52 protein-coding genes (2 of these 52 only partly in view) are annotated in these 57671 nt (G+C 47.5%); 21 read left to right on the plus strand and 31 right to left on the minus strand.

Annotated features, from left to right (window positions below):
• Positions 1-993, plus strand: partial view of a spermidine synthase family protein gene (locus HPY31_RS06740; protein WP_172139529.1) — the 3' portion only. The gene continues 696 nt to the left of window position 1, outside the view; the window shows 993 of its 1689 coding nt (coding positions 697-1689); the start codon falls outside the window, past its left edge; the stop codon is at positions 991-993.
• Between the two features lie 310 nt (positions 994-1303).
• Here HPY31_RS06740 and HPY31_RS06745 read toward each other — a convergent pair whose 3' ends face one another.
• Genes HPY31_RS06745 through HPY31_RS06755 form a run of 3 tightly spaced genes read right to left on the minus strand, consistent with a single transcriptional unit; the run spans position 1304 to position 2038 of the window.
• Complete coding sequence (locus tag HPY31_RS06745) at positions 1304-1459, minus strand: hypothetical protein (protein ID WP_157966762.1); 156 nt, start codon at positions 1457-1459, stop codon at positions 1304-1306.
• Positions 1460-1473: 14 nt separating this feature from the next.
• Positions 1474-1689 (minus strand): helix-turn-helix domain-containing protein, encoded by a 216-nt coding sequence (locus HPY31_RS28775; RefSeq protein ID WP_172139530.1) that lies wholly within the window; start codon positions 1687-1689, stop codon positions 1474-1476.
• A 13-nt stretch (positions 1690-1702) separates the two neighbouring features.
• Positions 1703-2038: a sigma factor-like helix-turn-helix DNA-binding protein gene (locus HPY31_RS06755; RefSeq protein WP_172139531.1), complete on the minus strand. Its 336-nt coding sequence runs from the start codon at positions 2036-2038 to the stop codon at positions 1703-1705.
• A gap of 279 nt (positions 2039-2317) precedes the next feature.
• Between HPY31_RS06755 and HPY31_RS06760 the strand changes: the two genes are divergently transcribed.
• Complete coding sequence (locus HPY31_RS06760; protein WP_172139532.1) at positions 2318-2917, plus strand: hypothetical protein; 600 nt, start codon at positions 2318-2320, stop codon at positions 2915-2917.
• 35 nt (positions 2918-2952) lie between these two features.
• Here HPY31_RS06760 and HPY31_RS06765 read toward each other — a convergent pair whose 3' ends face one another.
• Positions 2953-3912 carry a DUF4855 domain-containing protein gene (locus tag HPY31_RS06765; RefSeq protein ID WP_172139533.1) on the minus strand — a complete coding sequence of 320 codons (960 nt, stop codon included), beginning with the start codon at positions 3910-3912 and terminating at the stop codon, positions 2953-2955.
• Between the two features lie 235 nt (positions 3913-4147).
• Between HPY31_RS06765 and HPY31_RS06770 the strand changes: the two genes are divergently transcribed.
• Positions 4148-4615: an OsmC family protein gene (locus HPY31_RS06770; protein ID WP_087348463.1), complete on the plus strand. Its 468-nt coding sequence runs from the start codon at positions 4148-4150 to the stop codon at positions 4613-4615.
• A gap of 142 nt (positions 4616-4757) precedes the next feature.
• On the plus strand, positions 4758-5477 hold the full coding sequence (locus tag HPY31_RS06775; protein WP_253901701.1) for a DUF4097 domain-containing protein: 720 nt from the start codon (positions 4758-4760) through the stop codon (positions 5475-5477).
• A 67-nt stretch (positions 5478-5544) separates the two neighbouring features.
• On the opposite strand, the gene HPY31_RS06780 is transcribed toward HPY31_RS06775, so the two are convergent.
• From HPY31_RS06780 to HPY31_RS06820, 9 genes are all read right to left on the minus strand, one after another.
• The gene (locus HPY31_RS06780; protein WP_172139534.1) at positions 5545-6378 is read right to left on the minus strand and encodes an undecaprenyl-diphosphate phosphatase; all 834 of its coding nucleotides are present in this window, start codon (positions 6376-6378) and stop codon (positions 5545-5547) included.
• A 440-nt stretch (positions 6379-6818) separates the two neighbouring features.
• Entirely contained in the window at positions 6819-7883 is a 1065-nt protein-coding gene (locus HPY31_RS06785) for a glycosyl hydrolase family 18 protein (RefSeq protein ID WP_172139535.1), read from the minus strand.
• Positions 7884-7910: 27 nt separating this feature from the next.
• Positions 7911-9671, minus strand: a complete 1761-nt coding sequence (locus HPY31_RS06790; protein WP_172139536.1) for a polysaccharide deacetylase family protein — start codon at positions 9669-9671, stop codon at positions 7911-7913.
• 36 nt (positions 9672-9707) lie between these two features.
• On the minus strand, positions 9708-11591 hold the full coding sequence (locus HPY31_RS06795; RefSeq protein ID WP_172139882.1) for a glycosyltransferase family 2 protein: 1884 nt from the start codon (positions 11589-11591) through the stop codon (positions 9708-9710).
• Positions 11592-11618: 27 nt separating this feature from the next.
• Complete coding sequence (locus tag HPY31_RS06800) at positions 11619-12932, minus strand: nucleotide sugar dehydrogenase (protein ID WP_172139541.1); 1314 nt, start codon at positions 12930-12932, stop codon at positions 11619-11621.
• Between the two features lie 34 nt (positions 12933-12966).
• Entirely contained in the window at positions 12967-14421 is a 1455-nt protein-coding gene (locus tag HPY31_RS06805; RefSeq protein WP_172139543.1) for a polysaccharide deacetylase family protein, read from the minus strand.
• A gap of 261 nt (positions 14422-14682) precedes the next feature.
• A complete protein-coding gene (locus tag HPY31_RS06810; protein ID WP_172139544.1) occupies positions 14683-16107 on the minus strand; it encodes an aldehyde dehydrogenase family protein in 1425 nt (474 codons plus the stop codon).
• Positions 16108-16133: 26 nt separating this feature from the next.
• A complete protein-coding gene (gene gabT / locus HPY31_RS06815) occupies positions 16134-17483 on the minus strand; it encodes a 4-aminobutyrate--2-oxoglutarate transaminase (protein ID WP_015893916.1) in 1350 nt (449 codons plus the stop codon).
• Positions 17484-17686: 203 nt separating this feature from the next.
• The gene (locus HPY31_RS06820; RefSeq protein WP_172139545.1) at positions 17687-19090 is read right to left on the minus strand and encodes a sigma-54 interaction domain-containing protein; all 1404 of its coding nucleotides are present in this window, start codon (positions 19088-19090) and stop codon (positions 17687-17689) included.
• A 144-nt stretch (positions 19091-19234) separates the two neighbouring features.
• On the opposite strand from HPY31_RS06820, the gene HPY31_RS06825 reads away from it, so the two are divergent.
• Entirely contained in the window at positions 19235-20773 is a 1539-nt protein-coding gene (locus HPY31_RS06825) for a hypothetical protein (protein WP_172139546.1), read from the plus strand.
• A 48-nt stretch (positions 20774-20821) separates the two neighbouring features.
• Here the strand turns inward: HPY31_RS06825 and HPY31_RS06830 are convergent, their stop codons facing one another.
• The gene (locus HPY31_RS06830; RefSeq protein ID WP_253901702.1) at positions 20822-21490 is read right to left on the minus strand and encodes a class I SAM-dependent methyltransferase; all 669 of its coding nucleotides are present in this window, start codon (positions 21488-21490) and stop codon (positions 20822-20824) included.
• Between the two features lie 113 nt (positions 21491-21603).
• On the opposite strand from HPY31_RS06830, the gene HPY31_RS06835 reads away from it, so the two are divergent.
• Both HPY31_RS06835 and HPY31_RS06840 read left to right on the plus strand, forming a co-directional pair.
• Entirely contained in the window at positions 21604-21978 is a 375-nt protein-coding gene (locus HPY31_RS06835) for a BlaI/MecI/CopY family transcriptional regulator (protein WP_172139547.1), read from the plus strand.
• 4 nt (positions 21979-21982) lie between these two features.
• Positions 21983-23416, plus strand: a complete 1434-nt coding sequence (locus tag HPY31_RS06840; RefSeq protein ID WP_172139548.1) for a M56 family metallopeptidase — start codon at positions 21983-21985, stop codon at positions 23414-23416.
• Between the two features lie 71 nt (positions 23417-23487).
• Here the strand turns inward: HPY31_RS06840 and HPY31_RS06845 are convergent, their stop codons facing one another.
• The gene (locus HPY31_RS06845; protein ID WP_172139549.1) at positions 23488-24264 is read right to left on the minus strand and encodes an arylamine N-acetyltransferase family protein; all 777 of its coding nucleotides are present in this window, start codon (positions 24262-24264) and stop codon (positions 23488-23490) included.
• A 59-nt stretch (positions 24265-24323) separates the two neighbouring features.
• Positions 24324-26078 carry a sigma-54 interaction domain-containing protein gene (locus HPY31_RS06850; protein ID WP_172139550.1) on the minus strand — a complete coding sequence of 585 codons (1755 nt, stop codon included), beginning with the start codon at positions 26076-26078 and terminating at the stop codon, positions 24324-24326.
• A 252-nt stretch (positions 26079-26330) separates the two neighbouring features.
• On the opposite strand from HPY31_RS06850, the gene HPY31_RS06855 reads away from it, so the two are divergent.
• The 3 genes from HPY31_RS06855 to gcvPB are packed head-to-tail and all read left to right on the plus strand — an operon-like array spanning position 26331 to position 30164.
• The gene (locus tag HPY31_RS06855) at positions 26331-27113 is read left to right on the plus strand and encodes an SDR family NAD(P)-dependent oxidoreductase (protein ID WP_172139551.1); all 783 of its coding nucleotides are present in this window, start codon (positions 26331-26333) and stop codon (positions 27111-27113) included.
• Between the two features lie 51 nt (positions 27114-27164).
• On the plus strand, positions 27165-28550 hold the full coding sequence (gcvPA, locus tag HPY31_RS06860; protein WP_172139552.1) for an aminomethyl-transferring glycine dehydrogenase subunit GcvPA: 1386 nt from the start codon (positions 27165-27167) through the stop codon (positions 28548-28550).
• 24 nt (positions 28551-28574) lie between these two features.
• Positions 28575-30164 (plus strand): aminomethyl-transferring glycine dehydrogenase subunit GcvPB, encoded by a 1590-nt coding sequence (gene gcvPB, locus HPY31_RS06865; protein ID WP_172139554.1) that lies wholly within the window; start codon positions 28575-28577, stop codon positions 30162-30164.
• Between the two features lie 64 nt (positions 30165-30228).
• On the opposite strand, the gene HPY31_RS06870 is transcribed toward gcvPB, so the two are convergent.
• Positions 30229-30882 (minus strand): glycosyltransferase, encoded by a 654-nt coding sequence (locus HPY31_RS06870; RefSeq protein ID WP_172139556.1) that lies wholly within the window; start codon positions 30880-30882, stop codon positions 30229-30231.
• 168 nt (positions 30883-31050) lie between these two features.
• On the opposite strand from HPY31_RS06870, the gene HPY31_RS06875 reads away from it, so the two are divergent.
• Complete coding sequence (locus HPY31_RS06875; RefSeq protein ID WP_142497385.1) at positions 31051-31476, plus strand: MarR family winged helix-turn-helix transcriptional regulator; 426 nt, start codon at positions 31051-31053, stop codon at positions 31474-31476.
• 109 nt (positions 31477-31585) lie between these two features.
• Positions 31586-32977: an MFS transporter gene (locus HPY31_RS06880; protein ID WP_172139886.1), complete on the plus strand. Its 1392-nt coding sequence runs from the start codon at positions 31586-31588 to the stop codon at positions 32975-32977.
• Positions 32978-33024: 47 nt separating this feature from the next.
• Here HPY31_RS06880 and HPY31_RS06885 read toward each other — a convergent pair whose 3' ends face one another.
• The 4 genes from HPY31_RS06885 to HPY31_RS06900 all read right to left on the minus strand — a co-directional run bounded on the left by HPY31_RS06885 (position 33025) and on the right by HPY31_RS06900 (position 37311).
• Positions 33025-33210 (minus strand): hypothetical protein, encoded by a 186-nt coding sequence (locus HPY31_RS06885; RefSeq protein ID WP_253901703.1) that lies wholly within the window; start codon positions 33208-33210, stop codon positions 33025-33027.
• Positions 33211-33459: 249 nt separating this feature from the next.
• On the minus strand, positions 33460-33705 hold the full coding sequence (locus tag HPY31_RS06890) for a hypothetical protein (protein WP_172139558.1): 246 nt from the start codon (positions 33703-33705) through the stop codon (positions 33460-33462).
• Between the two features lie 146 nt (positions 33706-33851).
• Positions 33852-36527, minus strand: a complete 2676-nt coding sequence (locus HPY31_RS06895; RefSeq protein ID WP_172139560.1) for a YhgE/Pip domain-containing protein — start codon at positions 36525-36527, stop codon at positions 33852-33854.
• A gap of 322 nt (positions 36528-36849) precedes the next feature.
• On the minus strand, positions 36850-37311 hold the full coding sequence (locus tag HPY31_RS06900) for a MarR family winged helix-turn-helix transcriptional regulator (RefSeq protein WP_172139562.1): 462 nt from the start codon (positions 37309-37311) through the stop codon (positions 36850-36852).
• Between the two features lie 174 nt (positions 37312-37485).
• On the opposite strand from HPY31_RS06900, the gene HPY31_RS06905 reads away from it, so the two are divergent.
• Entirely contained in the window at positions 37486-37905 is a 420-nt protein-coding gene (locus HPY31_RS06905) for an organic hydroperoxide resistance protein (RefSeq protein WP_172139564.1), read from the plus strand.
• 306 nt (positions 37906-38211) lie between these two features.
• Positions 38212-39171, plus strand: a complete 960-nt coding sequence (locus tag HPY31_RS06910) for an alpha/beta hydrolase (RefSeq protein WP_172139888.1) — start codon at positions 38212-38214, stop codon at positions 39169-39171.
• 119 nt (positions 39172-39290) lie between these two features.
• Here HPY31_RS06910 and HPY31_RS06915 read toward each other — a convergent pair whose 3' ends face one another.
• From HPY31_RS06915 to HPY31_RS06930, 4 genes are all read right to left on the minus strand, one after another.
• Positions 39291-40274, minus strand: coding sequence for a FecCD family ABC transporter permease (locus HPY31_RS06915; RefSeq protein WP_172139566.1), 984 nt, complete (start codon positions 40272-40274; stop codon positions 39291-39293).
• Positions 40271-41281, minus strand: coding sequence for a FecCD family ABC transporter permease (locus HPY31_RS06920; RefSeq protein ID WP_172139568.1), 1011 nt, complete (start codon positions 41279-41281; stop codon positions 40271-40273). Before HPY31_RS06920 ends, HPY31_RS06915 begins: the two co-directional genes overlap by 4 nt.
• Positions 41282-41368: 87 nt before the next feature.
• Positions 41369-42337 (minus strand): ABC transporter substrate-binding protein, encoded by a 969-nt coding sequence (locus HPY31_RS06925; RefSeq protein ID WP_172139570.1) that lies wholly within the window; start codon positions 42335-42337, stop codon positions 41369-41371.
• Positions 42338-42551: 214 nt separating this feature from the next.
• Positions 42552-43700, minus strand: coding sequence for a glycosyltransferase (locus tag HPY31_RS06930; protein WP_172139572.1), 1149 nt, complete (start codon positions 43698-43700; stop codon positions 42552-42554).
• 358 nt (positions 43701-44058) lie between these two features.
• On the opposite strand from HPY31_RS06930, the gene HPY31_RS06935 reads away from it, so the two are divergent.
• The 6 genes from HPY31_RS06935 (at position 44059) to HPY31_RS06960 (ending at position 49641) form a co-directional block, all read left to right on the plus strand.
• The gene (locus HPY31_RS06935) at positions 44059-44412 is read left to right on the plus strand and encodes an alpha-helical endospore appendage domain-containing protein (protein WP_172139574.1); all 354 of its coding nucleotides are present in this window, start codon (positions 44059-44061) and stop codon (positions 44410-44412) included.
• A 57-nt stretch (positions 44413-44469) separates the two neighbouring features.
• Positions 44470-44835 (plus strand): alpha-helical endospore appendage domain-containing protein, encoded by a 366-nt coding sequence (locus tag HPY31_RS06940; protein ID WP_172139890.1) that lies wholly within the window; start codon positions 44470-44472, stop codon positions 44833-44835.
• Between the two features lie 35 nt (positions 44836-44870).
• On the plus strand, positions 44871-45626 hold the full coding sequence (locus tag HPY31_RS06945; protein WP_172139576.1) for a hypothetical protein: 756 nt from the start codon (positions 44871-44873) through the stop codon (positions 45624-45626).
• Positions 45627-45654: 28 nt separating this feature from the next.
• Positions 45655-46578, plus strand: a complete 924-nt coding sequence (locus HPY31_RS06950) for an MBL fold metallo-hydrolase (protein ID WP_172139578.1) — start codon at positions 45655-45657, stop codon at positions 46576-46578.
• A gap of 26 nt (positions 46579-46604) precedes the next feature.
• Positions 46605-48476: a glycosyltransferase gene (locus HPY31_RS06955; RefSeq protein WP_172139580.1), complete on the plus strand. Its 1872-nt coding sequence runs from the start codon at positions 46605-46607 to the stop codon at positions 48474-48476.
• Positions 48477-48702: 226 nt separating this feature from the next.
• On the plus strand, positions 48703-49641 hold the full coding sequence (locus tag HPY31_RS06960; protein ID WP_172139582.1) for an alpha-helical endospore appendage domain-containing protein: 939 nt from the start codon (positions 48703-48705) through the stop codon (positions 49639-49641).
• 78 nt (positions 49642-49719) lie between these two features.
• Here HPY31_RS06960 and HPY31_RS06965 read toward each other — a convergent pair whose 3' ends face one another.
• A complete protein-coding gene (locus HPY31_RS06965) occupies positions 49720-50061 on the minus strand; it encodes a zinc ribbon domain-containing protein YjdM (RefSeq protein WP_015893952.1) in 342 nt (113 codons plus the stop codon).
• A gap of 63 nt (positions 50062-50124) precedes the next feature.
• The gene (locus tag HPY31_RS06970; protein WP_172139584.1) at positions 50125-51978 is read right to left on the minus strand and encodes a helix-turn-helix transcriptional regulator; all 1854 of its coding nucleotides are present in this window, start codon (positions 51976-51978) and stop codon (positions 50125-50127) included.
• A 156-nt stretch (positions 51979-52134) separates the two neighbouring features.
• Here HPY31_RS06970 and HPY31_RS06975 point away from each other — a divergent pair, with 156 nt between their 5' ends.
• Positions 52135-54027, plus strand: coding sequence for a serine hydrolase domain-containing protein (locus HPY31_RS06975; protein ID WP_172139586.1), 1893 nt, complete (start codon positions 52135-52137; stop codon positions 54025-54027).
• Positions 54028-54096: 69 nt separating this feature from the next.
• Here the strand turns inward: HPY31_RS06975 and HPY31_RS06980 are convergent, their stop codons facing one another.
• From HPY31_RS06980 to HPY31_RS06995, 4 genes are all read right to left on the minus strand, one after another.
• Complete coding sequence (locus HPY31_RS06980; RefSeq protein ID WP_172139588.1) at positions 54097-55278, minus strand: ABC transporter permease; 1182 nt, start codon at positions 55276-55278, stop codon at positions 54097-54099.
• Entirely contained in the window at positions 55275-55994 is a 720-nt protein-coding gene (locus tag HPY31_RS06985) for an ABC transporter ATP-binding protein (RefSeq protein ID WP_172139590.1), read from the minus strand. The genes HPY31_RS06980 and HPY31_RS06985 overlap by 4 nt, the downstream gene beginning before the upstream one ends.
• Positions 55995-56006: 12 nt before the next feature.
• Entirely contained in the window at positions 56007-57269 is a 1263-nt protein-coding gene (locus tag HPY31_RS06990) for an efflux RND transporter periplasmic adaptor subunit (RefSeq protein ID WP_172139592.1), read from the minus strand.
• Between the two features lie 151 nt (positions 57270-57420).
• Positions 57421-57671 carry the 3' end of a sensor histidine kinase gene (locus HPY31_RS06995; RefSeq protein WP_172139594.1) on the minus strand. The gene runs 856 nt beyond the window's last position, so 251 of the gene's 1107 nt are visible here — the last part of the coding sequence; its start codon lies beyond the right edge, outside the window; the stop codon is at positions 57421-57423.

Raw genomic sequence — 57671 nt, forward strand, 5'->3', positions numbered from 1 at the left:
TGTGCTCTCGGGTATCTGCTGTATAAGCGCTACCATGCCTGGACGCTACTGGCACTATGCGCAGCGCTCATGCTGCTGGCGCAGATCAAATTCACGGCATTAGGATATGCCGGATTGCTCGGCTTGGCTATTCTCGTGCTCTTCTTTTTCTATGATCGCCGTCAGCACATCAAAAGCATGCTCGTGTGGCTTTCGATTAGTCTGGTTATCACTGTAGGGGTTGTCGGGTTCAATCCGTATGTCACCAACACGCTAACGAAGGGACATCCGTTTTATCCGTTGGCGGGCAAAGGTGCCGTTGATATCATGACCTCGAACAGCCCGCATGGCTTCAAAGACAATTCCCGCATAGAAAATCTGGCTATCTCCTTATTTTCCAAATCGGAGAATATTGCAACACCCCATAGCCCTACATGGAAGGTGCCTTTTACGGTCACATGGAAAGAGCTCGCCGTGTTCTACTCTCCTGACGTGCGTGTAGCCGGATTCGGGCCGCTTTTTGGAGGAGCTGTGATTGTTACATTGCTGCTTCTCGCCGCCTTGCTTTTGGGGACTCATCGAAAAAAAGCGGCACCTTTCTTATGGATCAGTCTGGCGCTCTTCGTAACCGTGCTGATTAATCCGGAAAGCTGGTGGGCGCGCTATGTTCCGCAGCTTTGGTTGATTCCACTCTTGATTGCGCTGGCAGTCTTGGATGTTCAGAAGGGCTTTTTCCGCAATGCGGGCAAGGTTCTGGTCGTCATTTTACTCGCCAATATGGTGATGGTAAATGCTTCTCATATCATTGGACAGTCTGGCGCCAATGCATTGGTGAAAAAGCAGCTTGAAGAGATCAAAGCAAGCAACAAAACGCTGGTCGTAGACTTCCACCATTTCAATGCGGTGAAAGTCCGTCTGCAAGAAGCTGGCATTCCTTTCGTCGAGCAAAAGCTGGATAAAGGTGAAGATGTCAAAGGCTTTATGACTACGCGTGCGGTTTATCTCTTAAAGTAATGAGTAATCCCCTTCACAACCAAATGGAAGGGGATTTTTGTTTTTACTATGATCGCTAGCCAAAAAGTTGCCCACCTGACAGACTGAAGGTAAATCGGAAATGCCTCCAATTCAGTTCCTCCACCTACTTCTTAATTGCTTTTAGCTCTTTAGACAATTTTTGTTGACTTATGAGTATCTGGACCAAAGCAGCACTCGATGTAAGGAATAACATCGTAGCCAAGAAGCATCCTCCTATTCACAATAAGATAGAAGTAGAAGGAAAAGACCCTTTCCCTTCTACAATTTATAGAGAGAAGGAATAACCGCCTTACGGTGATTCTTCTTTTTCGTCATTCTTAGTGGCACGTAATGTTACATTAATCAAATCGCGAATTTGTACTTTCAACTCAACATGCTTATGGATTACCAACAAAGTCAAAATTGCGATAAGTATTGCAATGATGACTGTAACTGTTTCATTCATTCAATAGCCTCCTTTTATGTAGGAGTGGCCGTTGATTGGATCAGCTCCATCAACATTAGCTTTAGAGATTGCATACTATCTTCATGTGGCGTACGAATAAACCAAGTCATTTTTTTCATATCGGGTTCGTAGTGATGAATTAAGGCTTCAATTGCAAGCCGATTTCCTTTTTTAGCATCATCAACTAATTTACAAAAGTCTTTTTCGGATAATGTCTCAGTTATTACCACACTACTCCCCCTTTTAAGCTAATGCGAATTTATTTCGTAAACGTTGTAGGGCCTGTACTTTACATGCGTGTAGTCGAGAGGGAGAAAGTTCTAATCTCTTTGCGACTTCTCTTTCAGATCTTCCTTCAATGACCACCTGTTGAATGATGAAACGTTCTCGTTCAGGTAGACTGTTAAGCAATTCCTCAACAAACATCTGGGAATCAACTTCTTCTGTATGACCGATGTCCCACTTTTCGTTGGTAAACTGAATTTCCCTACGATATTTTTTCTTTGCCTCGTATTGCAACTTCCAAGCTGATCGTTTCAACTGCTGCCTTATCTTCTCCTCAAGTGATTGTTCTGTCATATAATCCCCCCTACCTACTAGGTAAAATAAATGGGTATTTGCTCACAGATTTTTGATACAAACAAGAAAACAAGGGATCGTATGTTCTATTTTACCACAAAAACTGACAAATTTCTCCCTAAAATTCAATATTTTTATACATTCTTGCAACATAGTTCTATGAGTATTTAGGTTCATTTTCAAGCAGAATTCTTTATAACTCCATGATAAACGGAACTTTTTCCCAGCCGGGACGTCTAACAAGTATAGCGGTAAATTAACTTAGGGGAGGTAACAGCCGTGGTAAAAACTTCGCTTCTCACATCATTGGCCTTGGCCATTTCAATTGGATTTTCAGGAATTATTGCTCCGTCAGTTTCTGCGAATACTCCTATACCAAATCAAAACGTTCAGTCCCAGCCTTTGATTGAACATGTAAAATCCATAAGAACTGAACATAAAGGTATTTCCTCAACTGCAATTACTGAAAAATGGTTTAATCCACAAAATGGTTTTCTAAGAGACGACAATTTCGTAAAAGAACCAGGAAAAATCACTTTAAAATCCAAAGTACATCAATACCCTAACAAAAAGTCGCTGTATAAAGAAACTATTGACCGATATCAAGACAAGGATATTTGGACATATTTGGGTATTGAGACCTTGAATGGGCAGCAAGTCAAAAAGATGAAAACCATTATTGAGCCGAAAAGTGGTATTTATCACATCGCGTACGTAAGTTCATCAACGGGGTTGCCCATAAAAGAAGATAAATTTGATAACCAGAACGATTTATTGACTACTTATGTCTACTTTTATGATCAGGTAACCGATCCGAATGGTGAGATCTTTACAGTAAAGGAGAAAAATTTAGAGATCGATCTGCAAAAAACGAAGTGATTATCACTTCGTTTTTTGCATTTTCATCTATGAGATTACACATCGTAGAAATTGTTGATTGCATCAAAAAGAGAGTTACTATTTAGAAGGTTATGCGTCGATCCAGCGTAGAAAACCATTGGCGCTTCTTTGACAATTCCAGAGAAAGTATCAACATAGTAATCGAACCTGTCAGATCGGCTATTTCGATAATTATCATCACCTTCCATGGTTACCCCAATTAATGCTGTGGCCGAAGTCTTTCTTCCACCTCCAATAACGTCTCCATCTAAATCATAGACATTTTGACGATTGGCACTATCAAAAACTTTATCCACGTTCTCTTGGTAAGGATCGCCTTGAAAATAGTATTGTGGTTGGATGCAAATGATATCAAAAATGTCTGTTCTGTTTGCAATTACCCCTAGATTATGAGTGATATTCTCTGCGTACGTTCCAAAGCCATAGTATGGCGCCCACATAAACGATTTTTTATGTGTATTACGTACTCTGTAAGCAATATCATTCAACAATTTAACCATTTTGTTCGAGGTCGGGTTTGTACTGCTGATTTTCTGATCGATTGGGAAAATCGTTTCTGTTCGGAAGTAAAATCCTTCGATACGGAACTTCCATTCCTTTTCACCTAAAATTTCGATACATGTGTCTTCTACTTTTCGCATAAAGGATCGATAGTCGGAATAGAAATCATCGATATTTTTAATTGTAGTAATATCATTACTTAGTGCTGGCAACGAAATATACAAGTCTTTATGGTCTACTTCTGATGCTTTGTATTCAGGTAAAAAATCAGCAAGATCATCAATCATTTGATCAATTACAGCATTACGGTCTGACTTGCCCTTTCGATAGTCAAAAAACACTCTATCCATGTTTCCTAGGTGCACTACGAAATCATGAATGTTGGTACCATCGAATTCATTTAGCATCTCTGTTGTTACCGTTCCATAACCTTTTCCTGTATAAAGATGAATTCCACGCATTCCTTTAGACATATTCACAACACTCCTATTTTAGATTCGGCGTAATTTTGACCGGTCATCATTTCGCCTTCACTATCTAGGTAAAAAAAATAAGGGTTTGCTCACCCTTTTGGAAAGATTTTTGAAATCAAATTTGTTGTTGAAAGTGGCGCTTATCCACCTAATAAATGTAAAAATTTTTACAATGCCACTTGGGAAACTATGGTAGTGTTTACTTGTGTTGATTATCCAGAAGGGAGTGTGTATCATGCCTGTTGAAACATTCAAAGCAACTGCACATCTACAGAAGGGAATGGTTGTGAAGGCCAGTTCCAGAAATTTCGAAGTAACCATCGATGAACCAAAAAGCTTGGGAGGTACGGATACCGGCATGAACCCGGTTGAACTGGTACTCTCCGCATTGGGCGCATGCCAATCTATCGTTGCCAGAGCATATGCTAAGAAGTTTCATGTTCAACTCGACGATTTTTGGGTGGAAGTCGAAGGAGATCTCGATACGGATGGCTTCATGAACAAGTCTGATGTCCGACGCGGGTATTCTGAAATCCGATACACCTTTCATATCAAAACCGATGCTCCTAGAGAGCAAGTCGAGTCTTTTGTGGAATTTTTAGAACAGACATGCCCGGTTGGAGATACGATTGCGAATCCTGTCACGCTTAAATTAAACGGTATTGTTATTGAAAAACCGAGCGAGATAAAGGCGAATGATTAAAATAAGGCTCCCAATTGGGAGCCTTTTAGGACATAAGGCTTAAGATCAATGAAATCAGTCTCAGGTTGGTTATTTTCGTTTTTTGACTTTAGTAAAATAGGGAGGAATAAATTACCGTAGAGAGCAGAGATGAAGGAGTGACATGATGCCTTTACTCCCCCCTAAAACGTTAACTCATTTCCCGATCGGAGCTATAAAAAATCCCGCAATAGTCAAACAGATAGACGCAATTGGACTCGAGGAGCTATACATCGACGTGAATGTCCTCGGAAACCTGATCATTTGTTTTGACGCAAAATCCGATGCTACAGTGGTTTCGGCAGGTGAAGAGCACCTTCTTCCGGCGCGTATCGAACGAGTTAATCGTACTCTTGTTATGGAAGGACGTAATATCGGGACATACTTTCGCCATAGACAGAAGCAAAAAATTCTTTCAGAGGTTCATGTTCCCATACATACAAAGGTCAGTGCCTCATTTACCGGGGGCGTTATGATTTTGAATGGTGGAGAAGGAGATATATCGATACAAGGTCAATTCGGAGAAGTTGCCGGAATCACTCATTCCAAAAACATTAACATTCAAATGCGTGGCGGTGACGTCTCCCTCAATGAGCTATCAGGAAATGCTTCGATTCACCTTTCTATTGGGAGTGCCACTTTGGGTTGGACAGAACTACGAGGAACCGAGCAAATCAATATCCAATGCGGATTTGGTGGGGTTGATTTATTGTTCCCTCCTCACATTACCCCTGTTGCAGAATCTGGCGGACCCTTCAAAGGGAAGAAAATTACTACTCTTCCGGGTACAAATATCCATGCAAGGGTTGGTTTCGGTGGATTAGATCTTTTAAATTGGAGCTAGAAGAATCAAAAAAAGCCGGTTAACGCTAAAAGCGTAACCAGCTTTTTTGACCCTACTTTTATGGATCTTACATAAACACAAAGTAAATAACTGCTGCCAGCACCAGACGGTAAATCGCAAAAGGTGTCAGCTTGATGCGATTAATCAGCTTCAAGAAGAATCGGATTGACAGGAGCGCAAACACAAACGCGCTAATAAAACCGATGACGAAAAACGGAATGCTGTCCATTGTAATCGCATCCCAACGCTTCAACAGTGACAAAAAGCTCGCGCCCGCCATAATCGGCACCGCCATAATAAACGTAAAGTCTGCCGCCGCCCGATGGCTCATGCCCAACAGTACGCCCCCCGAGATCGTGGAACCCGAACGGGAAAAGCCAGGCCACAGGGAGAAGCATTGAATAAGTCCGACCAGAAATGCCTGCTTGTACGTAATCTGATCAACCGACTCGATCTTGGGACGTCTTGGTCGGAACCAATCCGCAGCCAACATAAGCAAAGCACCCAGCACGAGTCCGATTACCACGGTCTTCGTCGAGAACAAATACTCATCGATGTAGTCGTCAAACAGAACGCCGAGAATCCCCGCAGGAATCAAACCGACAATGACCGTAACCAAATTCAGTCGAGGTCCTGCCTGAACCTCACGCTTACCCGCCAGTCTGTTGAGGCCGAGCAAGCTCATGAACCGATCCCACATCAAAACCACGACAGCCAAAATCGAGCCGAGCTGAATGACAATTTTGAAGGTGTTAGCCACTTCAGGTGAAAACAAATCTTTCGTGTGGAACAAAAAGTCATCCACGATGATCATGTGACCCGTAGAGGAAACAGGGGCAAACTCAGTCAAACCTTCTACTAGCCCCAGCACAATCGCAACAAAAGCTTCCCAGAGACCCAAAAACTCCACGCTCCTATGAATGATGTCCAAAATCAATAGGCAGCAGCCGCCCTGTAAAAGAGCAGACTACCGCTTCTAGCATTATAACGTTCATCTCTGCTACAAAGTTACATCCTGATCGAAAAACATTCTAGTAAATTCCGGATAGATTGTCCCCACAGTGATAGCCATCTTGCTTTTCGTATGTCATTTTATTTTTCCAAGATGTGAATAAGGCCGCGTAGGAAGAAGCGAATTTCCAGTCAAGCGCCTCTGGAGCCCAGCCTAGCTTCGGAATAAATGGCGGGGAATTTAAGCTTCACTTATGAATGACATCCTCGAAACTTCTACGTTTGAAGCGCTCCCGCCATTTATTCCGAAGCGGACAGTCAATCCCCCCCCTTGCGGGGCGTAGGCCGAAGCGTAGACTGGAAATTCGCTTCTTCCTTCCACTACACCCCCTACCGATTCACATATTGCAACGTCCCATCCCCCATGTCACCAAGTCGCCAAAGCGCAATTTTCTCAATACCCGCTTTCTTTGCAACCGCAATCCATTGAGACAGTGTTTCTTCATCCGCATACCAGACTGTGTGCTTTTTGCCATCTTCACCGAGATAGTCAAAGTACAGACTGCCGCTCGCTTTATCCCGCTTGGGTGGCTCGATACTCGACACAGCAAAGTCTGCTGCCTGCTTTTCCGTCACTGCCGTCACTTTGCCATCACTAGCCCAGTCAAATCCGCCTACAGATAGGGCCATAACCTTGTCACCCGGCACTTTTTGCATGCGATGGGCAAGCTCCTCAATAAATGCATGATCAGCTTTGGGACCTGGCTCTGTATTCGTACCGTACAAATTATAAGCCATCATGACGTAAGTAGGACCCTTTGGCAATGCCAACTCTTCAATCGGCGCGCGCGGCTCCAATACGATGCGAAGCGACTTTCCTTCCTTCTCCATATGTTGATACAGGGTATGGATAAAAGTAAGGAAGTTGTCCCAGTCTTTCTCGTTAATTCTCTCATAATCAATTTCTAAACCATGAAAGCCATTCTGGATCACGGCATTCTTGATCTCCATAATGTGCTTGGTACGGCTTGCATCTGTCGCCATGAGCCGGCTGACAATCGACGGGTCCTTTTGAACCTGTGTACCATTACTGTTCAGACGATCATTCACAATGGTCAAATCGAGATCGACATAGCTACCCTGCTTCGATGCTTCCTTGATCTCAGGCATCGCCTTGGTCATGCGATCAGTAAAGTGCAGTTTGTCATTTTCATCAAAATACGCCGCGAAGACCTGCACACTGGACAAGCCATCGGTTATCCTGCGGAAATCCTCCAAACCGGATTCCCACTGCCAGTCTACCACCCAGGCAGACAATTCGGTCGTGTTGTTAGCCGCATCTACGCTCTCTAAGCTTGCGGTATCATTCCATTTCATCATGTACCATACGAGGATGACACACACTACTATCAGAAGAGCAGTCAAAATGATCGATCGTTTCTTGATGTTTGACACCTTACACAGATCCCCCTTGTTTCGGATTTAAAAGGTGTCGATGACCCAGTCCACTGCGGCAGAAATAGCTTTCTTGGTTGAACTAACGACTCCTGCAAGCCCTGTCTGCACATTACTGAACAGCATCTGTTGCTCACCATTTGGTTGCTCTAGGGACGCAATCTGTACGTCCGCAAATACCCCGTCATAAATGTCGTCCTTTTTGTTCACATCACTATAGGCCGCTTCCAATGCAACACCACCGCTGCTAATGCTTGGGTCGATCTGTTGCTTGTCCAAGAGTATGGTCTTGTCCACGGAAACACTGAGACGATCGCCTTGCACAGTCATTTCGAATGGACGCGTATTTTTAATGTTGATCGGGTATTTTTCCAGCTTGGGAGCACCAGACTCGCCTTGCTCTCTCGTATAAACAGAGGCACGGTCGAAGGTCAAATCCTCGGGATTCCAAATCACTTGGCTCAATTCCGTCTTGAAAAGCTCCTGTACTTCGCCTTTTTCCTTCTTCTGCTCGACGCGCAACTCATTATCATGCAGGACGACCCGTACAAAGCTGCCTTTTTCCCGATCATAGCGCAAATATATGGACTGTTTGCCGATTACATTACCTTCCAGCTTGGCAGAAAGCTTGATATCCTTCTGGCTGTCGCTGTTTTTTAAATATAACATGCCAGAGCCAGCAGCTGGAGAGGTCAAGACGATCTGATCCTCCATAAATTGCGCGGTGCCTCCGAGACGGTCCCACTCTTTGGCTTGCTCTTCATCGCCGCGAACGAAGCGAATCTTCTCGCCGGTGTCTTTTTGGATGCGCATCAACAAATGGTTGGTGTACCAGTATGGCTCTGGCTGCACGCGGGTCAGGTTGTACAGATCGCCCTCGCTGTCGTTGTAGGCGGTTCCTTCCCGGTTAAAGTGCATCGTAAAATACTTTTTGATATTCGCGTCGTTCGCATCCGCTACCAAGCGATTCATCCCGCCATATAGGGTGTTCGCATGCATGATCATATAGGCACCCGGGACAAAGCCCAATTGATTCATATACGTATCATTCATCAGCTTGTAGTCTTCGTTGATTCTCGCTTCCATCTTGCTTCTGTCTTCTATCGGGATCATATTGCTGTCACGGATAAAGTCCATCAAGTAGTGATTATAATAGCCTACCTTTGTTTTATTCGATAACTCACTCTCATCCTTCACCCCGATGAAATTACCCTGATCATCAAACACATTGATGTACGTCAACCGATAGCCGTTGGAACCGAGCTCCCAGAAGCCATTTTCCATCATTTTTTTCATATCTTCTGGCTGTAGGAATTTGTTCTCGCTGTTTCCCATCTTGTTGCCGTAAGACAATGCCGTTGCTTTGAAGTTGTACTTCTCCAAAAGCGGTTGGGCAAACAAGCTCGAATCGTTGCGGCCATCTTCAAAGGCTAAGAACAGTGCCTTATCAGGAAGTGGCTTCTTTTTCTTGTAAAAGTCCAAAATATCTTGTTGCGAGATCGTTTGATAGCCCTGGTCATACAACGCCTGCAGCTGCTCGTCTAATTGCTCCTTGGCTACTAATTTCGGTGTACCCGTACGACCTACACCAAAATAGGAGATAGCGATAAAGCCTTTGTCATTCGTCCAGCTCGCTTTATTCGGCTCCTCATACTTCTTCCAATCAAATACGGCATTATATAACATGGCACCCAGGACGACTAAGATAGCGACCTGGCTCAGCGTTTTGATGAATTTATTGCGATCTTTTTTCCGATAGTCCAAGACATCGCTCGTCGTTTTCCCCATAACTCCTGACACCCTCACTCCCTTTGTCTTTCCCTCTTAAAATGGCAACCCAAAGCCTTTTTTGTTCTTCTTTCGGGCTTCTTTTTTCAATCTCGCTTCGACGTCCTGCGGCGTTTCTCGCGTACCCCACGTAGATTTCCAGAATGTCACCCAAGCCACAGGCATCTGCCACAACAGCACCAGCTCATAAAACACACAAAAGACAATCCCGAAAACCCATAGCTTGCTTCTGCGGAAAAACAGATGGGCCAAGCTCATTAAAAGCGCCATCAGCAGCAAGCCCATTAAAAACGTGCCCGGGAAAACGTGATGAACGAGCGGTACGTATATGAGGTTGTACAGAACGATGACGGGAGCAGCAATAGGAACAATCAGACCAATGTAAAAGAAGATTGCCATAAAAGGCTCCTTGCGCCAAATAAAGCCGCTGGCACGCAAAGATTCCCTCAACCACGAACGCTTCCAGCGCATCTGCTGCTTCAAAAATACATTCATGTCAGATGGCACAATCGTCGAGCAAATCGCGGAATCCTGATAGCCTGTCCGATGTGTTCGCAAAATAAAGTTGGTCATGCTTCGGTCATCGCCAAAAGTGGCAGGCTGCCCAAGAAACTTCTGATTCAGCCATGCTTCGGAATGCTGCAAAATCAATTCCTTGCGATAACAAGACAACGGCCCAGACAAGCAAGTAACACTGTCAAACCACGACTCAGCCGCTTTCATGATGCGAAAGGCAATGTAGTAACGAACAGTTTGCAGCTTGGTGATCGCGTTGGTGAACTTGTTCTCCACATCTGTACGCCCTGCAACACCACCCATTTTCGGGTCTTGGAAAGGCTGTACGAGGTTGCGAATCGCAGTCGGTTCCAAAAAGCTGTCTGAATCAACAAAGACAACCAAATCGTGCTTGGCCATTTCCACACCTTTGACCAAAGCGACCCGTTTCCCGCCGTTTTCAGAGAGAATATGCATCTTCACGCGCTCGCGGGTCATATAGCGCTCGGCCTCGTTATGAATCATATCGATGACCTCTTGAATCTTTTCTGCTGATCGGTCTGTCGAGCGGTCGTCTACCACGATGACCTCCAGCTTATCAATCGGGTAGTTCTGATTCACACAACTCAAAATCGTCCGGTGAATCCACTGCTCTTCGTTGAAGCACGGAATAATGATGCTCACGCCCGGTGTATAGTCCGGATTGACGGGAACCCCCCGATAAAGAGCACCGAATAAATACCGTGTCAGCAAAAAGGCAGCGGCAATCAAGCTGTACAAATACAAATACATGTTGTATTTGAAATAAATCACACTCTCCGCGCGCATGAGCACGATAAACGCCGCAGCGAAAAACAGGAAAGTACTTGCAATATAAATGGCGTATCCCCAGCGTTTTTTGCGAAAATAGTCAGTCAGTGGTTTGGAAAACTCGAAGGCGAGCATGAACTTCTGACGCCCATCCTCCTCCTGGATAAACGAGCGAACAACCGCTGCATCCAGCTTCACCGTTGACTCATAGCCTTCTGGCATTGTACCTGGCGGGATTGTGCAATGGATCATAAACACTTGTCCCACCTGGATGTCTTCCCTCTCCGAATCTAGTTCAACTAATAGTCCAGTTGAAGAAATGTCGACGGCTCTGGCCTTGATTCCGTCCTTGATCCGCTGTTTTTTGGTCAATAGCGTCACCGGGAAATCCGCCATATAGCGCAGACTCAGCATCCGAATGCGATTCAGGTATTCCGGGTCCTCCAGCTTTCCTGACTCATCCGAATCTTTAGCACCGCGGCGGTCCACTTGGACACGAATTTTCTCCGGGTCCGGCACATTCGATAGCACGCGCCTCTCTGTTTTGGAAACCGTCAGTACTTCTTCGATTTTCTCTTTCTTTCTCCGCTTTATTTTCTCGATCAACTGTTTCATCACTGCCGCTCTCTCCCCTCCACTGCTTTATAAGCTCCAGTAATGAAATCCACTGTTTACAAAGTCAGCTTTGGAATAAATCTCTTTTATATCGATCATAATTTTTGCTGCATTCTTTCCGTACATCGTGGCAAAATCAGCGACTTCCATCTGGGCAAAGGGAGCATGCGGGACCGCTACAACCACAATGTCCAAGTCGTGGAGAGCCTTCATCTCTGACAGCTCGATGCCGTATTCCTCGAACGCCTCCCGCGGATTCACCATCGGGTCTACGACTAACGGATTCATGCCGTATTCTTTCAATTCCCCAATAATATCCGTCACCTTTGTATTTCTAATATCTGCGCAGTCTTCTTTGTAGGACAGACCTAATATGCCAATCCGAACATTTTGAAGATCGAGCTTCGCGCGAACGGCCATCTTAATAATTTGTTGGGCGACATATTTCCCCATGCCATCATTAATGTGTCTAGCTGCCAAAATGATGCGGGAGCGATAGCCGCTGTCTTCTGCTTTGTACGTTAAATAGTAAGGGTCAATACCAATGCAATGCCCGCCGACCAACCCCGGTGTAAAAGGGAGGAAGTTCCACTTGGTCCCTGCCGCTTGCAATACTGCTTTTGTCGGAATATCCATCTGATTGAACAGCATCGCCAGCTCATTCATAAACGCAATATTGACATCCCGCTGAGCATTTTCAATGACTTTTGCCGCTTCCGCTACCTTGATGCTTTCCGCTCGATAAACGCCCGCCTTGATTACGAGCTCGTAGACGTTTGCAACGATTCCCAGTGTTTCTTCATCCATCCCCGATACGATCTTGACGATGTTTTCCAGGCGATTTACTTTGTCTCCCGGATTGATGCGTTCTGGTGAATAGCCGATCTTGAAGTCTATACCACAACGCATGCCCGATTCCTTCTCCAAGATCGGCAAGCAGACATCTTCGGTTGCCCCAGGATAAACCGTTGATTCAAAGACAACGACTGACCCTTTTTTCAACTGTCTGCCCACCATGCGGGACGCGCTTTCTACATATTTCAGGTCTGGAACATTGCCGCTTTTGACCGGAGTAGGCACGGCCACGATAAAAAATCGCGCTTCCTGTAATCTATTTTCATCTGAAGTGAATTCAATAGCAGCTTCACTCGTCAGCTCCTGATCCACGTCCGCATCATGAAAGCTTCCCTTTTGATAGGCTGCTACCTTCTCTTTGTTTACATCAAATCCAATCACAGAAGCACGTTTGGACAGTGCCATCGCTATCGGCAAGCCTACGTACCCAAGACCGACGACAGCAATTTTTTCCTTCCTCTCCACAATCCCTTCGTACAAATTCATAAGCTGGCTCCCTCTCCCTGGTTTATTTTGGGTTTTATTGGCCAAACATCTCTGTCATGGGTACAAGTGTGTATCCTTTGCTTCTTAGCTGGTCAATTACGATTGGCAACGCCTCTATTGTGTGAATGTCATCGAGCATATGTAGTAGAATCACGCTTCCGCTCCGCGTCTGCTCCATAATGTCTTTGACGATATCGTCTGCACTTCGTTTCTTGTCGTAATCGGACGGCGTCACATCATAAATCGTAATATCCTTGTAGCCCGTTGCTGCAATCGCCTTGAGTGTCTGTTCGTCGAACGCCCCGGTTGGCGGTCTGAAATACATCGTCGGCTTCTGCTGAATTGCTTCGGTAATGATCTGATGGGCTTTGACAATCTCTTTTTGCAATTCTTCTGGCGCAATTTTGGTATTCACCGGATGAGAATAGGTGTGATTGGCTACGTCGTGTCCCGCTTCCGCAATCGCTCTCGCCAAGTTTGGATTTCGCTCTACACCATCTGCGCGAAGGAAAAACGAAGCCTTTACTCCTTTTTTGTCCAAAATATCGAGAATCTTCGTAACCGTTTGATCCGTACCCCAATCATCGAAGGACAAGGCGACCAGCTTTTTGTCTGTTTCTTTTCGATAGAGGAGATTTGGCTTGGCTTCGTCATACGCCGCATTCATTTTGGCTGCATCAAAACCCGGAATTTCTTGCAGCGGCTTACGCTCCTGACCTTCTGCAATCAACTTATGTAATGGGACGAATCTGTATCCGACATCAGTAGCTGCTTCTGCGAGAAGACGGATGTTTTCAATTACAGACTTGTTCTCTTCTGTATCCATCTCAATAATGCCGCCGCGATTCATATATTTTCGTAAATAGTGTCTCTTGTCAGCTTCCGTCTCTTTTTGCCAATTGTGCAGAAACAGACTGGAGGACACGACCGCTTCTTGTCCATTGTGAGCAGCTACCAAACGGAGGTCGTCGTTGTATTCTCCCGACTTCGTTCTAACATACCGCGGTGTTTGGCCCGTTTCTCTTTGAATGACCTCATTGGTCAACTCGATGTCTTGGTACATTTTCTCGTAAGGTTGGCCTTGTAAGTCCGATTTGTTCAACGTATTGTTTTCAATCTCGTGACCTCTTGCGACAATTTCTCGGGCAATGTCAGGCTCCTCGGCTACTCTCATTCCTGGCATGAAAAAAGCTGCCTTGATGTGGTACTTGTCCAACTCATCTAGCAATCTTTTCATCGTGCCCTTATCCGCCATCCCATTAAAAGTAAGAGCAAGCTGTCTTTGCGTCGTGTAGACCATCGACACTGCCTTGCTCTTTTCCCCTTGGTAACGCTCGATTTTTTCAGGTTTGGCTGGCGCAGGGCCCTTATCTGCACCGTTTTCATTCCCCTGAAACGGTGAACAGCCTGCCAACAAAGCCACGATCGCTACCAGGGAGATCCAGTGAAATAATCGGAACCCACTGGCCCCTTTCCAATGACTAATCATGATTGTCCCCTTTTCATGTAAGAAATGCCCTTTACGCATAAAAAAACGACTATTTCATCTGCGCAACAAGCAAAGTGTAATTAAACACTCTTCCGCAAAAATGAACATAGTCTGCCTCCACTCGCTAGACTAACATAACCATCTAAACCTAACAACTTTATGAAGCGGTTTCATATATGACAATTTATGGGGATAGGGAAAATCGCCTTCAAGACGCTATTTTCAAAAAAAGACGAGCCTCTTCGGGCCCGTCATTCGCTGCTACAGCTTGATCGCGATTAATTTTAGTTCCGTTAATTCCTCGACCGCGTATTTGATACCTTCGCGGCCAAAACCACTGTCTTTCACACCGCCATATGGCATGTTGTCTACGCGGAAGGTCGGAATGTCGTTGATCATCACGCCTCCGACCTCCAGCTCTTCCGCTGCCCGCATAGCCGCGTGAATGTCACTCGTATAGATGCCTGCCTGCAAGCCGAATCGGGAGTCGTTTACCGCTTCAATCGCTTCGTCCATCGTCTCAAACGGTGTAACGACTACAATTGGACCGAATACTTCCTGACAAGAGACGGCAACATTCGCACCCACATTGGTCAGAATCGTAGGGGCAAAGAGGTTGTCACTGACTGGCTTCCCGCCAGTAACTACGTGTGCGCCTGCTTCTACTGCTTCCTGTACCCATGCGCCCATGCGTTCATGATCCTTGGCGGAGATCACGGAGGACATGTCTGTCGCTTCGTCCAGCGGATCACCTAGCACGAGCTTTTCTGTGCCAGTCTTAAACTTCTCCAGGAATTCCTCGTACTTGCTCTGGTGAATATAGACGCGTTGCAACGAGATGCACACTTGACCACTAAAGGAAAAGGCACCCGTCACGCAACGATCAATCAACGCTTGCGTAATTTCTACGTTGTGATCGATGATTACTGCGGAGTTGGAGCCAAGCTCCAAGGTCACGCGCTTAAGTCCCGCCTTGTTTTTCATGGCAATTCCAACCGCAGGGCTTCCCGTAAACGTAATCGCGGCAATTCGGCTGTCACTGACCAGCCTTTCGCCTACGACTGCGCCTTTTCCAGGCAAAATGTTGAGCGCTCCTGCTGGCAAGCCTGCCTCTGCGAAAATATCGGCCAGGATCAGCGAGCTAAGCGGCGTCTGACTCGCTGGCTTCAGCACGACGGTATTTCCTGCGGCAATGGCAGGCCCGACCTTGTGCGCCACGAGATTGAACGGAAAGTTAAAAGGCGTGATCGCGCCGACGACGCCAATCGGCTTGCGTACCGTAAAAGCAAGACGTCCTTCACCACCCGGTGCTGCATCGAGCGGCACCGTCTCTCCGTGAATGCGCTTCGCTTCTTCTGCCGCGAACTTGTAGGTCTGGATTGTCCGAGCGATTTCTACACGACCCGTGCGAAGTGGCTTGGCGGCTTCCTGTGCGAGAATGACCGCCAATTCCTCCTTACGTGCTTCCATAATCGCAGCGGCCCTCTCCAATATCAAAGCGCGCTGACTTGCTGGCATTTTCGCCATAACTTTGGCAGCAGCTTTTGCCGCCTTAATTGCCTCGTCGACGTCATGATCATCTGCCTGAGCGATTTCAGCCAGCAGCTCCCCGGAATAAGGGGAGTAGAGCGGTGCGTATTCTTTTGCTTCTTTCCATTGTCCGTTGATGTAGAGATGCTTTTTCATGAGTATGGAGACCCCCCTCGGGCGTTTTAGTTCGTCACGTATTGGCTTTTCAGAACATCCGTCATAATGTCCAGCGCCTCTTCCAGTTGCTCGTCTGTTATAACCAGTGGAGACAGGAAGCGCAGCACGTTGCTGTGGACGCCAGCAGAAAGAACGATGACGCCAGATTCGTAGCAGCCTTTGGTCAAGCCAGCAACGAGCTCTTTCGCTGGTTGTTTGGTTGTAGGATCGATAAATTCTACGGCGCACATCGCACCCAGTCCGCGCACCTCTGCGATTACAGGGAACTCTTTTTGCAACGCGTGGAAATGCGCTTTGATCTTGTCCCCGATCACCTGTGCACGGCCAGACAGGTCTTCGCGCTCCATTTTCTCAATGACTGCCAGCGCCGCTACGCAGCCAAGCGGGCTTCCTCCATAGGTACCGCCGATCTCACCCGGGTTTGGCGCGTCCATGATTTCTGCGCGTCCCGTAACCGCAGAGATAGGCAAGCCTGCCGCGATGGATTTGGACATGGTGATGATATCTGGCTCGATACCGAAATGAGTAGAAGCAAACATGGCGCCAGTACGACCGAAGCCTGTTTGGATCTCATCGGAAATAAACAGGATTTGATGCTTTTTACAAATGTTATAGACGCCTTGAACGAAGGACACAGGCGGAACGATAAAGCCGCCTTCTCCCTGAATCGGTTCCATAATCACGGCAGCCACTTCTTCCGGTGCAACCTCAGTCAAGAGGAAGTCCTCGAACTGACGCACGCAGAATTGCGCGTACTCATCATCTGTCATGGATTCCGGCTTATTCAGTGGATACGGGAACTGCGCTTTATACGTAGCGGGAGCGAATGGACCCATCTGGAATTTGTACGGCTTCACTTTGGAAGTCAGTGACATGCCGAGAAGCGTACGACCATGGAAGCCGCGGCTAAAAGAAATGATGCCTGGGCGTCCTGTGTATTTGCGTGCGATTTTCACCGCGTTCTCTACTGCTTCTGCTCCGCTGTTTGCGAGCATCGTCTTCTTTTCAAAGCTGCCTGGGGTGATTTGCGTCAGCTTCTCAGCCAAGGCCACATATGGCTCATACATCCCTACATGGAAGCAAGGATGAATGTATTTGTCGAGCTGCGCTTTCAGTGCCTCAACTACTTCCGGCGGGCAGTGTCCGGCATTCAGTGTACCGATCGCTCCGGCAAAATCGATGTACGTATTGCCATCTACATCCGTAACCAGTGCACCTGAAGCAGACTCTACAAAAACAGGGGTGTTGTTGCCGACACCTTTTGGAACGAACTGCTTTCTTTTTTCAATCAGGGCCGCTCCCTTAGGACCTGGCACACCTGCAGCTACGTTTACAAATTGACGTTGTTTGGACATATCGTTTCCTCTCCTCGTTCGAGATGGTATTGGTTGGATTGCTTGTTTGTAAACTCAACTACAATATGTAGCAATACCTATGCCAAACGCCAGAGCATGATGAAATCACGCTTCCCACACTACGTGTATATCAAATTATTCATTTTTGAATCAAAAACACCAGAATACTCAATTCATTTTTGAATAAATTATTCATTTTTGAATCACCTAGAACGAATCCGATACTTTTGCAGCTTCCGTACGACAGAGGGCTGGCTAATGCCGAGGAACTCCGCGATTTCTCCCGTGGTCCGGAAGTGCTCGGATGCATAGCGCAGCCATTTTTCCTCTACCTGCTCCAGTGCCTCCCGAAGCGACATCTTGGAAGTAGCCAGACTCGGCTCCATGGCTGCCTGCTCTTCCCCTGCCAACCTGATTTCGGCAGGTAGATGCGAAGAAGTGATCACCTCTTCGTCCGCTGTGACCACCATTCTCTCCAAGACGTTCTCCAGCTCGCGCACATTACCCGGCCACTCGTGCTGCATCAAGGCATGTGTTACAGCAGGGTCCAGACGCTTGTCCATTCCGTAGCGTTCATTGAGTGAGCGCACGATGCGCTTGAGGAGAGCTGCAATATCCTCTGGCCGATTTCGTAAAGGCGGGACGTGGATCGGGACAACATTCAAGCGGAAATACAGGTCCTGCCGAAACTTTCCTTCCTTCACCATCTTCTCCAAATCGCGATTGGTGGCGGCAATCAATCGAAAATCCACGTCGCGGTACTGTGTGCTCCCAACGCGTTGCAGCCGTTTTTCTTGAATTACCTTCAACAGCTTGGCCTGCAACGTCAGCGGCAGTTCCCCCAGCTCATCCAAGAGGAGAGTCCCTTGGTTCGCCATCTCGATAATCCCTTGCTTGCCCTGCTTGGCGGCTCCTGTAAACGAACCTGCCTCATAGCCAAACAGCTCGGATTCCAGCAAGCCCTCCGGGATCGAGCCACAGTTGATCTCCACGAATTGTCCACCTGCACGACGGCTATTGCGATGAATCTCTTTTGCGATCACATTTTTCCCGACCCCCGATTCCCCGAGGATCAGGACAGTCGAATCGACAGCCGCCACCTTTTTGATGAGACGCTCAATAGCTTGCATCGGCTGACTCACTGCCACGAAGCCCTCCTGATGCTTTTCGCGCAGCTCCTCAATCTCCGTTTCAAACTGCTTGAGCTGCTCTGTCAGACCTTCGTAGCGCCGTTTCAATTCCATAATTTCAGTCAGGTCATGGGAATAGCTGATGACCGAATGCATGCTGCCATCCTCGTTCCAGACGGGAAATGCCGTCACCATCAGCTTTCGACCGCCGGGTATTTCCTGCATGATCGTCTGCGGTGTCTTGGCATCCATGACTTTTCGCGTGACAGATGGAGAAAAGACCTTCCTCTTTTCCAGCTCGATGACGTTCTTGCCCAAGAGCTCTTCCTTCCCGATACCGTACACTTCATAGGACGAATCGCCAACCAGCCGGATGTACCCCTCATGGTCCGTGATTAACAAATGATCGCGAGACGTTTCAACAATGGCTTCCAATACGCGGCTCATCCACTTCTGAGTGCTCTCTTCTTTCTTCATCTCTTCGCCGCCTCTCACACGCCGTTATGTCCGATCCGTGTTTATTTTTTCATTATAGAAAACGGCAAGAACAACGACAACCTATGAAAAATATGTAAAAATGGCGATAATAACAAGCCGTGCAAGATAGAAAGGATGGTAGGGATGACGCCCACAGTCGGAGACATCTACTGTGTTTTTGTTGAGAAGCTGCAAAAGTACGCAGCTTGCCAGGTCACTTCGATAAAAGAGTCTGGCACGAGTAAATCCAATCTCATCAGTATCCTCGGGCTGGACTGGAGCAGCGATACATTGCCTGATGAATCAGAGCTGTACCAGATGAAGCCCTTATATTGCGATTACTTCTTCTGGAACAACAAGCTCGATCACATGTATGTTGATCCATCGGTGCCCAAAGGCTACATAAAAGTAGGGAATGTACCACCTCTCGTGACAGAAGAGACGAGGAGTTACGGGAGGTGGGATGTCGGAGGGAGCCTGTACCGTCAACACAAGTGGAATCAAATTCCCGAGGAACGTCGCCAGCAGTTTAAACAGGCCGCAAAGGATGACCAGATGATTTCGCTGGGCGGTGAGAGCCTGCGCCGATCTAACAACGTCATTCATGCTGACACCCTACGAAGCCTGACGGACATCTCAGAATTGGAAAAGCTCCCTTGCCTGACAAGAATCTATGCAGAGGAGCTGACTGATTCCTTGCTTGCCTTTGTCAAAAGCAATCCGTTTATTCTGGAGCTTCACCTGGAAAAAGCCAATGGCTCCTCTCTAGATCTGACAGGAAGCCATCTCAGTAGATTCTCTCTCCAAAGCGCGGACGGGCTGGCGTCACTGCATCTGAACGATTGTCTAAGAGATCTCATACTAGGTAAGGACATTTCATCCAACCTGTTCATAGATGCCGAGCAGGATGGGCATTGGCTGACCGCCTCATTCTCAGATTCGCTGCCGCTTCACCGTGGTCTCGACCGGCTAGGAGGACTCGATCTGCATAATGTAGTGGAGCTGGACTTGCAGCCACTCGTCCAACGCTATCCTTCGCTTCAGGACATCCGTCTGCGGGGCAAGCCTGGTACCCTCAGCAATCTGGGCAGTATCAAGCACTTGAAGGAGCTACTGACGTTTACGACCTACGATCTGTTTGGCTTCTCCGGGGACGAGTTCCCTTCGCCAGATCAATGTCCCAAGCTCTCCAGTCTCTGGATGACGAGCCTCCCGGCAGAAGCGGCCAAAACCATTAAAGCTGCCTATAAAAAAGAAGTAAAAAACGGGCTGGATTTGTCCATCACCAAGCCGCGCAAGCCCGAATGGCTGGCCAATAATTTGACCAATCCGTTTCGCGATTGGGATGGCAGGGAGCACATCTCAACAACCAACGCCAACAAGGCTGCCAGTCTGTATAAAAAAATGAATACCGCGATCAGCGCGCTCGAAAAGCAAAGCAGCGAAGGCGCGACGAATGCAGAAGAAATACAAACTGCTTTGCGTGCATTAGTCAAAGAGTACACAGAGACTTTCAACAAAATGGATCGCCGGACTTTCTTTATTGAAACGGTTGAACGGGAAGAAATTTTCGTTGTGCTCGATGAGCTACTTCAGTCGGCAAAACAGAATTTGGCTACTGCGGGTGTAGAAGTAGATGTGGACGAGCTTTTTACTATTTTTGATCAGACGCGTGATTTTTGAGTGAGAAAAAAGACGCCGCCTCTCCTACAGGAAGGCGGCTTTTGGTGCTTAGCCATTCTTTTTGATTACCCACGTACTCATGCAGCGCTGTCCGGCTACATTCACCGTTTTGATTGGCTCCAGAAACACACCTTGCAGTTTTTCCGTCATGTCTACCATCGTCCGTTCATTTACGAGAAAACGAGTGCTTCCGTCCGGCAACAAATAACGTTCGTTTCCTAGTGGCTGTACAGCATCCTCAATCCCAATCGAAGAAGCAAGGCGCATGAATAGAATGCCTCCTGGCTTCAGTACCCGCCACAGCTCCTCTAGCATCTGGCAAAAGTGCTCTTCGTTTTCAGCAAAATGTAGAACGGCATTACTGATGATGAAATCGAAGCTTTCGTTTTCAAAGCTCATGCTCTCAATCGGTTCCACACGAGATTGCTCCGCTGACCAGCTCGGCGCCAGTTGCGATGCCATTCGTTGTACAGCCTCGATGGCTTTTTCCGATTGGTCAACCGCGTACACCGAATAACCATTTCGCAAAAAGTAGACCAAATTCCGCCCCGAACCGCAACCGGCATCGAGTATCTGCATTTCCTTCGTAACCCGCCCCTTTAACAACTGATCAAACAAGTAAATATCCATATTGCCAAACTGCTCGGCCAGATTCATCTCTATCACAGCCTTTATCCGATTTTTCTTCAGTGTATCAATTCGCTCGTCATCTTCCAACGACGCTTGTCTGGAACGGATTTACAAAAATGATAGTTGACACCTGATGACTACAAGTGTAATCTTAAAAACAGAATCAACGACTACAAATGTAATCGATGGAGGTGTCTGACTTGGACGAGCAACCACGAATCTCGGATGCCGAGTGGGAAATTATGAAGGTCATCTGGGCAAAGTCACCCGCTACAGCAGCCGATGTCATCCACGCCCTGCGAGACAACAAGACGTGGAAAGACAACACAATCAAAACCTTGCTCAGCCGTCTGTTGCAAAAGGGTATTCTCACCTTTGAGCAGGTTAATCGCGTCTATTATTACTCTCCTGTGCTCACTGAGGAAGAATGCAAGCGCCAAGAGCGCCAATCCTTTTTGCAGCGCGTGTACGGCGGGTCCTTAAAGCCCATGCTGGTTCACTTTTTAAAAGAGGAAAAGCTATCCTCCCAAGAGATTGACGAGCTGAAAAAAATCCTTTCTGAAAAGGAGAAATAAGCTGGTGGATTGGCAATGGCTCACACTCACACTCAATCAAGCTTTTACGTGGACACTATATAACTCCATAGAGGCCAGTCTTCTTGTGCTCCTGATCTTGCTCTGCCAGCAGCTCGGCAAAAAGCATTTCTCCATTCGCTGGCACCACGCCGTATGGTTCCTGCTTCTCTGGAAGCTCGCGGTTCCTTGGTCGATAGACAGCTCGATCAGTTTGTATAACTGGCTGCCTCCTTCGCCTTGGACATCCATGCAGGAAGCGCACCCGCCTCCAGAACCGATTGTTCTCGCTGCTGAAGCTTTACATCGGCATGAACCTGCCCTTCAACTAGATGCCTCTCTGGCAAACGAAGCGAGCTTTTCCTGGATCAGCCTGCTTTCCCTCATCTGGATTGGCGGTGTCGCCATTTTCACTATCACCATGACTCGCAGCATATACCGATTGCTTTCTCAGCTAAAAAACGATGGGTTCGTACAGGATGAAGCTGTTTTGCGCGTCTTTTCCCACTGCCAAAAGCAGATGGACATCTCCAAATCCATTCCCCTGCGCATGAGCCATCAGATGACAAGCCCAGCCTTGATAGGAATCTGGCGACCGCAAATCTGGCTGCCGGCAAATCTTTTGGACAAGCTCAATGAGCATGAGCTGCGCCACATCTTTTTACATGAGCTGGCGCATTGGAAAAGACGAGATATTCCTGTGAACAGCATCATGAGCGTGCTGCTGATCCTCAACTGGTTCAACCCGCTGTTATGGTACGCCGCTTCCCGCATGCGTCAGGATCAGGAAATGGCTTGTGATGCCTTGGCTTTGACTTATTTACAGGAGACAGAGGTGCCCCGCTACGGATACACCATGATCAAAATGCTCGAGCTATATGCCGACCCCAAACAAATTCACTTCACAGCCGGGTTCTCCAGCTCCAAAAAACAAGTAAAAAGGAGAATAGAAATGATTCGTCACTTTCAAAAACAAGCGTATACGTGGACCTTATCTGGTATCGTGGTCGTCTTGGCTTTAGGCGTCTTTACTTTGACGGATGCAAAAAAAGCACTAGGGAACGAACAGACCTTCGTCGTCCCCGCAGAAGGTACAATCAAAAGCCCTATGGATCAAACAATCGGCTTGCAAATCTTAAACGACCTGAATACGCCCGTTCAGGCAGCCGCCACAGGTAAGGTAATCAAGGCTGAATACGATACAAAAACAGGGAAGGGCAACCAGGTCATTCTGGAGCATGAAGGCGGGTATCAAACCGTTTACTCTCATTTGGAAAAGCTGGAGGTCACCGCTGGCACTACTGTGACCCAAGGCCAGCTCATTGGGCTGTTGGGAAGTACGGGACGTAGCACAGGACCGCATCTTGCTTTCCAGGTTCTCGAAAATGGTGTACCCGTTGATCCGATGAAGCTGCTGGAAAATTCGAAAACACAGCAGTAGCCTCATGATGAAACCCATCAGGTTACGAACATCTGATGGGTTTTTCGTTTTTAATCGCTTCTACTTTTTTCTCATAACCCAAAATGCTGCTTCGCAAGCTCTTTAAACCGTTCCCCATCAATTGTCTCTTTCGTCATAACACCATCCAGCCATTGCGTAAAAGAACTGTTCGTCAGCGTAACATTGCCTCTCTCCGTAAGCTGTGTAAGCAATGGGCTTTTGTTGAAGGGAGATTGTTCATGATCAGCGATAATCGTCTGAATCTCGTTTAATTCCGTTTCATCCGTCACCAGCTTCTGCGAATCAAACGTATAGCCAATCCTCCAGTCCGTATCCTTGTGCCGCAGCTTCATTTCGAGTACATAATCGCCATACTCCGTCTGCTCTTTCTTGATCCGAAAATCACCATTGCGGGAAGACACAGTCTCCCCAGTTAACGGAACAGGCTTCAACGGCAGGTTCGAACCGAAGCCCGTGTCGAGTAAATACGTTTGCCCCTCATGTGTAAGCAAAATCGTGGCATGCGTCCGGCCAATCGTGTAATACTCGCCAACGTCATGCCTGTAAACAACGCCGCGAATCAGATGGGCGTCAAAGCCATTTTCCAGCAAGAAGAAATACAGCATCGGATTGAGCTCGTAGCAGAGACCACCTTCGTTTCTGACCACTATCTTCTCCATAATGGACTGTCTGGAGATTACTCTCGTTCGCTCATCTATAACGCACAGGTTTTCAAAAGGAATCGCCAATGCTGTCAGATCAAGGAGGCGATCCAATGTATCGAAGGTAATCGATTCATTTTCAGGCATGCCGATTCTTTTCCGAAATAAGGCATTCAGCTCACTCATGCTTCTTCCTCCCACATCGTTTCTCTCCTAAGTTTACACCAAGCTCTTGCCCAAATTCCTTAAATACCGAGTAGCTTTAGCTTCCGATACAAAGTGCGGAGCCCAATCCCGAGTTCTTCCGCTACCCGCTGCTTTCCTTTCAAATCACTGCCGTGCTTTTGAAGGGAAGCGCGAATGGCGTCCGCTTGCGCATCTGCGACCCTCGCTTTGATAGCTGGACCTGACTGCAAAGGAGCCACCGGAGGACGAGCACGAAGGCGCGGAGGCAGGCTGTCCGCAGTCAGAACCGTGTCTTGCTCCATGTTCATGGCGTACTCGATGGCGTTTTCCAGCTCCCGTACATTGCCCGGCCAGTGATAGTGTGTGAGCAGGTTGATCGCCTCTCGTGCTATTCCGAAGAAAGTGCGTCCTGCTTGTTCTCCGTACTTTTCCATAAATGAAACAGCCAAAAGCTCGATGTCTTCCTTGCGCTCTGCGAGTGACGGGACGTGTATCGGAATGACGTTCAACCGATAGTATAGATCGGCACGAAACGCTTTTTTCTCCACGAGCTCCTCCAGGTTCTGATTCGTCGCCGCGATGATTCGTACATGGATGGGAAACGACCGCGTGCCGCCGATGCGTTCCACGACCTTTTCCTGCAAGACGCGCAATAGCTTTGCCTGTAACGAGAGCGGCATATCGCCGATTTCATCCAGAAAAAGCGTACCTCCCTCTGCCATTTCGAACCGCCCCGGTTTTCCTCCCTTTTTGGCCCCGGTAAACGCGCCGTCCTCATAACCGAACAATTCACTTTCGAACAGATTCTCCGGAATGCTGGCACAATTGATGGCGACAAACGGGTAGTAAGCCCGCGTGCTTGCCTCGTGAATCGCTTTTGCCAGATGCCCTTTGCCTGTCCCTGTTTCGCCGGTAATCAGTACCGTGGAGTTGCTGTTACCGATTTTGAACGCCATTTCTTTGAGCTGCTTGATGGCTGGGCTGTTTCCCACGATTTGAGCAAGGCTATCCGTTTTGCTAGGCGTACGGCTCCCTTGATGATCCATCAAACGCGGAACGGTTAGCGATTCCCTCTGCACGCGGAGCACGCCGCCGATGAGCTGATTGTTGACGATGATCGGCGTGGCCTCGGTCGGAGCGTCCAGCTTGTCAACGAGACAATTGGCGATTGGCAAGGAATGCGCGGCCATCCCGGATAATGACGGCAACAGCATCCGAGAAACCTCCGCTGGCAGCAGTTCATGTTGGGCCAGCAATCTACGTGCGCTGGTGTTCGTGTGAATGACATTGCCACTTCGGTCAAAGGTGAAATACGCATCGGCAACGGTATCGAGCGCTCCCTCCAACAGCCGCATAGAGTCATCAGACGATTCGATCTGTCTCGTAACATGGGACTGTACAATCGCTGTAATCATCTCGCTGACTTCTGTCAGGATTTGCTGGTATCTCTCTGTATGCTTGGACAGGCGATTTTGACCTTCCTTCGTAAAGGATGTGAGGGAAACGACCCCGATTGCACGATTGGCTACCTTAATAGAAGAGAGCAGCTCGACTTTGGCGGGGCAACTGTCGAGAAAACGGCATCCTTTGCACATGTCCATGGAGCCGGGTTTGTCTACCACATACTGTCCTTTTGCCAACACGAATTCAATCGAGGGCACATGCACATTTTCACCTTTTTGTTTCAAGTAGCGCTCCGTACTCACGACCAAGAGACCGCGCTCGTTAATCACGGCTGCATCCACGTTCAATATATCTGAAATGCTTGTAATGACCTTTTCGATGGCTGGTTTGCACAGATCCAACGAAACCATGGATATCCTCCCTGCTTATTGTTCTTACTCTCTATTTTATGAAATATTTAGACAGTTCACAAATATTTTGCCACTGATGTTTGCCAATCATGACAACTCATTGCCACTTTTGTCACTGTCATGACAGTACGAGACACAGTCGGAGCCTCGTTTTTTGCGATCCAGTAAGGAGCAGGTTACCCAGCGAGATTCACTCCGCACTTGGCACAGTGATTGCAATATAAACTTTTCAACTAGGGGGAGTGATCAACCATGGTAAACACGAACGAGGTATTCCATCTGCAAGGAAAGGTAGCCTTGGTCACAGGTGCTGCTTCCGGTATCGGACTTGCCACAGCGAAACGACTGGCCCAATTTGGAGTAAACGTCATGCTGCTTGATATCAACGAGGAGCTCGGGGAAAAGGCGGCACAAGAAATCATAGCGGAGGGCGGGTCAGCCCGTTATTTTACATGCAATGTAGTTTCCCAACAGGATTGTCGTGAAGTAACGCAAGCGATCGAGGAAGCGTACGGTCGCATCGATATTTTGTTCAACAACGCAGGCGTGATCAGAAGAAAGACGGTCGTCGAGCTGGAAGAGGACGATTGGGATCTGGTCGTCGATGTCTCCTTGAAGGGTGCTTACAACCTCTCCAAATTCGTCATACCTGTCATGGCGAAATCAGGCGGAGGTAGCATCATCAACACTGGCTCTGGCTGGGGCATCAAGGGCGGTGACAAGGCGGCGGCCTACTGCGCGGCAAAAGCAGGCGTCGTTAACCTGACGCGGGCAATGGCGATTGACCACGGTCCAGAAAACATCCGAGTAAATTGCGTGTCACCCGGTGATACCGACACACCTCTGTTGCGTGAAGAAGCGCGTCAGCTGGAAAAGGATGAAGGAGCATTCCTCGCCTCCTCGGCTCAAGGACGTCCGTTGGAGCGACTCGGTACTCCGCAAGATATTGCCAATGCCGTCCTGTTCTTTGCCAGCGATCTGTCATCCTGGGTGACGGGTTCCGTACTGGTCGTCGACGGCGGCGGTTTGGCTTAATTTTTCGTTATTCCGACTGAATATTCCAACGAAGGAATGGAGGAACCTGAGATGAGCGTACAGCGTTATGCCCACCCGTATATTCCGAATTCTGCACCTGAAGTCAAAGAGAAAATGCTTTCCGAAATCGGCTTTTCCAGCATCGAGGATATCTATGCGGACATTCCCGAGGAGCTGCGCCTAAAAGACAAAATGAACATCCCGAAAGCTTTGACGGAATACGAGCTGGAGCGCCACGTCAATCAGCTGATGAACAAAAACCAAACCACGAAAGAAAATATCAGCTTCCTCGGCGCAGGCTGCTGGCCGCATTTTGTTCCGGCTGTCTGTGATGAAATCAACTCCCGTGCAGAGTTTGTGACCGCCTATGCTGGTGAGCCTTATGAAGATAAAGGGCGCTTTCAGGCGTTGTTCGAGTACCAAAGCCTCGTAGCTGAGCTAGTCGATATGGATGTCGTGAACGTTCCGACTTTTGATTGGGCACAGGCCGCTTCTACTGCTCTGCGCATGGCAGCACGTATCACCAAACGCACCGAGCTGTTGGTCTCGAAAAATATCCATCCCGACAAGCTCATGATCATCAAAAATTATACGTCTCCTGATCTTACCGTCACCTTGATCGATTTTGAGAACGAAACAGGCAGACTTGACCTGAATGATCTAAAAGCAAAGCTCAGTGTAGATACAGCAGCGGTTTACTTCGAAAACCCGACCTTCCTCGGCTCTGTGGAAGTAAACGGACAGATGATCGCGGACTTGGCTCATGCAGCGGGTGCCATTTGCGTAGTCGGCGTCGATCCCATCTCTCTTGGCGTAATGGAAGCTCCGGCGAATTACGGCGCGGACATCGTGTGCGGAGATTTGCAGCCGCTTGGCGTACACATGCATTACGGCGGTGGACAATCCGGCTTTATTGCGACGCATGACAATCCGACCTACGTCATGGAATATCCGTCCCGCTTGTTTGGAATCGCTCCGACAGAGGTCGAAGGCGAATACGGCTTCGGAGATGTCGCGTACGACCGCACCTCTTTTGCCAAACGTGAAAAAGGCAAGGAGTCCGTCGGAACGCAAACCGCGCTATGGGGCATTACCGCAGGCGTGTACTTGGCGACGATGGGACCCGTCGGCATGGAAGAAGTCGGGCAAGGCATCATGCAGCGCTCCCAATACGCCGCCAAACAGCTCTCTTCCATTCCCGGAGTCGAGACCAAATTCGCCGCTCCTTTCTTCAAGGAGTTCGTAATCGACTTCTCGCAAACAGGTAAAACCGTCAAAGACATCAACGCTGCGCTTCTCGCCAAAGGAATTTTCGGCGGAGTTGATTTAACTGAATACTACCCGGAATTGGGTCAATGTGCGCTCTACTGTGTCACGGAGGTTCATACCCAGGAGGATATTAATACACTCGTTGCTGTAATGAAAAGCATTTTGTAAAAACGTAAAAGGAGGAAACCGCCCATGAAAACATCCGAAGGAACCATCGACAAAATGAAACGGATTCCGAGAGACCATAAGGTACGCCGCTTCCATCAAGCAAAGTGGGATGAGCCTGTCATTTTCGAGCTGAGCCAGACCGGTGAGCGTGGCGTCGAGGTACCACCCGTCGAGCCACAAATCGTAGAGACCGTAGGCGATGGCATCTCTTCGCTGCCAGACAGCCTGCGCCGAAAAAAACGGCCGAATCTCCCCGAGATCAGTCAGTACCGCGTGATCCGTCATTACTCCCGCATTTCGCAGGAGGTTCTGGGGTCGGATTTTAACGTAGAGATCGGGCAAGGCACCTGCACGATGAAATACTCCCCGAAAATCAATGAACGCTTCGTGCGCTCGCCGAAAATGGCGGAGCTGCATCCATTGCAAGACGAGTCCACTGTCCAAGGGATGCTGGAGATGACGTATCAGCTCGATCTGTACCTGCGCGAGATTTCGGGAATGGACAAATTCTCGTTCCAACCGGGCAGCGGCACACAGGCGTTGTTTACCCAAGCCTCTATCGTGCGCAAATACCACGAATCTCGTGGCGAAGGAGAGCAGCGCAACGAGTTTATTACCACCCATTTTTCCCACCCGTCCCAAGCCGCAACGGCCGCAGTCAAAGGCTTCAAAATCATTTATGTACCTGCTGACGAAAACGGCTACCCTGATCTGGAAGCGCTAAAGGGCCTCGTCTCGGAGCGAACCGCTGCCTTTGCCGTAGCGAATCCAGAGGATACAGGCATTTACAACTCTCGCATCAAGGAGTTCACAGATGTCGTCCACGCCGCAGGGGGACTATGCTGCTACGACCAAGCAAACGCCAACGGCTTGCTCGGCATTACGCGCGCGCTGGAAGCTGGCTTTGACATGTGCTTCTTCAACCTGCACAAAACCTTCTCCGTCCCACACGCTTGCGGCGGACCTGCCACAGGCGCCATCGGTGTCACTGCCGAGCTTGCGCCATTCCTGCCAGGACCGATCGTAGACTTCGATGGAGAGCGTTACTTCTATAAGCGTGACTTGAAAAACAGCATCGGGAAGGTCCGCAGCTTTTACGGCGTTCCGCCTGCTGTCCTGCGCTCTTACGCTTGGGTCCGTGCTCTTGGTGCTGACGGCTTGAAAGAAGTTGCCGAGATCGCTTGCCTCAACAACAACTATCTTTATCACAAAATCCTGCAAATCCGCGGTGCGAGCGCTCCGTATATACAAGGCAGACGTCTGGAGCAGGTTCGCTACAGCTGGCAGCAGCTAAAAGAAGACACGGGCGTCACTACATACGATGTTCAGCGTCGGATGGTCGACTTTGCCCACCATTACTGGACCAGTCACCACCCGTACGTCGTGCCGGAGCCGTTTACGCTGGAACCGACAGAGTCCTATTCCATGGCAGAGCTCGACGAATACGTTGCGGCACTGACCCACATTTCACAGGAAGCTTATGAAAATCCGGAGATTGTCAAAACAGCGCCGCACAATAGTACAGGTCACCGTGTGCTAGAGTCCGTGCTGGATGATCCTGATCAATGGTGCATCACATGGAGAGCTTATTTGAAAAAGACGGCACAAGGATAAAAAGAAAGAAACGCCAGCACGGGATACGACAAGTGCTGGCGTTCTTTTTGTTAGGGAAGTTCTTTTAGAACTGGTTCGGGAACTGCTTAATAATACCTGCTGTCAGAGCATCCGCCAACGAGATGATATGATCCTCCCCTTGATCAAACGCAGCAATATCCGCTTGCCAGTCTTTTCTCAATCTCGCCTGGAGATTATCAGTGAGCAGCTTCAGATGCACGTACATCATCTCTTTTAGCTCTTTCTCGTTCCAATTGGGATTGGCGCTACTTAAGAACTTGGCGATATCATCCGCATTCCGGTGCCAGTCCTTATCCAGCTTTGCCACAGTAGCCTGATCGCCTTTTTTGGCTGCGTCAATGATTTTGCCGCCTATCGTAATATGCGCTGTCAGCAATTCGGTAAGCTTTTTACCTGCTTCCTCTCCGTAATACGGCTTGATTGCGTTTCCGATATCCACCTGATTTTTCAAAAGGCGTGCCTGTACGGCGTCTTTGTCTTCCAGCCCTGCCAAGGCACTTACCATATAGGTGTGGTCCCACAGCAAGTGGTCAATCCAGAGTCTGCGCATATCGCCCTGTAGCTTTACTTCTTTCGGCCTTATACATTCTGCCTGCTTTACATTTCCTTGCGATTCCTTGGCTGCTGCCATTCCCGGCACACCAAGTAATGCCACGCAAATCATCAACACGGTAACTTTTCTAAGCATTGGAGTCATCTATTCCTTCTCCTTTTTGATAAGTATTAAATCCCGCTGTTATTTTGAGCAAATTTGGCTTTTTCATGCGTCCAACATATCAGCCCTGCAAATTGACACTTGTCGGAAGCATCCTTATAGTTGTCTTATCAACAGTTGCCCTGACTGCCTAACCTAGGAGGTTTCGCAATGAGATTGGATGAGTATATCGGCGTCATCGTGAAACGAACGGATTTAAAGCTGAACAACTATTATCAAAAAGTATGCAATCCGTATAACATCACCATCGATCAGTGGATGATTTTTGTCGTGTTATGGGAAGAAGAAGGTCTGACCCAAAACGAGCTGGCAGAACGCACCTATAAAGATAAAACGAATATCGCGCGGATGCTCTTTCTCATGGAAGAAAGAGGGTTCATTCATCGCGAAACAGATAAAAAGGATCGCCGCTCCCTTCGCGTCTATCTGACGGAAAAAGGGCGACTTTTAAAAGACGAGGTCCTTCCTCCCTCCATTGAAGCGTACGAGAAAACCATTGCAGGATTGACCGAAGAAGAAGTGAACCAATTCCGAAGAACACTTAATATCATTTATGAGAACGTGAAAAACTTGTAAAAACAAAAACCATTGCAAGATGTCACTTTTTGTATATAATTAGTTGTTGTAGCAACAGTATTTATAACAACTTTCAAGGCGAAATATATACAAAAAAGGAGTGAATATGATGAGCACAGAAGGGATTTGGAGCGCACATTACCGGGCATTGACGATTGGTATTATTCTTGTGGTGACTGCTACAGCATTTGAAGGCTTGGCTGTCACGACAATCGCCCCCAGTCTTTCCCGAGAGCTACAGGGTGAGGATCTCTATGGGTGGGTATTCAGTGCTTATTTGTTGGCTCAGCTGATTGGAACCGTGGTCACAGGTCAATTCGTCGATAGAAAAGGGCCTGCCCAGCCTTTCCTTGTTACGATCGTGCTCTTTGCCCTTGGCATTGTAGTTGCTGCGATTGCGCCAGATATGCTTACTTTACTGCTTGGGCGAGTGATGCAAGGCTTCGGAGCCGGTGCCTTGGTTAATTGCGTGTATACCATGATTACTTTGCGTTACCCCGATTCCCTTCGCCCTCAGATTCTTGCTGTCTTCTCCAGCGCTTATATTCTTCCAGGCCTGTTCGGACCGTATGTTGCCGGGATTATTGCTGAACAGTTGTCGTGGAGATATGTCTTCTGGTTGATCCTTCCCTTTATCTTTCTGTCTGCACTCTTAACCACTCCTTCTTTCCGAGGCTTACAACCGCCAAAAGCAAGCGCGGCAAACAATCGTAGTCTTCTTCTGCCCTTTTTCTTGGCTATAGGGACTGGTGCCTTGCTTTTTGGACTCGGCAAAATTCCCTCGATCTACGGTTTCCTGCTATCCATCGCGGGTTTGCTTGCCCTCAGTGTCCCGTTGTATAAGCTGATGCCTAAAGGAACGCTCGTCGCACGCCCAGGCTTACCTGCCGTCATGGCGTCTCGGGGTCTATTTGTCGCTGCCTATTACGGCACACAAACGTATCTCGTCCTTAGACTCACTTCGATTTTAGGATTAACCGCCGACAAAGCTGGTTTAGCTGTTGCCTCCGCAGCGATTAGTTGGTCGCTGGCAGCCAATGTACAGGCAAAGCTGGACAAAAAAGACCAAGGGGCCGGTCGAAAAAAACGAATTATCATCGGTCTCGTCATTATGCTTATCGGAGTCGCTTGCACCGTACCGCTGACGTTGATTCAACAAGACCTGTACGGTATCGTGGTCGCGATTGTTAGCCAGATCATTATGGGCTTCGGAATCGGTTTGGCTCACCCGACAAGCGGCGCTATTGCGTTTTCTCTTGCAAAATCTGGTGAGGAAGGGAAAGTATCTGCTGAACTATCTATCGCGGATACGTTCACGCCTGCGATTGTCATTGGGATGGGAGGAGCCATCGTTTCTGTGATGACTACCTTTTCGTTTTCACTTTCTGTTGGTATTACCATTTCCCTGCTCCTTCAGACGTTTATCGTCATACTGGGGCTGGTATCTGCTGCCCGACTGGCGACACGTTCTGTGCCTGTTCAAGAAAAAAGGACACCCTAGATGATGCGAAAAGCCGCTGACGAATTTTTCGTCGGCGGCTTATTTTATTACTCGCTTTGTATACTAATAGCTCTTTTTTCTTCTTGAAATCCTTCTAATAACTGTTCTGCTTCTTGTTTGGCGTCTTTAGACTGCAATCCCTTGTTTATTTTGCTTTTGTACGCGGCTAGTTTCTCTTCAAATTTTTCAACTAGTTGTTTTCTTTGTTCTATTTGATCTAAAACTTCGATCAAGACAAATCATTTGCATAAGCTTGATAGCCGAGAAAACTCCCAGCACTCAAAATAGCAACACTACAAAATGACAAAGCAAGAAATACTTTAGTTTTATTTACAAACACCTTCTTTACCTCCGTTCGTGGATTATTTCTTGATTTTTATTGTTACAAATATATGCACCGCCATGTGGTGACCCCCACCTTGTTGAAAAAGGTATCATGTACTCGTATAGAGAGGGCACCAACAGAAGGTGTCAAAACATCCCTATTCAGCCTCCTGCCTATATAGGTTCTGTAATTCCTCGAGTCTTTTATCTGTCTTATGGAATCGTCTTTCCAGCCGATCCTGGACTACTCTGGGCAGTTCATTTTTCAAAATGTGTACAATATAAAACAAGGTTCCGATCATGACGAACATACTCAATATCAAGGTGATTTCTGGAGTAATGACAAAAAAGCACACACCGCCTATCAAAATCGTCAGTAGAATGTATCCAAACCATCTCCCCATGCTTCATTCCTCCTTTACGATTCACTGATAACCCATATTTTACCAAACCATAAAATCACTTGTCCTTAAAAAAGGGTGCCCTCCAGTAGTGATATCTACGTGAGGACACCCTGCTAATTCCAATCAACTTCCGTGTAACCTTTCCTTTACCCAATAATCTTGGTCTTCTTCGCATTCTCCATCGACTTTTCAATGATTCCGCTCAACGGACGCTTCAGCGCGAGCGCCACAAACAGGCTGATACCAATAAAGCCGAATAGGACGAGTATATCGCGGATCACCGTTTCCCAGAGGATGCCGCCCACCCCTTCACGTAACAGACTGATCGCATACGTGAAGGGCATGTATGGGTTCAGCGCTTGGAAAAATGGCGCGGTCATGCTGATCGGGAACGTACCGCCCGAGCTGGAGAATTGGAATACCATGAAGATGATCGCTATACCTTTACCCACGTTGCCGAAGACGGACACGAGCGTGTACGTAATCGTGACGAACACCAGGCTGACCAGCATACCGAATAACACAAACGGAGCTTTATCCGCTACAAAGGCCCCGAGGATGTAAATATCACCGAGCGTGACGAATACCGCCTGAAGCAGCCCGATTGTCACAAACGTTCCCAAGCGGCCAAGGTACAACTGATACGGCTTGTACACTCCGCCTGGATTTTCCGGATTCGGCTTCAGCAGGGAAATCAACAAGGTCGCACCTACCCAGAGAGACAGCACACCGTAAAACGGCGACATGGCCGAACCATAATTCGGAATCGGGTATAGGCGATTTTCCTTGATTTGCACGGGACTTGCGAGGAATTCGCTCTCTTTTTTTATGTCGCCGCGCAATAGCTTGGCAAGGTCGGCGAAATTGTTGTTCGCTTCCACTTCTCTCAGCTTATCGGCGGCCTTCCCAATGGCACTCTCCAGCTTAGGCAAATCATCGCGGACCAATGCGGCAACTCTATGGACTCCTGTCTCCACCTCCGGGAGCTTGTAGCGCACAAAATCCGCCAGCTTGGTCAAATCCGCCTCCGCTTTGGGCAAATCGTTCTGGACAAATGCCGCTGCCTCGTTGAGCTTTTTCCCGATGGCAGGAAGATTGCTCTTCAAGAATGGCGCTGCTACGCGAATGGCATTTGCAAAAGCATCCGACTTGCTTCTGAGTGTTGTTGCAAGCTCGTGGACGTGTGACCGTATTTGCGGCATCTCCTGCTGGATTCGCTTCAATTCTGCCAATCCCAGCTCCAATCCTGTCTTTGTTTCTTTGAGAATCGCTTCGACATCCGGAAGCTTTTCTTGGGCCTTATGCAGTAGATCGGCAGTTTCTCCTGTGATCACCTTCAGCCTGTCAATGCCCTCGGATATTTTCGGAACGATTTCGCTATCGTAACGGGACAGGATGTCTCCCAATTCCGCGCTAGTGTTTTTCGAGAGCTGATTCAGACTCTCCACCAAATCTTTTGCAGGCTGCTTGCCGTTTTCAATCGCGCTTGCAATCATGCCAAGAATCTCGATTTGCCGGTTCATTCTGTTCTCAATCGTGCGCAGCCTCTCTGCGAAATGACTCAATAGCTGCCCAGGAAGATAACTGTTTACTTTCTCTACAAGCGATGCGGTATGCCCCAAAACATTTGCAGCTCTGGATAACCTGTCTTTCACGGCATTTACCTCACTGGCAGTAGGCAGGCGATCCGGATTGATTTGCAACAGCTTGTCTGTGAGTTGTGTGAGCGCATCCGATGCTTGCTGGGCTAAGATGAGATTTTGCTTGATCAGCGGTGCAATCGTTTCAAAAGCACCGTCATGCTTCGTAAAAAAGTCATTGAGCTGATCGGCAACAGACGCGCCCTTATCAGTCAGATCCGCGATACGCGGCAACGCTTGTTGCGCAGCCGAAACGATCTCAATGGCTCGACTCGCTTTTTCTGTGGCCGTAGTCACTGCGTTTGCGACCTTATCAAAATTTTGATCCAGCTCTTCAATTCGTCCGACGGCTTGCTCAATCACAGGCAGCTTGTCTTCCATCGCGATAATGACAGACGCCGCCTCATTGATTCTCGGCCAGTTTTGCTGAATTTTGAGGACGGCCTGCCCTGCTTGATTGATCTCAGGGATTCTTTTTTCCACTTCCAGAATGATCTGCGCTTTCTCGTGAATCTCGGGAAGTTTCTTCTCAATCTCCAGTACTTTTTGCCCTGCGGCATGAATCTCAGGCAGGCTTTTTTCCAGTTGGAAAACGCCACTCTCGATTTTACGGATGGTCGGCAATTGCTCTTCGATTTTAATGCCGATCTCTGTAAGCTTCGTTAGCAAGGCTTCACTGACGCTTTCCGTAAAACTCTCGTTGATCTGCTTGGCAATCGCCGAAACTCCCGACGAGGTAATTTTGGGGGCGACGGCGTTCACTTTTTCATTGACCGTATAGATCACTTCGGGCTTGTTCAGGTTGCCATGAACAATTCCCGTGATTCTTGCGGAAAAGTCAGCCGGGATCAGGATGCTGGCATAGTAATCGCCCCGCTCCACACCCCTTCTGGCTTCTTCTTTATCCACAAAGGTCCACCCTAGTTTCTGGTTGTTATGCAAGCTCTTTATGAGCTCCTCTCCGATGTTGACCTTTTTATCCTCAACCGTAGCTCCCTGATCCTCGCTCGTCACCGCTACCTTGACCCCTTGCGTATTGGCATAAGGGTCCCATACTGATTTGATGTTGATCCAATCGTATAAACAAGGAATGAGAATGATGGCGATGATTAGAAAAATCCCAGTCGGGACCTTGAAAATGTTAATCCAGTCTGTTTTGTATATCTTCCATATAGACCGCATGTATGTACCACCTAGTAGGACAGAATGGATAAAGCATGACACTTACATGACAGTTTACCATGAAAGGAAATCGTCGGGAATGAGCTGTCAGTAGTAGGATGATCAGCTGCACGCCAATTTATGAAGGACTAAAGCGATGGCTTCCTCAATGCGCTGGACTTACGATGTCAAAGCTCCAATCCACATTTTCATACCTTTTTATCGGTTTTTTTCTTACAAGGATTGGATAAATATTTTCAGGACAGGAAAAAAGCCCAACCATCACTGGTCAGGCTCTTCTTAGTAAATTGGTATTCACGGTCCGTTCCTTTAAAAAGTAACGTTATCTTTTGGAATTGACGGCTTCGTTTGAATGATGGATGTGCGTAAGCAGAAGTTGGCTACTTTGGAGAAGCTCACTAAATTCCTTAGGATCGAGCCTACTATTATTTAATAAAGCTTCTGGCAGTTTACAGGATTGCTCTTTTAGAGATTGTCCTTTTTCTGTCAAGCGAATCACGACAACTCGTTCATCCTCTTTCGAACGGTCTCGTGTGACCAATTTTGATTCTTGCATTCGTTTCAGGAGTGGGGTTAACGTGCCTGAATCTAGGTAAAGCTGTTCTCCAAGCTCTTTTACTGTACAGTCGCCATACTCCCATAAAACGAGCAGAACAAGATACTGTGGATAGGTTACGCCCATTTCTTCCAGATAGGGGCGATACATACGAGTAATTTCACGGGACAGTGCATATACGGTAAAACAAAGCTGATTCTTTAGTTGTAGAAATTCATCATTATTCATGGATAAAATCCACTCCGATATAGCATATTTTGAAAGAATCATAACGTTCAGGGTAAGTAATGTCAAATTTAATAGCGCGAAATTAAATAGCTATTCATGTTGACAAGAATTTAAGTGAGTGGTAAATTAAATTGCGTACAATATAATCGCAAACAATTAAAGGAGAGAGTGTTCATGCAACCAATTTATACAACTTCTGTAACTGCTTCTGGCGGACGGAACGGAGTAGTGAAATCGTCCGATGGCGTACTTGATCTTGAAATTCGCACTCCAAAGGAAATGGGTGGACCTGGCGGTGCTTACACTAATCCTGAACAACTTTTTGCAGCTGGATATTCAGCTTGCTTCGATGGAGCACTGAACCTCGTTGCCCGTACAAAACGGATCAAGCTGGAGAGTACGACGGTTACGGCTAACGTTTCGTTTGGAAAAGATGCGGAGGGCGGATTCCAATTACACACGGTTCTGGAGGTGAAAGTAAACGGCGTTGACCAAGACACAGCAAAGGAATTGGTAGAAGAGGCTCACCAAGTATGTCCGTATTCAAGAGCAACTCGCAACGGCAACATGCAAGTTGAATTGAGAGTCATCTAAACAAAAGGGCCCGTAAGTAGAATGCTTCGGGTTTGTAAAGCGCTTGACAGAGACCGGATATTCGAGTTATATCGCTACCTAATAAGTTGTGTGCAATTTAATTTATAAAAAACTTAATTTACAAAACCAAATACAAGAATAGTTCAACTCATGTAAAAAAATGCAAGGGAGAATTTGTTCATGAACAAGAGTAAAGCATTACTTTCTGGTATTGCGCTCACATTACTGGTTGGCGGTTACAGTGTTACTACCTTCTTACACGCAGATGCTTCTCAACAAACAAAACAAGGAAAGTTGGAAAAGAAAATGGAAAATAAAGTAGAAAGTAAAGTAGTAGTGCTCGAGGCTGAAGCTCAAAAATTCGCAGACGCAACAGCTAACCCTCCCTATTTATTCGATCTTGGACCAGTAGAGGGGAGAAAGGCCGTGGATCAGGTTCAGTCTGGTCCTGTTAAGAAATTACCTGTTGATATTCAAGACCTTACCATTAACGGAGGGCCAAAAGGGACTGTGTCCATCAGGATTGTGAAGCCGCAGAACGCCCCTCAAAACCTCCCCGTAATTTTGTACACGCATGGAGCTGGCTGGGTATTCGGAAACGAGCATACGCACGACCGATTGATACGTGAACTTGCAGTTGGTTCCCAATCCGCAGTCGTGTTTACCAACTATAGCCTCTCGCCGGAAGCAAAGTACCCTGTTGCGATCGAAGAAGTCTATGCAGCATTGGAGTGGGTATCGAAGAATGGAAAACAGTACGGCATGAACCCTGAAAAACTGGCAGTAGCAGGGGATAGTGTTGGCGGAAACATGACAGCAGCTATTACTCTCATGGCGAAAGAACGGAAAGGTCCACAAATTAACAAGCAACTGCTATTCTATCCCGTAACGGACGCGTCATTTGATACTCCTTCTTATCATCAGTTTGCCAAGAATTACTTCCTTCGTCGTGACGCCATGCAATGGTTCTGGGATCAATATACAACCGATCCGAAACAAAGAGCGGAAATCACTGCTTCCCCTTTGCGTGCAACGACAGAACAGTTGAAAGGACTTCCGGAGGCATTAATTATCACAGCGGAAGCAGATGTATTGCGCGATGAAGGGGAGGCTTATGGAAATAAACTTCGTGAGGCTGGTGTACCTGTAACAACGGTACGTTTCCAAGGAATCATCCACGATTTCGTCATGCTTAATGATTTGGCAAATACGGAAGCAGCACGTGGGGCCATGACATTGGCTAACGCATGGCTTAAACAAGAGTAAAAAGGGAAATGTGGACATTGAAAAAAACCTAGGCTGCTAATATCCCCTTCGAGTAGACAGTGTAAAAAGTCCGCCCACAAAACGGTGGGTGGTACACTCTACTCGGAGGGGATTCTTTTTTACTTTCTCTTCTCTTGACGCACCAAATACAAGAAGTACGGAACACCGATGACCGCCGTCACGATACCCGCGGGAATCTCGAACGGAGGATTCAGTCCCCTCCCCAATGCATCTGCAATGACGAGAATCAACGCTCCCAGAACCGCCGCACCTGGCAACAGATAACGATGCTGATGACCGAACAGCTTTCTCGCCATATGTGGCGCAATTAATCCCACAAAGCCGATTGAGCCAATCGCCGCTACACATGCGCCCGCCAACGCAACGGCGAGCAGCAAGAGCATATAGCGTGTTCGCACGACATTCAGTCCAAGCCCGGTGGAGCTCCCTTCATCCAGACTAATAATGTCCAGCTTTCGATACAGGGCAAAGCTAATGGGAATGAATACGAGCAGCCACGGCAGCAAAGCGTAAATTTCATCCCAGCCTTTCCCCCACAAGCTCCCTGCCAACCAGACAAGAGAATCATTAGCTTGCATCGGATACTTCACCATGATGAATTCCGTCAACGCTTGGCAGATCGCCCCTACTCCCATTCCAACCAAGGCAAACGTAGTTGGCTGTGCACCGCTTTTCCGAGCGAAATAGATAAGGGCAATCGCTACCGCCAGTGCTCCCAAAAATGCGACAATTGGGAGGAGAAGTGGTGAAGCGGTCGGAAACAAAATGATGACCACAACTGCGAACAAGCCCGCACCTTTGGTTACCCCTACGACATCCGGTGATGCCAGCGGATTCCGGATCATTCCTTGCAAAATCACACCAGCAATCGCGAAGCCCGCTCCAGCAAGAATCGCGAGCAACGCCCGCGGTAATCGATAGTTTTCAATCATAAACGTAAGCGATGAAGCTTCGCCCATAATCACTCGAATGAGTTGATCAGGGCCGATAAAGATCGGACCGATCCCCATGCTAAGCAATGCTGCCACTAAGACTAAGGCACCGAGGCCCATCAGGAGCAGGGTGTTTTTTCGCGAAGTCATACCATTTCCCTCCCCTTTTTTCTCGCCAAGTACAGAAAGAACGGGGTTCCCAGAAGAGCCGTTACAATTCCTACAGGAGACTCAAACGGATAGGAAATCAAGCGAGCCAGGACATCGGAATAGGTCACCAAGACAGCACCACCAAGTGCAGACACAGGGATGACGACGCGATAGTCCGTACCAACGAGCCTCCTTGCGATATGCGGTATCATCAGTCCGACGAACCCAACAGCTCCGGCGACAGCAACAGAGGCACCTGCCAAAATAACGACAACAACATAAGACAGCAGTCGGACACGGGCGATTTTTTGTCCCAACCCCATCGCGACTTCCTCCCCCAGTCGAAACACAGACAAAGAGCCGGACAGCCAGATCGCCAGCAGGAGTCCCGCTATCGACCATGGCAAAATCAATTGCACATCCGCCCAAGCCGCTCCGCTAATGGAGCCAGACAACCAATACAATACATTCGAGATCTGTTCGTTAAAAATAATAATTCCCTTCGTAATGGAGGTGAGCAGCAGGTGGATGGCCATTCCTACCAAAGCGATCTTGAGATTGGTCATCCCGCGGGAAGCTGCAAAACCAAAGACCACAAGTCCCCCGAGAATCGCTCCAGCAAATGCAAAATAAATGAGATTGGCTTTCCCGATATCCGGTAAAAGCACAATCGCAAGTACGACCACCAGACAAGCCCCCGCATTCACGCCAAACACTTGCGGGGATGCCAGCGGATTGCGGGTAACGGCCTGCATCACGGCGCCTGCCACAGCCAAATTCGCCCCAATGATGGCTCCCAGCACGGCTCTTGGAACGCGGATGGTTTGAAAAATCAAAAGCTCCTTGGAGTATTCTCCCGATAACCAATGCGTCACTAATGATCGAATCTGCAGCGAAGCTACTCCGGTAAACAAGCTCAGCAACAAACCGATCAGCAAGAGGATTACCAAGCCGATCACAATGAGGACAAAGGTACTTTTTCGTTGTCGTGTCGTTGTTTTCTGCAATACAAGCCACCTCGATCTACTACCACGTGCAGGAACACGGAAAAGACCAAATCAGCGATCGGTCTTTTCCGGAATTTGCATCGTATGTTATTTTTCCTTGCTATATAAGAGGTTCACTGCCTCTTCCACAATGCGTTCAGCGGATTTCAGTCCGCGATAGCGCGTCCAGAGGTCACGATTTACTTTGTGTACTTCCTGATTTTTGACTGCGGTGATATTGTTCCAGAGCGGATTTTGCTTCCATTCATTCAACAGCGCGTCGTCAGCCTCCGCCAGAAAAATCACATCTGGGTCCCACTGCACCATTTGCTCCAGACTGATTTTTACCGTTGGCTCTGGTGTGTCTTGAATTGCATTTTTGATTCCAATCATTTCGAGCAATTCGCCATCAAACGATTTCGCACCATGTGCAGACAACGAATCTGCTCGGAATACTCCCAGCATGACTTTGCGGGAATCGCCAGCTTGTACTTTCTTTTTAAACTCTGCGATGATCTCCTTGTGCTTGTTCAGGCGCTGCTCTGCTTCTTTTTGCTTGTTCAGCGCTTCCCCTATCGTGACAAACGAGCTCAGGTTTTCCTGATACGTCGAGTTGCGGCTTTTCAAAATGATCGTCGGTGCGATTTTTTGCAAATCCTTGTAAATGTCCTTGTGGCGATTCAAATCACCGATAATCAAATCCGGCTGCAACGAGCTGATGACCTCCAGACTCGGCTGCTGGCGAGTCCCCACAGGGGTATACTCGATTTTTTTGCCGATCAATCCTTCTACGTCCTTATCCTTCTCCTGCGCGATTCCTACAGGCGTCACTCCCAGCTCCCATAGTCCGTCTACAAAGGAGTACTCCAGCGCGACGATTCTTTTCGGGTCCCCGGTAATTTCCGTTTCGCCCAGCTCGTGTTTTACGATGCGCTTTTGTGCAGTTTTCGCGTTATCTTGACCTGCTGCTGGCTGTTTTTGCTCTGCGCTGCCGCACCCAGTCAGTAATACCGTACCTGCCAGTGCAAGCGTCCAAAGCATATAGCCAAGACGTTTCATTCCGTTTGTTCGCTTCATTTTTTGTCCCTCACTCATTATGGTTGATAATGATTATTATTACCGATAAAATGCGTTTTTTATTGTAACAATCCGCTGCCGCAAATGAAACATTATGTTTATTAAACCTTTTACCGTAATAAAAATGATTAACGTCATTTTGTTCATGCTCTGCCATTACGAAAAAAAGCCGTTACGTCTGAACCATCGACGTAAACAGCTTTTCGCCACAATGCTATTTGTTGTTTGACGTATGACTTACTTCAGTCGTCGAGCACAGCTTCTGTAATGCTTCCTTGGCAGGCGCATGATTCTCCGCCATTGCCAATGTCGTCTGATAAGCGGTCACAGCCTCCTCCACTTGATCCAAACCTTCGTAGCAAAGCCCTTTGTAGTACCAGGCGTGAAAACTTCCCGATCCCTTCAAGGTCAGATGCCGAATATTGCTCTCCCCTAGCTCCAAGCAGTGATCAAACGTCATCAAAGCACGTTTATAGTCCTTTTTCAAATACTGAATGATCCCTTTATACAAATGCAAATCAACGTAGTCCGGATACATCTCGATTGCCTTTTCAATTCCTGGCCACGCTCCTTCAGCACTGCCGATCGAGATCAACGTGGAGTATTTGAGCTTATAAAGAAGCGAAGGAGGCATCATATGGTTTTCGAGAAACCCGATAATAGACAGATTCACGAACTTGAACGTTTTCTCATGCTCCTGGATACGTGAGAATTCACTGGCAAGATGATACTCAATCCATGGAGAGTGGTCCTCTTTTTCCAGTTCCTTCATGAGTAGCCCAATATTGCGCTCGAACTTGTTCTTTCTGCCAGTACATTCATTCATGTAGCCGTAATGGTATATCCGTACAGGCAAGATTTGAATGTGGAGATCTTCGGTCAGATTGGGAAGAACCTCTTCTACGTTGAGCGTTTCATGGATGGGAAAATGGAAGCGAAAACCGATGCCATTGCGAAACAAACGTGAGTGAGCGATATGAAAAGCATCGTCTTCATTTATCTCATCTCCAATGTAATTAATTAGATGGATATAAAAAAGAGAATCTTCTTGACCGCGAAGCAGCTCCTTCAAGCTCTTGCTGTCTTCCAGATTCATTTCCTCATCGGCATCCATCCACAAAATCCAGTCGCCCGTTGCTTTTTCCAGTCCAAAGTTTCTCGCTTCTGCGAAGTTATCCTGCCACTCATACGAATGCACGACCGCTCCGAATGACTTGCATATCTCTACGGTGTTGTCCGTACTCCCCGTGTCTACAATAATCATTTCATCCACAAGATCTTTCACGCTTTCCAAGCACTTGTGAAGGCATTCTTCTTCGTTTTTTACAATCATACATAAGGAAATTTTGGGCGCCTCAGACATGCTGCTCATCTCCTTTTACACACATCACTGAGATCGTAGTCTATCCCCCCTTTACTCTATGAGTGGACTGCTTCTTTCAGAACGCCGCCATTTCCTTGGGTTTCGGACCTTTTGCTGGAATAGCGCATGACTCATGTCCTTTGTGCAACAGCCCTCAGGTTTTGCCTCCTTGTCGATGAGTACGATAAGTTGTCATATTAAGATCGCGGTTACATAACATGTACTGCGAGGAAGATTCCGTTTATTCACTACCAATTACGCGATCCTGTGACGATCCTATCGTTTTTACGTACGCCTTCTATTTCGGGTAAGTCTTATTTTGTATACAAAGTCATACAAACAAAGGATGTAGATAACGATGTCAATGCCCACGGTCCCCAATATAACACCGGAAATCATATTGAAGCGAAATGAAGTATTAAATCTGCTTCTGACCTCCATTGCGCTCGAGGAAATTGGACTTTCTCACCTTATTAATGCAGAGGGGCAAAAGATCCAAAAAATCACGAAGGAGCAATCCCTCTCGATCAATGATGCGCTTGCCCTAAACAACAGTGTTGAACGAATGCTGCGCAATGTCATCAAGACAGAGATGCTCTTGCAATTCAGGCTGGAGGACATTCTTAAGCTGGAGCAGATGGAGATCCATCATTATCACGATGACTCACCTGACACCCCTGACATCCCCGACCTTCCTTGCTTCAAAGAATAACCCTTACTACTCACACTGCTTTTCAAGAGATCCTAATTTTATTGAAGAGGGATGATGATGACCTTACAAGATAAAGTTCCTTCATATGATGTGCCTACGCGCAAAGAAGCTTTGAGTCATTTGCTGCAATCGATTGCCTTAGAGGAAGAAGCCTTGTCCAGATTGCTAAACGCCGAAGCTGACAAAGCCCTTGCTTTCGTTGGCAAAAATCTGGACTTCCCCAACAACCCATCCAATGATGAGATCATCACCTTTAATCGTACAGTCATTTCGATTCTGGATTCGGTCCTGATGGCTGAGTGGCTGTTGTTAAAAAAGCTGGATGCGGCCATTCACATGTACCCTGTGGAGCTTAAATCAAATTTTGAGATGGAAGAATCCGATTTCGGGGATGAATTGGATGACATCACCATCGATTATTAACGATTAATCATTTCAGGAATTCGAGGTCAATTGCCATGAAGAACAGAGGTATCGATGACCAAACCGTTCTAAAGCTGACCTATTCCATCGTCCAGTTAGTCAAAGGATTGGAATCCCGCTTTCATCATGCCAAGGATTACGAGCTTATGCTGTTTGGCTACCAAATCTCAACGATGACCAATCTGCTGGTCAGACTGCATACCCACATACATAATAAGCAGATTGCTCACAGCTTCCTTTTTGAGTCGCGTCCCCCTCTCCATTCCACTAGTGAAATGTACACACATGTCCTTGCTGCGATAGCCGAGTTATCGGAATTGGTAAAGGCATGGGGGTTTCCACATAACCAAATAGCCACCTTGATAGAAAATCATCTGCGGCAATTACAAGCTTTTTACTCAATAGAACCGGAAGAGGATTCCCACTACGACGAGCCGATGCAATTGGAGATAGAAGGAGATATTCGAGAAGAGGAACCTGTACAGCTTGACGTTCCACCTGTGCCTACGCCAACCCCTCCATTGCTCGCAAACAAAGCACGCATCGATACAGCCAAAAGCCGGAAATCAGTACGTCAAAAACCCCCATTATTAACACAGGCTGCGTCCGTCCCTACTCCCGATAAAAACAAAAGCAAAACCAAGCGTCCCAAGCCTGTAACAAACGTGGTAAAAGTGCGTAGTCAGAAAAAAGTGCTCGCTAATCGAGTTTCTGCACCTAAAAAGCCTCCCTTTGTACCGAACTCCGTAAAGGTACGTATCGGCAATGTCACCAAGATCATCCACATATGAACCTGAATCTAATGAAGGAGTAAGGGATATGGCTCGTTTGGAATTGATCGAAGTGGCCGGCAACAGTTATGTGGTCTCCGGTAAATACGGGATCGGCGTCTATTTGGATAGGTCCAGCAAAACTGCTGTTTGCATTGATAGCGGCCCGAATACCACTGTCATCGAGAAAGTATGCGCGAGAATCAGCGATCGAGGGTATCAAATCCTTGCCGTTGTTCATACACATGGTCACGCTGTTAACCACGGTGGCAATCCCTATTTGATAAAAAGGTTCCCCAATCTACGCATCTATGCGACACATCTAGCATCCTATATCATCGAAAATCCGCATCTCGAGCCTTTGGTTTTCGACGCAGGTGGAGGGTCTGATACGAAGCCTGATGAAAACAAAGAGAATACACGTGCGCTCGTAACGGATTATCTTCCATCGACCGATGGTATCTTTCACGTCCATACCATTCCATTCAAAATCGTCTCCTTACCTGGACATTCGCCGGGAATGGTCGGCATTATTACCCCTGATCATGTCCTTTACTGCGGCGATGCCTTGTTTGGTCCTAAAACATTGAACAAGCAGGAGCTGCTTTTTTTTCACGATCTGAAGGCTGCCAGAAGAAGCTTCAAGAAGCTCTCTATGATGAAATCGAAGGCTTATGTGCTGTACCATGGCGGACCTTACAAGACAGTCACAGGACTAATTAACAGGCATCTCACCCTTATGAAAGACACCTCTGCTTTTCTTGAAGCGTGGATTCATGAGCAGCCAAGCACTCTCGAACAGGTAGTCCAAAAGGTCATGAAAAAGTATGCGTTTGAAGATGACTTGCACCGCTACGGTTTGACTACCTCGATTATCCGCTCTTATTTAAAAGAACTTCAACAAGAGAACCGAATTGTCGCAAAAGTGGACAATGGTTTACTGCTATTCAGTAAACCTGAGGCAACCATTTGAACAAAGGCTACATATGGGGGTGTACCATGGGTAAAAAACGTATTTTAATCGGGAGTCCCATTCAACAATTCCCGATTATTTTGGAGGAATTCCTTCAATCCCTCACGGAGTTGACTACCAAAAATGAATTGGTTCATTACATGTTCATTGACGATAACAAAGACCCAGTATCCAGTACACTCTTGGCTGATTTCGAGAAGGCGAACAAACGAACTGTCATCCTCAAAAACACAGACGATGATACGTATGTCCGAAATGAAATGACCCATTATTGGACGGAGCGAAATATTTGGAAGGTAGCGCAAATGAAAGATACGATTATCTCCTATGCGCTCAAAGAGGGTTTCGATTACTTGTTTTTGATCGATTCTGATCTCGTTTTACACCCTCACACCCTGCAACATCTGCTTCAAGCCAATAAAGATATTATCTCCAACATTTACTGGACACGCTGGCAGCCTGATTCGATTGAGCTTCCTCAAGTTTGGCTGATGGATCAATACACGTTGACACGCGAAGGCGAGTCCGAATCAGCGGAGAACCAAAACTTTTTAGAGATGCTGCGTAAACCGGGTGTGTACGAGGTAGGAGGTCTCGGTGCATGCACGTTAATTCGTCGAAAGGTCTTGGAGGCAGGCGTCAGTTTTAAACGAATAGCCAACTTGTCGTTCTGGGGAGAAGATCGGCATTTTTGCGTCCGGGCTGTAGCCATGGGCTTTTCTTTGCATGTAGATACGCACCTTCCTGGGTACCACATCTACCGGCAGTCTGATCTGGCAGGAGTGAGCGAGTATCGCAAAAAAAATGGCATGACTGCGGGGAAAGCGAATCAGATTTCAATCAGTTTATGTATGATCGTCAAAAATGAAGAAGACGCTCTGGAGCGTTGCCTCTCCACCGTTGCGGATCTGGTTGATGAAATCATTATCGTCGACACAGGTTCAACAGACCGCACGAAAGAAATTGCGTCCAACTATGGCTGTACCCTTTATGATTTTGAGTGGATTGATGATTTTTCAGCCGCACGCAACTATGCGTTCAGCAAGGCAACATGCCCCTATATTTTTTGGTTGGATGCAGACGATATCCTTCTGGAAAAAGACCGTCAGCTCTTCCGCGAGTTGAGGTTTACGTTGAATTACAGTATCGACAGTGTCACGATGAACTACAACCTCTCTGTAGACAGCAATGGGAATGTGGCATACAGCATTCGCCGCAATCGCCTCGTAAAACGCGACCGCGGTTTTCGCTGGATCGGGCCCGTCCATGAGTATTTGGAAGTGAGCGGTAACGTCATCAACAGTGACATATCCATCACGCATAACAAGCAGAAGGAATACACGGACCGCAATCTGCAAATCTATCGACGCAGGGATGCCAAAGGGGAAGAATTCTCCCCACGGGACTTGTACTATTATGCGAATGAATTACGCGACAATCAGTATCATGAAGAGGCCATTACTTTTTACACGAAGTTCCTGAACACCCAACAAGGCTGGGTAGAGGACAACATTAACGCTTGCCTGAAGTTGGCGAGTTGCTATTCCCACCTCTGTGAGAGACATAATGTTCTCTCGTCGCTATACCGTACGTTCAACTACGATCGCCCACGGGCGGAAGCATGCTGCCAGATCGGAGCCTATCACGTCGAAGATAAAAATTGGCTACTCGCCATTTTTTGGTATGATCTCGCAACAAAAGTAGAGGAACCTGCTGAAAAGCTCGCACACATCGACCATGTTTCCTGGACCTGGCTACCTCATCTGCAACTCTGCTTATGCTATTCTCAAATGGGGGACAACGAGAAATCACGTCACCACAATGATATTGCCTATTTATACAACCCAACTCACCCTAGCATTCTCTACAACAAAAAGTACTTTGAGTCTCTGACCTGACTCCCCTCGTGATCATGAAAAAGTTACCCACCCTGTGGGTGAATGTATACATGCCATAAGCAATGGTGGTCTATTTTTTGATGAGCACGGTGCTTACCAGTTAACACAAAGGTCAATCTGGAAATCAGATTGGCTTTTTTCCGTTTCTATACAGCCAGGCACGCGCACAGATAAAGCCTCATAGCATAGTAATAAGTTTTTGAATGTAACAGGAAGGATGAATGCCATGTCTCAAGCCAATATTCCCAATATTACTCCCACCATTACTGTAACGAGAGACGATGCTATCAATCTCCTCCTTACTTCCATCGCCATCGAAGAGCTAAGCCTCGGGCATATTATTCATGCAGAAGCAGAAAACATGCAATATGCCATTGGTACACTACCAGGCTTGACTGTTCCTGCTTCGGTAAGCGATCTCCTTCTGGTGAATGCAAGCGTTCGCCAAACCTTGCAAGACGTTACGAAAAAAGAAATGCTCTTGCAAGCGAAACTGGACAACATCCTGTCTGTTTCATCCAGCAGCACAGGTGCCATAACGGGGGCTACAGGGGCCACGGGCGTTGGTGTAACGGGTGCCACCGGGGCTACAGGTGCGACGGGGATTACTGGACCGACTGGCGCGACGGGTGCCACCGGAGAAACTGGCGCTACCGGGGCCACTGGCGCTACTGGACCTGCTTTCACCACTGAAAACTTCTCAGCCTTTTTATCAACTGTAACCCTTGGTGAATCCTCCCAATTGGTTAACTGGTCAACAGCGAGCCCCTACTATGATAGTCCAAGTTTCAACCCGCTAACTGGCACTTATACGGTACCAGCGACTGGAACTTATGCCATCAAAGCAACCATTAACTATGAAACAAGCGAAGCCATTACCAGTAGTTTAGACCCGGAAATCACCCCTGCAATTGAAGTACAGAGAATCACCCCTACTGCAACAAATCTCATTACCGGTGATTTTCCTGTTCTCAACGTAAACATTGCGCTCGTACTCATATTAAGAGCCATTCTGGGGGCGGGAACCGTCACGCTCGCAGGTGACGTTCAACTCCATGCAGGTGATACTCTCGGTTTGTTCTATGTTGCCAATGGATTGACCATCAACCTCAACTTAGGCGGAGGCGGCGAGGGCATCGTCTGGTCCATTCATCGTCTCACCTAACAAGACTTTGCCTTTACGAAAAAAGCTGACTGCAATCTACCATGCAGTCAGCTTTTTCCTGTCCGTTACATTCCCGGCTTACACCTTTTTCACAAATTCCGATTTCAATTTCATTGGACCAAAACCATCGATTTTGCAGTCGATATCATGGTCTCCGTCTATCAAACGGATATTCTTCACTTTTGTTCCGATTTTCACGACCAAAGAAGTCCCTTTAACCTTGAGGTCTTTAATGACGGTTACGGTGTCGCCATCGTTCAAGACATTTCCATTCGCGTCCTTGATGACTTTGTTATCTTCACCGTTGTCGCTGTCTGCTTGCAACGTCCACTCATGGCTGCATTCCGGGCATACCAAGGAGCTTCCATCCTCGTACGTGTATTCTGAATGACATTTTGGGCAATTTGGCAATTGACTCATCTTTGATATAACCTCCATTCGATACTGTCCATTCTACCATAACTACCAAAAAATACTTGCCATCTAACCAGTAAGCCCTTCGTCCCGCGCTTTTTTAACGGCCTCTTCGCGATTCTTAACACCCAATTTTGCATAAATCACTGTGGTGCAATTGCGCACTGTTCCTTCAGAAAGAAAGATTTTCTCCGCGATTGTTTTCATGCGAAGCCCCTCTACTAACGAGGTCAGTATGCCTCTTTCCCGTTCCGTCATGCCATAGGGACACTCGCGTCCTTGCTTTTGGCGAAGTCCATTCAGCTCTTCTTGCTGCAAACGCATTTCTTTGAAAAGGACATCCGCAATCTTATGGTTAATCAATGCTTCACCCTGATGAACTACTCGTATCGCCTCTACCAGCTCGATCGGACTAACCGATTTTAACAAGTAGCCATTCGCGCCGCTCCCCAGTGTTTCTGCCGCAAGGGCTGTTTCTTCGAAGGTCGTCAACATAATGACACGCATATCCGGCCACCGCTCGCGTATCGCTTGTAGTGTCTTCGCCCCGTCCATGACAGGCATTTGAACATCCAAAAGTACGACGTCGGGCTTTTCTTTTGGAATGATGTCCAGTGCCATCAAGCCGTTCTCTGCGACCCCGACCACCTGCAAATCCTGCTGATTCTGTAAAACGAGTTGCAAGCTTTCCCTCACAAAGGGCTGATCATCGACGATCAGGATACGTATGCCTGCACTTGGTACAGCCTGCATAGCTGGCAGACTACAAATGACCGTCACACCTCCTTCGTCCATACAATGGATCGATAATCGTCCCTGAAGTGCTTCCAGCCTTTCCTTCATCGATTGCAAACCAAAGCCGAATTCGATTGTCCCATTTCCTTGCCCATTATCTTCGACCTGCAACCGGATCTGGGCTTCTTCAAAGTAAAGCCCCACTTGAATTTGTGATGCTTTTCCGTGTCGCACAGCATTGGTCAGTGTTTCTTGCAAGCAGCGGTACAAAGTCAGCTTTATGGAACGGCTCAACGCATACTCAGCACCGTACATACGCAGCTTGACGGACACCCCTGTAGCCACTTGAAATTGCTCGATCAATTCAACGAAGGCGGACTCCATCGTCGTAGCAGATTCATAGCCATTCTGAGCCCACTTGTGAAAAATCCCTCTGGACTCGTCCAAACCTTGTCGGGCCATCCGCAAAAGCATGTCCAGCCGACTAGCCTCCGCATCTGGTATTTTAGACCGAAGCATCTCCATCCCCATAATAAGCGATGTCATCGTGTGCCCGATCGTGTCATGCAGCTCTCTGGACATTTTGTTCCGTTCTTCCAGCAGCGTGATTTCCTCCACCTGGGAAGTGTATTGCTCCAATATTTGGTTCTGATGTTGAATGATCAGGCCTTGCTTGTGCATACGGCTAAGCAATTGAAAGGCAAAACCAAGCGCATATGCCGCGAAATGGTACACGATTAGATCACTTACGACTATTGGCCCGAAATCAAACCCAATTGCCTCGCCCACAAGAAACGGAATCACCGGAATCGCCAAAATCGCCAATGGTCCCGTCCAGCGATAAGATCGTTCCACACTGTGATACCCGATGAGAAAAGCGATGGGGATAAACTGCCATCTTACTCCTTCAAAAAAGAAGTTCAAGGCAATGCACAAGCCTCCACTCAAAATAATCTCAGCGAACAAATATAGGTTACGAGAGTATCGACGCAAACAACTGGGGACGACAAGCACGAAGAACAACACGATCCATGTAATCCCTGTCGGATAAGGCAATTGATCGTCATGGCGGACAAAACCGAGAATAATCGTCATACCCCACATAAAGTGGATGGTGAAGATCATCCAGTCGACCCATAACCATCGTTTAACAAATGCAAGCAATTGGCACACCTCATCTTCACCCAAACTTTCTCTCCATTATAGTATCAGATGACGATCAGCTACTATCACGACAAACAATGACATTCTGTTACTTCTCACCGTGACACTCATCGTCCTATACTCATCCCTGTCGCTGGCTTACAACAATTGACTGACGCAAAACGCGAAAGGTGATGAAACATGACATTATTTGCTTTACGAAAATGGTTTGCCGTTCTGCTCGTATCGTGCCTCATGCTGATACAGCCCCTATCTGTGGTCAATGCTCGCTCCCCTCTTACTGCTCTTTCCATCGAACAAGTAGTTGATCCCGTCATGAAAAATGAAATGAACAACTTGCATATCCCGGGCGCAGCCATTGTCATTACCCAGGGAGACCACATCATTTTTAAAAAAGGCTATGGTTTTGCCGACGTCGAACAGCAAATCCCCGTTGATCCTGAACGTACGGTGTTTCGAATCGGTTCCGTGACCAAGTCGTTTACTGCTACTGCAGCGATGCAGCTCGTGGAAAAAGGCAAGCTTTCCTTACGCGAAGATTTGAACACCGTCCTAAAAGACTACAAAATTACCAATAATCGTTACGGCCCGATCACACTCCACCACCTGCTCACACATACAGCGGGTATAGATGAAAAAATTTATAAAAGAGACAACCACGAGAGTGTGATACCAGAATTCTCGACCGAGCCCGTAAATGAAACGCTTCAGATGCAGGAGACGATTTTCACGCCAGGCAGCAAATTTCAATACAGCAATGCGGGCACCGGATTGTTAGGGAGTGTAATCGAACAAGCTTCCGGTCAATCTTTGCATGACTATATGCGGGAGAATATCTTCCGCCCGCTCGGTATGGATTCCGCCGAATTGTATCTCCCAAAGGACAAGAGCAAGCTGGCTAAAAGCTATTATTACGACGGAAACGCCTATCAAACGATTCCTTACTCGGGGATTATTTTCCCAGGGAGTGGTGCCGCTAATATGACACCAGTTGACTTCGCCCCCTATATGATCGCCCATCTTTCTGGCGGCAGCTATAACGGCACATCTCTGCTCAAACCAGAAACTGTCCAGCTTATGCATGCCCAGCAATTCGCGGCCCACAAGCGCATGTACGGGATCGGCTACGGCTTTTTTAAAGGAGAGACGAAAAACGGCATTCCTACCCTATGGGCAAACGGTGGGATTGATGGCTTTATCTCGAAAATGGTGCTGATTCCCTCAGAATCAATCGGCATCTTTGTTGCGGTGAACGCCACGCATCCGGGCTTGGAGCTGCACGGCAAGGTCGTGAACGCGTTTACCGACAAGCTACTGACAGAGCAAGTCCGCAAGCCCTTAACTCCTGTTGATGGCACCATAGACGAAATGAAAAAGCTGGAAGGCCAATATCTGCTTACCCTGACGCCCGAGAATGGCTGGGGCAAAGGGCTTCGGCTGCTTAGTAGCTACCCTTACACAGTGAAAGCATTGGATGGCCAGACGATATCCGTGACTGGTTTATTCCAGAATGAAGGACAGCAATCCCTTGAGAAAAAGTTTGTACAGGTAGACGATCATTTCTTTCAAGAGATCGACGGTGAGGAACAGCTATATTTTCACGAGGAACAAGGGAAATTTTATATGACAGGACCGATGAACTTCTCGCTCCCTCGTATCTCCTTCATCGAAAGTCCGCCTGTTCTCCTGGCTCTATATGTGATTCCCGGAATCGTGTTCATCCTTCTTTCGCTCGTCTGGATCGCTCGTTTCGGGCTACGCAAATGGCGCAAACAATCGCACGCTATTTCGAAGATCGTTCCGATTATGGCTCTGCTTCATAGCTTGTTTTTTATCATCCAATTCACCTATGCAAACACAGAGCTTGTCTATGGCTACCCGGCCTTCTACCAATTCGTTGTCGCATCCCTACCGATTGTTTCGTTGGCCGCCGCTGCTTATTTACTCCTGCGAATCGGAACAGCCAAGGAGCCCGATCGCTGGAAGGTAGTGAATAGCGCAGCAGCGATACTTTCCATCCTATATACTGGCTATTTATTTTACTGGAACTTTCTTTCGATTCATTACTCATAGGACTCCGAGTTCGGGACTAATAGAAAAATGACTAGCAGCGATATCTGCTAGTCATTTCTATTTCGTTCCTCACTCATATCGCAACGCGTCAATCGGATGGAGCCTAGCTGCCTTATGAGCAGGATAGAGCCCAAAGAAAATACCAATGGCACTAGAGAACCCGAAGGCAATTGCGATACTTTCCCACGTTAATAGCGGTGGCACATCAACATATTGCGAGGCAAACATGGCTGTCCCGATGCCGAGCAGCACGCCAATCGTTCCACCAATCAGGCAGACGATCAGCGACTCAATCAAAAACTGCAGCATAATATCTCTGTAACGGGCCCCTAACGCTTTGCGAATGCCGATTTCCCGCGTCCGCTCCGTGACGGATACGAGCATGATGTTCATGACGCCAATCCCACCAACAAACAGCGCAATCCCGGCTGCGACACTAAAAATCGTGGTGAGCGTGCCGGAAAAGGAATCCATCTCCCCCAGTGCATTCTCGATACTATCGATTTGGTAGTAGTTTTCACGATCGTGCCTGCGGTTTAAGTATTTCTCTGTTTGACTCTTGGCTGCTTCCATCGTTTCCTTCGACTTGGCTTTTACGGTTATCGTATGAACGTACTCGTACCCGTCCCTATTGTGCAGAAAGGTAATCGGCACATAGGCACCCTCGGATCGACCAGCGTCAACCATCAGCTTGGCTTCCCTTACCACGCCAATAACGACGAAGGATGCTGCTTGGTAAGTCAAACGCTTGCCAATCGGGTCTTCACGTCCGAAAAGCCCTGCCGCTAACTTTTCGGTTAAAACGATAACCGGCTTTCCCTCTCTTACTTCCTTCGCAGTAAAATATCTACCTGCAACTAGTTTCAAGTTGGGTTGAACCTTTAACAGATCCTCATTTGTTCCTTGTATACTTGCGTCCTTCCCCTTTTTCGGGCCTCGAATCGTTCCAAAATAATTTGTGAACGGCACGGCCGCTTCAATGTAGGGCGATTGTTGGGGAAGTGCATAAGCATCCTCCACTGTCAAATCAGTAATCTTGCTTCCTTGGCCCCACCAAACAGTAATGCTGAAATTAGTAGCACCCAGCTTCTCCAACTGATCAGTATAGGCCTGTTGACTGCCGTTTCCTAGTGTAATCACGGCAATAACAGACATGATTCCGATGATGATCCCAGACATCGTCAAGGTAGCTCGGAGCTTATTTGTCCCAATCCCTTCCAGAGCGGTACGAAAGCTTTCGAGTAAATTCACGTGAGGATCACCACCTCGGACGGAGTAGCAAACAAACGATTCTCCACTCGCTCATCTCGGATGATATGACCATCTCGAAACGTAATGACGCGCTCGGCATGCTGAGCGATATCCGCCTCGTGTGTGACGAGGAGAATCGTTACCCCTTGCGCATGTAGCTCCTGAAAAATCGCCATGATCTCGATGCTGGAACGACTATCCAGATTCCCTGTCGGCTCGTCAGCAAGCAAAATGGCTGGCTGGTTAACCAACGCTCTGGCGATAGCTACCCGCTGTCTTTGACCGCCGGACAGCTGCGTTGGTTTATGATCCATCCGCTGGGCAAGCCCGACACGCTGCAACGCCGCTTTCGCTCTTTTTTTGCGCTCTGTCATGCCGACGCCCGCATACATCATCGGCAGCTCAACGTTTCGCAGCGAAGTAGCACGTGGCAACAGATGAAACGATTGAAAGACAAAGCCGATTTTTTGATTGCGTACCTGCGCCAGCCCACTATCCTTCAACTGCGTAACATCAATTCCATCCAAGACATACGATCCGGAGGTTGGCCGGTCCAGACAACCCAGCATGTTCATAAACGTCGATTTTCCGGAACCAGAAGGTCCCACGATCGCCACGAATTCACCTTGAGCTACGTGAATATTGATATTTTGCAAAGCGAACAGCTCCAGCTCATCCGTCTTGTACTGTTTGGTTAACCCCTCAATGTTCAGCATAGGTATCCTCCTTTACCCCGCAAACTCTTCGGGAGATGCTTGGAAGATCACTTCATTTTCCTGCAAGGTTTCCGGTGGATTCGCTACCAATTCTTCACTGCCATCCAATCCGCTTTCAATTTGGATAAACAATTCACTTTCAATTCCAGTCGTCACTTTTTTCTTCTTGGCCTTGCCATTTTCCGCTACCCAGACAAAAGAAGATCCATCTTGGTCCATCACGACTGCCTCAATGGGGACTTGCATGGCGTTTGCTGCTTTTTGCAGGACGATGTTCACATCCACGTGAAAACCTGGCTTCAAATACTCCCTCGTCTCATTTATATGGACAGCGACCGGCACTCCCGTACTCTCTCCACCCGGCTCTTTGCTGGTTACAGCCATAGGAGATATGCGCGACACCTTACCTTGCAACTGTTCTCCACCTAAGGAAATGCCTGAGACCACCGCATCCTGTCCGATTTTGATTTTACGCAAGTCAGATTCTCCAACTGCTGCTTCGACCATAACATCACTGGTATCTCCAACCGTGAGAATTTCCTCGCCTTTACTTAGGTACTTCCCTTGTTTCACCTTCATGGAGAGCACCGTCCCGTCAATCGGTGACACGATGCTGCTTTGCACACGTTGCTTTTCATATTTTGCTTTTTCCAAATTCAGCTTTTGAATTTGCGCCTCGTAGGAGCGAATCTCTGCCTTGTCTGGCCCTTTTTGCTTCAAAAGTAAGTCTTGCTTCGCGACCCTTACTCTTGATTCTGCGGTCTGTAGCTTTTGCTTCGCCTCCTCTAAAGCTTGTTGGGTAGACACGCCTGCGGTAAACAGCGATTGCGTTCGCTGGTAATCTTTTAATGCCGTTTGGTATTCGCGTTCATGCTGGGCAAGCTGCTCTTGCATTTTCGTGACTTCCTCAGGCTCCACACCTTTGGAGAGCCTTGCGATATTCGCTTCCTGAATGGTGATCTGTGCCTCGATATCCATGATTTCATTGCTGACATCGGACATGTCGATATTGCCGATCACCTGCCCTTTCGTCACTTTGTCTCCCTCCTTGATGGAGAAATTCCGCAATTCACCTGCATAGTTAGCGAACAATGTATGTTCATTTCGTACTTTGACCAGGCCCGACGTCAAAATCGTGCTTTCCAAATCGGCCGTTACCACCGTTGATAACATGACAGGAGTGCCATTCTTCTTTTCTCCCGAAGAAGCTGCATAGACACCGAACCCGGCCACAAGCACGCCCACACCCAGCCAGATCCACAAACGTTTTTTCATATTCCTTACCTCCCCAAAAACTTTAAACCCCGATCATTTTTAGCCAATCAAAAAACCCCACTTTTTCTATTACAGGTTCCACCCTGGCTCGTCACCCGATCAGGATAAGGAAAACTGTTAAAAGAAAAAGTGGGGTAATCATTAAATTTTTTTAAAGTGAGGGAGTTAATTCGTAAGGTAAGCGTACTTCAAAAATCGTCCGAATCAAATTGCTCTCGGCAGAAATCGTCCCTTCGTGGCGCTCGACGATATTTTTGGCGATAAATAGCCCGAGACCTGTGCTTCCGTTTTGATGGCTTCGGGCCTTGTCACCTGTATAAAACACCTCGAAAAGATGTGGCAGATCTTCCGGGGGAATCTCGTTGCCATAGTTGATAATCTGCACAACGACCTCGTCGCCCG

The sequence above is a fragment of the Brevibacillus sp. HB1.3 genome (genome assembly GCF_013186635.1).
GTDB classification, from domain to species: Bacteria; Bacillota; Bacilli; order Brevibacillales; family Brevibacillaceae; genus Brevibacillus; species Brevibacillus brevis_D.

Coding starts and splice junctions, on each gene's coding strand:
- HPY31_RS06745 (WP_157966762.1), bottom strand. CDS start 1,459: ATGAATGAAACAGTTACAGTCATCATTGCAATACTTATCGCAATTTTG.
- HPY31_RS06755 (WP_172139531.1), bottom strand. CDS start 2,038: ATGACAGAACAATCACTTGAGGAGAAGATAAGGCAGCAGTTGAAACGA.
- HPY31_RS06765 (WP_172139533.1), bottom strand. CDS start 3,912: ATGTCTAAAGGAATGCGTGGAATTCATCTTTATACAGGAAAAGGTTAT.
- HPY31_RS06770 (WP_087348463.1), top strand. CDS start 4,148: ATGCCTGTTGAAACATTCAAAGCAACTGCACATCTACAGAAGGGAATG.
- HPY31_RS06775 (WP_253901701.1), top strand. CDS start 4,758: ATGATGCCTTTACTCCCCCCTAAAACGTTAACTCATTTCCCGATCGGA.
- HPY31_RS06790 (WP_172139536.1), bottom strand. CDS start 9,671: ATGGGGAAAACGACGAGCGATGTCTTGGACTATCGGAAAAAAGATCGC.
- HPY31_RS06795 (WP_172139882.1), bottom strand. CDS start 11,591: ATGAAACAGTTGATCGAGAAAATAAAGCGGAGAAAGAAAGAGAAAATC.
- HPY31_RS06800 (WP_172139541.1), bottom strand. CDS start 12,932: ATGAATTTGTACGAAGGGATTGTGGAGAGGAAGGAAAAAATTGCTGTC.
- HPY31_RS06805 (WP_172139543.1), bottom strand. CDS start 14,421: ATGATTAGTCATTGGAAAGGGGCCAGTGGGTTCCGATTATTTCACTGG.
- HPY31_RS06810 (WP_172139544.1), bottom strand. CDS start 16,107: ATGAAAAAGCATCTCTACATCAACGGACAATGGAAAGAAGCAAAAGAA.
- gabT (WP_015893916.1), bottom strand. CDS start 17,483: ATGTCCAAACAACGTCAATTTGTAAACGTAGCTGCAGGTGTGCCAGGT.
- HPY31_RS06820 (WP_172139545.1), bottom strand. CDS start 19,090: ATGAAGAAAGAAGAGAGCACTCAGAAGTGGATGAGCCGCGTATTGGAA.
- HPY31_RS06825 (WP_172139546.1), top strand. CDS start 19,235: ATGACGCCCACAGTCGGAGACATCTACTGTGTTTTTGTTGAGAAGCTG.
- HPY31_RS06845 (WP_172139549.1), bottom strand. CDS start 24,264: ATGAGTGAGCTGAATGCCTTATTTCGGAAAAGAATCGGCATGCCTGAA.
- HPY31_RS06850 (WP_172139550.1), bottom strand. CDS start 26,078: ATGGTTTCGTTGGATCTGTGCAAACCAGCCATCGAAAAGGTCATTACA.
- HPY31_RS06855 (WP_172139551.1), top strand. CDS start 26,331: ATGGTAAACACGAACGAGGTATTCCATCTGCAAGGAAAGGTAGCCTTG.
- gcvPA (WP_172139552.1), top strand. CDS start 27,165: ATGAGCGTACAGCGTTATGCCCACCCGTATATTCCGAATTCTGCACCT.
- gcvPB (WP_172139554.1), top strand. CDS start 28,575: ATGAAAACATCCGAAGGAACCATCGACAAAATGAAACGGATTCCGAGA.
- HPY31_RS06870 (WP_172139556.1), bottom strand. CDS start 30,882: ATGACTCCAATGCTTAGAAAAGTTACCGTGTTGATGATTTGCGTGGCA.
- HPY31_RS06875 (WP_142497385.1), top strand. CDS start 31,051: ATGAGATTGGATGAGTATATCGGCGTCATCGTGAAACGAACGGATTTA.
- HPY31_RS06880 (WP_172139886.1), top strand. CDS start 31,586: ATGAGCACAGAAGGGATTTGGAGCGCACATTACCGGGCATTGACGATT.
- HPY31_RS06890 (WP_172139558.1), bottom strand. CDS start 33,705: ATGGGGAGATGGTTTGGATACATTCTACTGACGATTTTGATAGGCGGT.
- HPY31_RS06895 (WP_172139560.1), bottom strand. CDS start 36,527: ATGCGGTCTATATGGAAGATATACAAAACAGACTGGATTAACATTTTC.
- HPY31_RS06900 (WP_172139562.1), bottom strand. CDS start 37,311: ATGAATAATGATGAATTTCTACAACTAAAGAATCAGCTTTGTTTTACC.
- HPY31_RS06905 (WP_172139564.1), top strand. CDS start 37,486: ATGCAACCAATTTATACAACTTCTGTAACTGCTTCTGGCGGACGGAAC.
- HPY31_RS06910 (WP_172139888.1), top strand. CDS start 38,212: ATGGAAAATAAAGTAGAAAGTAAAGTAGTAGTGCTCGAGGCTGAAGCT.
- HPY31_RS06915 (WP_172139566.1), bottom strand. CDS start 40,274: ATGACTTCGCGAAAAAACACCCTGCTCCTGATGGGCCTCGGTGCCTTA.
- HPY31_RS06925 (WP_172139570.1), bottom strand. CDS start 42,337: ATGAAGCGAACAAACGGAATGAAACGTCTTGGCTATATGCTTTGGACG.
- HPY31_RS06930 (WP_172139572.1), bottom strand. CDS start 43,700: ATGTCTGAGGCGCCCAAAATTTCCTTATGTATGATTGTAAAAAACGAA.
- HPY31_RS06935 (WP_172139574.1), top strand. CDS start 44,059: ATGTCAATGCCCACGGTCCCCAATATAACACCGGAAATCATATTGAAG.
- HPY31_RS06940 (WP_172139890.1), top strand. CDS start 44,470: ATGACCTTACAAGATAAAGTTCCTTCATATGATGTGCCTACGCGCAAA.
- HPY31_RS06945 (WP_172139576.1), top strand. CDS start 44,871: ATGAAGAACAGAGGTATCGATGACCAAACCGTTCTAAAGCTGACCTAT.
- HPY31_RS06950 (WP_172139578.1), top strand. CDS start 45,655: ATGGCTCGTTTGGAATTGATCGAAGTGGCCGGCAACAGTTATGTGGTC.
- HPY31_RS06955 (WP_172139580.1), top strand. CDS start 46,605: ATGGGTAAAAAACGTATTTTAATCGGGAGTCCCATTCAACAATTCCCG.
- HPY31_RS06960 (WP_172139582.1), top strand. CDS start 48,703: ATGTCTCAAGCCAATATTCCCAATATTACTCCCACCATTACTGTAACG.
- HPY31_RS06965 (WP_015893952.1), bottom strand. CDS start 50,061: ATGAGTCAATTGCCAAATTGCCCAAAATGTCATTCAGAATACACGTAC.
- HPY31_RS06975 (WP_172139586.1), top strand. CDS start 52,135: ATGACATTATTTGCTTTACGAAAATGGTTTGCCGTTCTGCTCGTATCG.
- HPY31_RS06985 (WP_172139590.1), bottom strand. CDS start 55,994: ATGCTGAACATTGAGGGGTTAACCAAACAGTACAAGACGGATGAGCTG.
- HPY31_RS06990 (WP_172139592.1), bottom strand. CDS start 57,269: ATGAAAAAACGTTTGTGGATCTGGCTGGGTGTGGGCGTGCTTGTGGCC.